The following is a 56347-nucleotide window of genomic DNA, read 5'->3' on the forward strand; positions in this document are numbered from 1 at the left end:
CTCCAGCCATCCTCGTGCAGCGCACCCGTGATCGCCGTCAGGGCAGCCACCGCGAGCACGGCGGAGGGCAGGGCCCCGATGCCGAGGGAAAGCCCTGCTGCCATAACGAGCCCACCGCAGAGGCCGAGGACGGCACCGGCGAGGGGCAGGGCCCGGATCATGACGCCGAAATCCGGCGGGGCCTTGCCGCCGTCGGGGAGCCAGCCTTGCGGCACCGGCAGGCGGGAGTAGAAGGCGAGGCAGGCCGCCGCGTCGGCGGCGAGACCGCGCCACCCCCCTGGCGCGGCGATGCGGCGCGCGCCTCGATCGTCATTGGACCCTGTCATCGGCTTCACTCGCGGCTCTGCGACCGGTATAGCTCTCCGGAAGAGGCCTTAGAGCATGTTCCGCGCCCTCAGGCGAGCCTGGCTCGCGCGATGGAAGGCATGCTTCGTACCGCCGGGCCGAGGAGCATGGGTGTCATGGATATGTCGGCTTCGGGCCTGCCTTTCGACGATGTGCGGCGTCTCATTCCCATGATGCCGGGGCCTGACGAGGAAGCGGTGGCGATCGTCAAGGCGCGCGATCAGGACCTGACCAAGCCGGCCGGCTCGCTGGGCCGTCTGGAAGACATCGTCGAGTGGGTCGCGGCCTGGCAGGGCAAGGGCCAGCCGGACATCCGCCGGCCCGTCGTCTGCGTCTTCGCCGGCAATCACGGGGTCGTCAAACACGGCGTATCGCCCTATCCGCAGAGCGTGACGCGCCAGATGCTGGAGAACTTCGCGGCCGGCGGCGCGGCCATCAACCAGATCTGTGCGGCCTATGACCTTGGCTTCAAGGTGTTCGATCTGGCGCTCGACCTGCCGACCGGCGATTTCACCGAGGAGGCGGCGCTCGACGAGAAGTCCTGCGTGGCGACGATGGCCTTCGGCATGGAGGCGATCGCCGGCGGCGCCGATCTCCTCTGCCTCGGCGAGATGGGCATCGGCAATACGACGAGCGCGGCAGCCATTTTTGCGGCGCTCTATGGGGGCCCCGTCGGCAAATGGGTCGGCCGCGGCACGGGGATCGACGATGCCGGCCTCGCCCGCAAGCGCGCCGTCGTGGAACAGGCGCTGGCCACCCATGCCGGGCATCTCGACGATCCGCTGGAGGTGTTGCGCCGGCTCGGCGGGCGCGAGGTGGCGGCGATCGCCGGCGCCATTCTGGCGGCGCGGCTGCAGCGAATCCCGGTGATCCTCGACGGCTATGTCGTCTGTGCCGCTGCGGCGGTGCTGAAAGCCCTGGATCCGGGCGCGCTCGACCATTGCCTCGCCGGCCACCGCTCGGCGGAAGGGGCGCACGGCGAGGTGCTCGAGCGTCTCGGCCTCGAGCCGGTGCTCGATCTCGGGATGCGGCTCGGCGAGGGCACAGGTGCGGCGCTCGCGGCGGGGATCGTCAAGGCGGCCGTCGCGACCCACAACGGCATGGCGACCTTTGCCCAGGCGGCCGTCTCGCAGCGGCCGGACGCGTCCTGATCGCGCGGTCCCGCCGCCTGCCTCACGCCGTTGGCGGCGGCAGCCGGAGAGCGCCTGGCCACTGGCGGCTTGTTTCCCTGGCCGCTTTGCTCGGCCTAGTCGCCGTGGGCTACTGGCAGCAGAGCGGTGAAACGGTCACAGGCATGGCCCGCGCAATCGATGGTGATTCGCTGCGCCTCGGCCAGCGCGAGCTGAGGCTCGCCGGCATCGATGCCCCGGAGCTCCACCAGACCTGCCAGCATGACGACGGCATCTATCCCTGCGGCCGCGAGGCCCGCGGCTATCTCGACAGCATATTGGCGCGCGCGCCGGTGACCTGCACCATGCGGGAAAAGGACCGCTATGGTCGGGACTTGGCGCTTTGCCGGCAGGGTGACATCGACCTCAATGCCGCCCTCGTCCGCGCGGGGCAGGCCGTTGCTTATGGCCGGTTCGACGCGGAGGAGCGTCAGGCGCGCGCCGGCCGGCGCGGTGTCTGGTCGGGGCGCTTCGAGCGCCCGGCGGAGTGGCGACGCGCGCATCCGCGTTGAGGTCAGCGCAGCTATGTGTTTTTTCACACAGTCAAGAGCGGGTTGTTAATCTACTCTACCTATATAGACGACTTCCGAGACCCTGGACTTCCAGCGCGGTTCCTGACCCCAGGAGCCGCGTTTCTTTTTTGGCGTCCCGGTCATTGGTCCGGGCGCACGGTTGACCTTGCCCCCATCGCGGCTCATATCCCGATCCGTTGACATGTCGGATAGGGTGCAAGGCCATAGCCGGCGAGAGGGGCTCCCACATCGGATGCCCGCGGCGCTGGGCCTTGGAGCGAGGGTAGAATGATCACGAGAGATGCAGTCATTGCGCGCCTCAACACCATTGCCGGGCCCGATGGCGCCACGCCGCTCGGTCGTTCCCCCGCCTTGTCCGAAGTGGTGATCGCCGGCGCCAAGGTCTATTTCTCCATCGCCATCGATCCTGCGCGCTCCCAGGAGCTGGAGCCGCTGCGCAACCGCGCCGAGGGGCTCGTGCGCGAGATGCCGGGCGTCGACAGCGTCATCGTGACCTTGACGGCGGAGGCGGCTCCCGCGTCCTCGGGAGCCGCACGCGCTTCCGCGCGCCCGGCTGCCCCCGCCGGGGAGCGCCCGCTCGGGCCGAAAGCCGCGTCGCAGACGAAGGCGGGTGTCCCCGGCGTTACGCATATCGTGGCAGTGGCCAGCGGCAAGGGCGGCGTCGGCAAATCCACGGTTGCCTGCAACCTCGCCCTCGCGCTGGCGAAGCAGGGGCTTCGCGTCGGGCTGCTCGACGCCGATATCTACGGCCCGTCGATGCCGAAGCTGCTCGCTCTCTCGGGCAAGCCCGAGGTCATCCCCGGCCGGCGTATCTTGCGGCCTCTCGTTGCGCATGGGCTCAAGGTGATGTCGATCGGGTTTCTCGTCGACGAGCAGGCCGCGATGATCTGGCGTGGGCCCATGGTGATGTCCGCCATCCAGCAGATGCTGCGGGAAGTGGAGTGGGGCGAACTCGACATCTTGATCGTCGACATGCCGCCCGGCACGGGTGACGCGCAATTGACGATGGCGCAGAACGCGGCGCTGGCCGGCGCCGTGATCGTCTCGACGCCCCAGGACCTGGCCTTGATCGATGCGCGGCGCGGGGTCGCCATGTTCCGCCGGGTCGAGGTGCCCATCCTCGGCGTCGTCGAGAACATGTCGAGCTTCATCTGCCCGCATTGCGGCGGCCGCTCCGACATCTTCGGCCACGGCGGCGCGCGCGATGAGGCGCGCGCCATGGACGTGCCCTTCCTGGGCGAGGTGCCGCTGACGATGGCGCTGCGTGAGGCCTCCGACCAGGGCGAGCCCATCGTGGTCCGCGACCCCCATGGCCCCGAGGCGAGTGTTTTCATGGATATGGCCGCGCAACTTGCCGGTGTTCTCGGGGGTACCCCGCGCCTGCGCCCCGCGCCGCGGATCGTGATCGAATAACCGGGTCGGCGACGCCGGCTTTCGACCGCCGCGGATGTGGTGCTTTTTTGCGCCACGTTCGACGAATGGACAAGCTTCCGGGCGCTTGAGACTGTTGCGGTCTCCAGCGGAATATGGCTCTGTTGCTCCATACAAGCGCCACCTTTTCAAGCAGGTATTGGCGTCCGTTTAAGCGGGAGGATGAAGAGAATGAAGCGTCGTCAGTTTCTAGCGAGCTCGGGTCTCGCCGTCGCAGGTGGTGCGGCCCTTGCGGCGCCGGCCATCGCGCAGTCCGCGCCAGAGATCAAATGGCGTCTGGCATCGAGCTTTCCGAAGTCACTTGATACGATCTACGCGGGCGCTGAAGTGCTCGCCAAGCAAGTCGCCGAGCTGACGGATAACAAGTTCCAGATCCAGGTTTTCGCGGCCGGAGAGATCGTGCCCGGCCTGCAGGCGCTCGACGCCACGCAGAACGGCACCGTGGAGATGTGCCACACCTGTTCCTACTACTATGTGGGCAAGGATCCGACCTTCGCGATCGGCACGGCCGTGCCCTTCGGCCTCAATGCGCGCATGCAGAACTCCTGGCTGTTCGAGGGCGGCGGCAACGAGCTGCTCAATGAGTTCTACAAGAAATACAACGTGTTCGGCATGCCCGCGGGCAATACCGGCACACAGATGGGCGGCTGGTTCCGCAAGGAGGTCAAGACGGTCGCCGATCTCTCCGGCCTCAAGATGCGTATCGCCGGCCTTGCCGGGCAGGTCCTGCAGAAACTCGGCGTCGTGCCGCAGCAGATAGCCGGCGGCGATATCTATCCGGCCCTCGAGAAGGGCACGATCGACGCCGCCGAATGGGTCGGCCCCTATGACGACGAGAAGCTCGGCTTCAACAAGGTCGCGCCGTACTACTATTACCCGGGCTGGTGGGAAGGTGGCCCGACCATCCACGCCATGGTCAATCTCGACAAGTGGAATGAGCTGCCGAAGCCGTACCAGGCGGCGCTGATCAATGCGGCCGCCTACGCCAACACCATCATGCTGGCGCGCTATGACAAGCTCAATCCGCCCGCCATCAAGCGTCTCGTCGGCGCCGGCACGCAGCTCAAGCCCTATCCGCAGGACGTCATGGAAGCCGCACTCAAGGCGACCAATGAGCTCTATGCGGAGATCAGTGCCAAGAATCCGGATTTCAAAAAGGTCATCGATGCGATGATCGCCTATCGCAATGAGGAATACCTCTGGTGGCAGGTGGCGGAATACACCTATGACAACTTCATGATCCGCGCCCGCGCCCGCGGATAAGCTTTGTCTCGCAGGGGTTAAGGGGGCGGTCATCCGAAGGGGTGGCCGCCCTTTTCGCGTCCAAGGCCCCGATCCAAGCCCCCGATCCAAGGACCCCTTCCAATGCCCCGTGGCGCTGCCACACGGCAGACCGGCGGCGCCTTGGCGGAGGGCCCGATCAAGAACAAGGCCCCGGAGATCGCTCTCCGGGGCCTTTTGTTGTTCGTGAGCCGCTATTTGAAGTTGAGCGCCGGCGGCGGCAGGTCGTTGCCCAGGCCCGGCGGCGGGGCGAGGCCTTTCAGTTGATCTTCGACCCGCTGCGGATCGACCTGCACCGCCCCATGTTTGTAGTGCATCACCATCTGCGGGAAGAAGATGATCAGCGCCACCATGATCAACTGGATAAAGACGAAGGGAACCGCGCCCCAGTAGATCTGTCCGGTCGTGATCGGCGCCGTCCGTTTCTTTGTGACTCGGTCGATATAGGCCTCTTTCGGCGCCACCGAGCGCAGGAAGAACAGCGCGAAGCCGAACGGCGGATGCATGAAGCTTGTCTGCATGTTGACCGCCAGCATCACGCCGAACCAGATCAGGTCGATGCCGAGATGGTCGGCCACCGGCGCAAGCAGTGGAATGATGATGAAGGCGAGCTCGAAGTAATCGAGGAAGAAGGCGAGGATGAAGATCAGAATGTTGACGAAGACGAGGAAGCCGACTTCGCCGCCGGGTAGTGCAAGCAGCAGTTCTTCCACCCACTTGTGCCCGTCGACACCATAGAAGGTGAGCGAGAAGACGCGGGCGCCAATGAGAATGAAGATGACGAAAGCGGACAGTTTCGCAGTCGACTCCGTCGCCTGCTTGAGAAGTCCGAAATTGAGGCGCTTGCGCGCGAAGGCGAGTATCACCGCGCCCGCCGCGCCCATGGCGCCGCCCTCCGTCGGTGTCGCGACGCCGATGAAGATCGTCCCGAGGACGAGGAAGATGAGGCCGAGCGGCGGCACCATCACAAAGGTGACCTGCTCGGCGAGGCGCGAGATCAGGCGCTTGCCGGTGGAGCGCTCGATGGTCGCCGCGATGAGCGCATAGACCGTGCCGGCGATGAAGGCTTCCGTCAGGAGGGCCCAGTAGGCGTGCTCGGTACTCTTAAGCACGATATAGAGGCCGACGAGGGCCGCTGTGATGAGGAGCGTCAGGACGATGCGCTGGCTGCCGAGCAGCCTGTTGAAGAGCGCCGAGAGAAAGGCCACGATCACCGCGATCGACATGGTCAGGACGACGAAGTCGGCACCGGCGCGTACCTCGGTCTGACGCATGACGTAATAGGCGGCGAGCCCCGAGAAGGCCACCAGCGCGCCGACCTGCCAGACCCCGCGGTCGCCTCCTTCCTCCCGATGCCCGATCGCATCCGCGGGCAAGCCGGGTGCGCTGTTCGGATAAATCATGGACATGAGCCAGATATATCCCGCATAGAGAAGGGACAGGATCAGGCCGGGCAGGAAGGCGCCTTCATACATATCGCCGACGGAACGGCCGAGCTGATCGGCCATGACGATCAGCACCAAAGACGGCGGGATGATCTGGGCGAGCGTGCCTGATGCGGCAATGACGCCACTGGCGAGCCGCCTGTCGTAGCCGTAGCGCAACATGATGGGCAGCGAGATCAGGCCCATCGAAATCACCGAGGCCGCGACCACGCCTGTCGTTGCAGCAAGGAGGGCTCCGACGAACACGACGGCGTAGGCCAGGCCGCCACGCACGGGACCGAACAACTGGCCGATCGTGTCGAGCAGATCCTCGGCCATGCCCGATCGTTCGAGCACAAGCCCCATGAAGGTGAAGAAGGGAATCGCCAGCAGCACCTCGTTGTTCATGGTGCCGTAGATGCGCTCCGGCAGCGCCTGCAGGAAGTTGGGGTTGAACAGCCCAAGCTCGATGCCGACGAAACCGAAGATCAGGCCGTTAGCGGCCAGCGCGAAGGCCGCGGGATAGCCGAGCAGCAGAAGGACAACCAGCGCCGCGAACATGATCGGCGCCATATTGTGGATGATGAAGGCGGTCATCAGGCGGTCTCCGCAGCGCGAGGGCGTCGATCAGGGGCGCGATACATTCGGGTCGATGGTCTCGAGAAGGCGTTCGACCTCGGCTTCCGCCTGACCGGCACCGCCGGCGTGAGGATCGTCAATGTCGCCGCGCATGATGGCGATGCGCTTGATCAGTTCCGAAATCGCCTGGAAGAACAGGAGGATGAAGCCGATCAGGATCAGGAACTTGGCCGGCCACTGGGGCAGCCCGCCGGCACTCGACGATTGCTCGTTGATCAGCCAGGAGCGCTCGGCGAAGGGGGCGCTCGTCACGATCATGACGATCGTGAAGGGCAGGAGAAAGAAGACATGGCCGATGATGTCGATCCAGTCACGGACCCGTTTCGACAGCTGGCTGTTCACGATGTCGATCCGGATATGCTCGTTGGCGATCAGTGTCCAAGGCGCGCACATGAGAAACACGACGCCGAAGAGAACCCACTGCAGCTCAAGCCACGCATTCGATGAGGTATCGAAGACCTTGCGCACGATGGCGTTGAGGGCGGATACGACGATTGCCGCCAGGATGAGCCAGGCGCACCACTTGCCGATGCGCGTGTTGATGGCGTCAATGATCCGGCTGATGGCCAGAAGTAAGGACACGTCCACCTCCCCTCGAAAGAGTTTATTCTTGGACCGCGATAACTCTTAAAGTGATGCTGGCATGGCGAGCGCTGTCGCTGCAATGGCTCCGCGCGACAGTCTCGCCTGTGACGGCGCTCATCCGGGCATGCGAGACGCGTTGCAGGAAGCGCAACTGATCCTGCGTCGATTGAGAATGATACGAAATTCCAATGCCATACAGGTGCAATCCGGTGACCAGAGTTCGTGCGTAGTCTTTTGCCGGCCTGCAGACAAGCCGCGGGGCAGCCTCAGTTAAGGCGAATAGCGCATCCGAAGCCTATGGACTCGCTAGACTTTGGTCGTAAAGGGAGACTTGTGCCTATCCGCCGGTCACACTCATATGGCGACCGACGGCCGGCCGGGCTTGTCGCCGGTCAATGACGAAATCGTGGCCCTTCGGTTTACGCGTGATCGCCTCGGCAATCGCCTGCTCAAGCAGAGCGTCGCATTCGCTGGCGCGCAGCGGCCCGCGCAGGTCGGCGGCATCATCCTGGCCGAGGCACATATAGAGCGTACCCGTACAGGTGACGCGTACGCGATTGCAGCTCTCGCAGAAATTATGGGTCATCGGGGTGATGAAGCCGAGCCGTCCGCCTGTCTCGCGCAGCCTGACGTAACGCGCCGGCCCGCCCGTGCGATCATCCAGGTCTTCCAGCGTGTAGCGTTGCTTGAGCTGCGAGCGGACGAGCGACAGCGGCAGGAACTGGTCGATCCGGCCGGGCTCGATCTCGCCGAGCGGCATGACCTCGATCAGCGTGAGCTCCATGCCCAGGCCATGGGCCCACGCAATGAGATCCGGAATCTCCTGATCGTTCACGCCCTTGAGCGCGACGGTGTTGATCTTGATCGCCAAACCCGCGGCGCGCGCCGCGGCGAGCCCGTCGAGAACGCGGTCGAGATCCCCCCAGCGGGTGATGGTGCGGAACTTCGCGGGGTCGAGCGTGTCGAGGGACACGTTGATCCGCCGCACGCCGCAGGCGGCGAGCGCCTCGGCATGCCGGGCGAGCTGCGTGCCATTGGTGGTCAGCGTCAGTTCATCGAGATGCCCGGCGTCGAGATGCCGCGAGAGTGACTTGAACAGGCTGAGGATATCGCGCCGGACGAGCGGTTCGCCGCCTGTGATGCGCAGCTTGCGCACGCCGCGTCGCACGAAGGCACTGCACAGCCGGTCGAGCTCCTCAAGCGAAAGCAGATCGCGCTTCGGCAGGAAATGCATGTCTTCCGCCATGCAATAGACACAGCGCAGGTCACAGCGATCGGTCACCGACACCCGGAGATAGGTGATCGCCCGCCCGAAAGGGTCGATGAACGGCATGGCCATTCCGAGACTGTCCTGCGGCATCAACATGGTACGAACGTTAGTCGGTTGCGATACATAGCCTCTAACATGGCCTCTCCGCGGCGAGAATGCCAATCATTTGGAGGTGTCCTTGCGCATCGGTCGGCCGCGGACTGACCACGCAACACAATAGACGAGCCAATTCACCCACCTGCCCAATTCACCGACCCGCATGGTCCCGGGCGATTCCATTCCAATCGGATTTGCTCTAGAGGCTATCGGGCAGCCGAGCGAGCAGGAGGTGCCCATGGACACTGCGCAGGATCAGGCCCCTTGGCCGACGGAATTGCGTCTGTCGCCTGACAAGCGCACGCTGACGGTTGCCTTTGACGACGGCCGGACATTCGCGTTGAGCGCTGAGTATCTGAGGGTCAAGAGCCCATCGGCCGAAGTGCGCGGCCATTCGCCGAGTGAGCGCAAGACCGTGGGTGGCAAGATCGACGTCGCCATTCTGTCGATCGAGCGCATGGGGCACTATGCCGTACGCCTCGTCTTCGACGACATGCATGACACAGGGATCTACACGTGGGGATATCTCCACGAGCTCGGCGCAAAACAGACCGAAATCTGGGCGTCCTACCTCGACGAGCTCAACAGCAAGGGCCTGCGACGCGAACCGCCGGTTCGCGGCTAGCGCTCCATGTGACCGCGGGAGCGGTCGAACGGTCAACGCACCGTGAAGAAAGCCGACCGCCACAGATGCTTCCTTGGGAGCACGCGATGGCCGGTCGGCTTGCCGCAGTGAAAAGAGGGCGGGCGGAGGCCTGCCCCTTTTTGTATCAACGCTGGACGACGACGCGGGTACCGACGCGCACGCGGGAGTAGAGGTCGATGACGTCCTCGTTCATCATGCGGAAACAGCCCGAAGAGACGGCTTGGCCGATGCTGTCGGGCTCGTTGGAGCCATGGATGCGGTAGAGGGTCGAGCCGAGGTAGAGCGCGCGCGCCCCGAGCGGGTTGTCGGGACCGCCGGCCATGTGCCGCGGCAGGTCGGGACGACGCTTGAGCATCTGCGGCGGAGGCGTCCAGCCCGGCCATTCGCGCTTCTGCGTGACGGTCTTGGTTCCGCCCCAGGTGAACCCGGGACGTCCGACACCGACGCCGTAGCGGATCGCCGTTCCGCCGGGCTGCACCAGATAGAGGCGCCGCTCCGTGGTGGAAACGATGATCGTGCCCGGTCCGTGCGGGCCGTTATAGGTCACGACTTCACGCGGAATAGCCGACGCCTGCGGCCGGAAGCTCTCCGGCTGTGTGGCGAGGGGCTGCCGCGTCAGCGGGTCGATCTGGTAAGCGCTCGCGGGGGTGGCGAGAATGGCGGCACAAAAAACGCCCGCGAAAGCAGCAAGCTTCGCACTCATGTTGGCCTCGAAGTTCGACGTCGCAGGGTCTGAATCCCGCGACCGCCTGTCCTAATTTAGGTGATTATCAGGCGGCAACTTGTCTAAAGAATGCGTAAGCTGCAACAGCGATAAGCGCGATATTTCTCTCACAGCAGCGTGATCATCGCGAGCGTGTCAGGCCGGCAACAGTCCCGCATGCGTCCTGAGCTTCGGATGACGCCGCATGCCTCGGGTGCGTGCGCACGCCAGTCTGCATGCCACGGCGAGGTTGGCAGGCCTTCATCAACAGCCGGTATCGGGATGGTGTGCCGGGCGCGGGTCACGCCATCGGCAATGGCATCATCACTGCCAGGGCGGCGCCCCGGGCCGTGGCGGCCGGCCGGCCATAGGCGGCCGCGCGCCGATGGGGCCGCGCGGCCCCATTGCGGCGGGACGCGGGCCTATTCCCGGGCGACCGTAAGCACCAGGCGGGCGATAGCCCGGTCCGCGGAACCCGGGGGGCCGTCCCGGCCCGGGGCCGATATAACGCGGTCCGCGATAGCCCACAGGCGGCCCATAGGCCGGCCGGCCGGGATAGACCCGCGGCGGTCCGTAGCCGTAACGGGGGTAGTAGCGGTAGCGTGGGTAATAGCCTGCACCGTAGACCACCGGTGCGGGAGGTGGCGGATAGCCGTAGTTCACCCAGGAGCCGCTATAATAGCCGGCCCCGCCGGAATAGTAGACCGGCCCGGCGCTGCCGCCGGAGACGCAGCCCGTCAAGCCGAGCGCGCTGGCCAACAGGACAATTCCGGTCAGCGCTCCGCGAGCCAGGTTCATATCTCATCTCCCGTAGAGCACGTCCGCCTTGTGCGGATTGGCTCTGCTGAATAACTGACGAACAAATTCGTCGGCTTCGATGGTATCAGACGATTCCATCCAGGTCGGATTTGCCCGGCGAAGAGGGCCAGCTTCCACCACAGAATTGTGAAGGAAATTCGCGGCAAAAAAACGTCGCTTATACGGCGTCTCTTCGCGGATATCGCGCGCTTATGCAAGCAGGGCTTCAATTTCCGCGCGGCAACCGAGCCGATCGGCGGCCTTGAGGATGACGGGTCGGGCCGCTGTGATGTCGATGCCGTCGCGGCTATTGCGGGCAGACAGCCCGCGGCGGCACGCCATCGGGGCCGATCGGACAGGCGGTCGGCAGGTGCATGACAATGAACGCCGCCGATGCAATGTCCCCTGAGGGGCAGTTGCCCCAGAACGACCTGTCTTGATGTCAGCTAAGTTCTTGAAAACGATGGTGGGTGCGACAGGGATTGAACCTGTGACCCCTGCCGTGTGAAGGCAGTGCTCTCCCGCTGAGCTACGCACCCATCGATAGGCGACACCAAAAGCATAGACACCGGCCGAAGGCAAGCCCCATGGCGTACGCCTCGCCAAAAAGATTGGGGGACACTTACGCATCGGAGAGCTGTGATAAAGCGATGAGGGGACTGGCATGGCGAACTGCGCGACGGGCGGCGCAGTCTGCGCGGAATGTCGTTATCCACTTGCCAGCCGATCGATGTTTGAAGCATTGAGACACGGCGTTCATACGGGGCGGCCGAGACGGTGCCCATCATAGTCTGAGGATGCATCGTGGAATATAAGGGGACCGTTCGAAAAATGGCTCGTTTCGGCGAGGCGGTTTTTCGAGACGCCAGGCGGATGGACCTTGCCGTTTTCGCCCTGTCGGCGGCGGCAACACTTTTGATTTATCTTGAAGCTCACAAGGATAGCCCGATAAAACCGCGCTTCCCCCAGCAGGGGAGCGGCTGGTGGGCCTGGTTCGATCAGTGGAAGTATCTGCAGTCTACGCTCGCCTTCTCGCAAGGCAATCTGGACGCCGGAAATCATTGGTATTTGCCTGGCTATTCCCTTGCGGGCGCGCCGTTCGTCCATCTGACGCCCGCGAATCCCTTTCTGATCCCCAATCTGCTCTGTTTGCTCGCCGCGCTTTGGCTGTCAGGGGTCTTGCTTGCCGAACTGGTGCCGAACTGGCGCTGGGCGCGTATCGCCGGGTGGCTGACGTTTTTTGCAACGAACGTCGCCTATCCCCTAAGCCTCACGGCCTGGGTGATCCCATGGACGACGTCGCTCGTGGCGCCGATGGTCCTGCTATGCCTATGGGCCCTCGTGAGGGTCACGAGCGGTGGGCACCCCTTCATCCTCGGTGGCGTCGCGGGAGCGTCGGGCTCACTGATTGCCGCCGCGCGTCCCGTCGACGCACTGGTGGTGCTGGGCGTAGCCGGCGCGACGGCCTGCGTGAGTCTCCTATGGCAGCGCACATCTTTGCGTTCGGTGGCCGCATTTATCCTTGGCGGCATTCTCGGCAGCGTTCTTGCCGTTGTGCTCCTCGCGATCCCCTATCTCATGATCTATGGATTTAAGCTCAGCGACTACATCAAGATGAGCGACAGCATCGGCTTTGAATGGCGCCTCTTGCCGATGCGCTGGATAACTTTGGTCATCAGCCCCTTTCCGCTCTTTCCGGATGGTGCCGGAAAGGGATTGGCCGAGCGTTTCCCCTGGATCATCTCAGGTTTCGCCGGCATGGTTGCGTGCATCATCGTTGCGACTGGCGCGGCCGCACGGTTCCGCCATCTCATTGTCGTTGGAACGACAGTCGCATACTTTATGCTTTATTTGACATACCGGGACCTACATCCTGGCGGGATGTGGTACTATGGAAACTATCACTATTTCAAATGGACGCTTCTTATATTCGCTTTATACAGTGTCTTGTTGGTGCACGAGCTCTTCGCGCAATCATTGCGGCAGGGTTTGGCGGTCGCGGCGATCGCCGTGATTGCGGTGGTCGTTCTCTTTGGCTGGCGCGCCTCCATCAAGATCGTCGGACCTTTCGAGACCACGTTCCGCGACCCGCGATTGATCGACTTTCCCAACGGTCTGGTCGATGTTGATGAGGGACTAGCGGTTTCGGCTATCGGCTCATGGTATAGCTTCTACATTGGACCTCACAGCATCCATCAGGGTGATCGCCGTTGGTCGTCCGGCGACTATAAGGCCTTGCCCTATCCGGGTGGCTTTCTGATCCTCCCGCTGCGTCGATCGCCGTCCGAACCGGCCTCCCTGCATTTTGGGGAGAATGTAACCCTGCTCGATCGGCCCGTTGTCAAAGTTCGCCAACGCCTGAGTTTTGGATTGCCGTGCTGGTTCGGCCGATGGTCCCGCGCTTGCACGGTCACCTTGCCCCTCGCGCCCGAGATAACACGCATCGGCGAGACCTTATCTGTCGGCGAGCCCAAAGCGAGCGTCCAAACGTTCGAGGCCTGGGATGAGCCCGAATTGGCCGGACGCTGGACGAACGGCAAACAGGCATCTCTGGTCTTCAACGTGGATGTGCCGAAGGGACAGGGCCTCAAGATCGAGATGGAAAGCAACGCCTTCGTGCCTGAAGGGCAGCCGCCCACATCCGTGGCCGTCGCGGTCAATGGTGAAAAGCTGACGCGCTGGGCGATCGATCGTGGTGATCCGCGGTGGTTTTCCGTGACCGTACCGGCCCGCCTTTTGCGACCGGATGGCATTGTCATCGTCCGCGTGACCATCGCCAATCCACGCATCCCGATGGTCTTTGACCGCAGGACCTCGGATCCCCGCGAACTCGGGATGTTCTTGCGCAACGTCCGGTTTGAAGCCGCGCCTCCGGAGGCGCGCGCCGCGACTGGCAAATGAGGACCTTGCCGTGACGGTTGCAGGCTTGCCGCGCCAATCTCCCGCGCTGTTGCGGCGTCAGGCGCTGGAGGGTAGGGGCACCCGCGCGGGCAGGCTCGCGACCGCATCCCAGAGTTCGTCGAAATGGTCGATGATGCGATCGGGCCCAAGCTGATCGATGGGCACTTCCGTGTAGCCGAAAGGCACGGCGATGACCGGGATACCGGCCGCCTGGGCGGTCTTTATATCGGTCAGGGAATCGCCCACCATGACGGCGGTGGCGGGATCGCCTCCGGCGCGTGCGATGGTCTCGGTGAGATGACGCGGGTTGGGCTTGAAGACATCGAACGTATCGCGCCCGCAGATCGCGGCGAAGCGATCGGCGACACCGAGCAGTTCCAGAAGCTTGACGGATTGCGATTCGAACTTGTTCGTGCAGACCGCGAGCGCCCAGCCTGCCTCGCTGAAGCGTTGGAGGGATGCCTCGACGCCTTCGAACAGCTCGCTCATGTCGGCGATATGGTCGCTGTAATGCGCGATGAAATCCGAGAAGAGCCGCTCGAGCTCTTCGGCGTCGGCGGTGCGGCCACTGGCGGCGAGGCCACGCTCAAGGAGCGCTCGCGCGCCGGCTCCGATGAGATCGCGCGCCTGCTCCAGGGGCAGAGGCGGCAGATCCTCACGGGTGAGGATGACATTGAGCGTCCCGATGAGGTCGGGCGCGGTATCGGCCAGAGTGCCGTCGAGGTCGAAGACGAGAACACGGGGCGAGAGCTTGTGCATGGGTGCAGCTAGCCGGAAATGCTCCCCTCACGCAAGACCGCGCGCGGGATGCATGCCGGAGCGCCGGACGAGGGGCCGCGACGGCTGGGGCGGATCAGGGGATCGGTACCGATCGCGGACGCGAAAGGGCGCGCCCCGCCGCGATGGAAGGTGACGACGCGGAATGGCAACGCGAGGAATGGTAAACTGACGTTAAGTGATTCGGCCCCAGATCAGGCGCCGAGCCTTCTTTGTCTCGTCGATTGAAATTGACTGCGCGCGTCAGGAAACCCCATGATCACACCACCGTCCTTGCTTGCCAAGCGCATCGGTGTCGGCCTTTTCGCCGTCGTTGCCCTGGCGGGCGCGGCGCCCTTCGAATTCGTGCCGGCACCGCAGACCGATCTCAACCGCGTCTATCGCATCGATCGCGTGACCGGCGAGGTGGGAGCCTGCCAATACGGCCTGAAGGAAGGCACCATCGGTGTGACGTTCTGTTATGCCCCCGGTGAAGGCGCCGGCAAGCAGGTGCCGGGTGAATACGGCCTCGTCGCGTCCCGCCACGAGCGGGAGGGTGGTGTGTTCCGCGTGAATTTCCGGACCGGCGAAATGAGCGTCTGCTACGTGTTCAACGAACAGGTCGTCTGCACGCCGCAAGCCACGACGGCGAGTGGTCCGGCGACAGTGCCGCCTTCGTCCCAGTCGGAGGGGCAAAGCCCGCGCTGACTTTTTAAAAGGGGGGCGGCGCCGCTGCCGCTCTCCAAGGTGGAAGGCCGCGGTTCGATCGCTCCTGTCGTGATCTTGATGGCCAGGGTCTAGATCTTCATCGCCAAGTCGACGCCCGCCGACCGCGGGTCGCAGGTGCCGCGTTCGACCTCGTCCATAATGATGCGGCGCGTCATGGCCTTGAACGCGCCCCATTCGCCGAGTTCCGCGCCGCAGCCTGAGCATCGGACGGGGCTGTGATCGTTAAGGGCTTCGGGAAGCATGATCGCTGAACAATCGCAGGTTTCGCAGGCATAATTCGAAGTCAGGGCAAAGCCGCTCATCGTCCAGATCCCGTTGTGCAGGTCATATGAGATTGTCGCCACGGTAACCCTGTGAGGCCCGCCTTGGTTCCCGAAAACTCCACGCATCGCGAATGCCGTTCGCACGCTCTGCCATTTGTCGGCCTTCACACGAGAGCGGCGATGGCGGCGCTTTGCGTGCCGGACGGCGCATGGTAGAGACGGGCTCCTTTGTGGGAGATCAGTGAGGCGTCGCCATGCAGCTCAAAGATTCATCGCTTCTTGTCGAAGCCTGCTTCATTGACGGAGCCTGGGTGGGCGAGGGGGCAACGCCTGTCACCAACCCGGTCAACGGGGCGGTGATCGCGAAAGTGCCGCATTTCGGCGCCGAGGAAACCACGCGCGCCGTCGAGGCGGCCGGCCGCGCACAGGCCGGTTGGGCCAAGCGTACCGCCAAGGAGCGCGCGGGTATCCTGCGCCGTTGGTTCGACCTCATCATCGCCAATCGCGATGATCTGGCCTTGATCATGACCTCCGAGCAGGGCAAGCCGCTGGCCGAGGCGCGCGGCGAGATCGACTATGCCGCGGCCTTCATCGAATTCTATGCCGAGGAGGCCAAGCGTCTTTACGGCGAGACCATTCCCTCGCCCTGGCCGAATGCGCGCATGGTCGTCATCCGCCAGCCTGTAGGCGTCGTCGCGGCGATCACGCCGTGGAATTTCCCCGCGGCCATGATCACCCGCAAGGTCGGGCCGGCGCTTGCTGCAGGTTGCGCCGCTGTGGTCAAGCCGGCAGGCGAGACGCCGCTGACGGCGCTGGCGCTCGGCCTCCTCGCCGAGCGCGCGGGGTTGCCGGCGGGTGTCCTGAATATCGTCACGGGTTCGGCCAAGGATATCGGCCGCGTCATGACCGAGCATCCGCTCGTCAAGCTCATCAGCTTCACGGGCTCGACCGAGGTGGGCAAGCTCCTGATGCGCCAGGCCGCTTCCACCGTGAAGAAGGTCGGGCTTGAACTCGGCGGCAATGCGCCTTTCATCGTCTTCGACGACGCCGATGTCGATGCGGCCGTCGAGGGCGCGATGGCCTCGAAGTTCCGCAACATGGGCCAGACCTGCGTCTGCGCCAACCGGCTCTATGTGCAGGCCGGGATCCACGATGCCTTCGTCGAGAAGCTCGCGGCGCGGGTCAAGGCGCTGAAGGTCGGCGACGGCACCGAGGCCGGCATCGAACAGGGGCCGCTGATCACCGACGCGGCCGTCGCCAAGGTCGAGGAGCATATCGCCGATGCCCTGTCCAAGGGCGCCGAGGTTCTTGTCGGCGGCAAGCGTCACCCGCTGGGGCACACCTTCTTCGAGCCGACCGTCCTCACCCATGTGAAGAAGGACATGATGATCGCGCGCGAGGAGACCTTCGGGCCGCTTGCGCCGGTGTTCCGCTTCGAGACCGAAGCGGACGTGATCGCCCAGTCCAACGATACCGAGTTCGGCCTCGCCGCCTATTTCTTCTCGCGCGACATCGGCCGCATCTTCCGGGTGGCCGAAGCGCTGGAATACGGCATCGTCGGTGTGAACTCGGGCCTCATCTCGACCGAAGTGGCGCCCTTCGGCGGCGTCAAGGAATCCGGCATCGGCCGCGAGGGCTCGCGGCACGGTATCGAGGAATACACCGAGCTGAAATACATGCTGCTCGCGGGGCTCGACAAGTGAGCGTCGAGGACGCCAAGCGCGAGGCGGCGGCGCGGGCCGTTGCTCTTGTGGAGGATGGCATGCGGCTCGGGCTCGGCACGGGCTCGACGGCGAAGCACTTCGTTGCCCTTCTGGGTGAACGTGTGCGTGGTGGCCTGAGTGTCATCGGCGTGCCGACCTCGGAGCGCACCCGCGCCCAGGCCGAGGCCGAGGGCATTCCTCTCTCCGATCTCGATGCGACGCCGCAGCTCGACCTGACGGTCGACGGGGCTGATGAGATCGACGAGGACTTGCGCCTCATCAAGGGGGGTGGGGGCGCCCTCCTGCGCGAGAAGATCGTGGCCGCCGCCAGCGCGCGTATGATCGTCATTGCCGATGACAGCAAGCGGGTCGCGGTGCTCGGGCGGTTTCCCCTACCGATCGAGGTTGTACCCTTCGGACTTGGCGCCACGAAGCTCGCCGTCCGTGACGCAGCCGCTGGCGCGGGCTGCCGTGGCGATCTCAGGCTGCGCCGGCAAGCGGACAGCTCTCTCTTCGTGACTGACGGCGGCCACTATATCGTCGACGCTGCCTTCGGCGCCATTCCCGACCCCGAGGACCTCAGCCGGGCACTGCTCGCTGTCCCCGGCGTGGTGGATCACGGGCTGTTCATCGGCCTGGCGACGGCTGCGATCGTGGCCTCGCCGCACGGCATCTCCACTTACGGAGATCTCACAAAAACGCGCATGGTGCCAAGGAGTTAGATAGTCATGACACGCGCTTTCAGCCGCATTACGTTCGCCGCGCTGGCCTTGGCGCTGACAACCGCCACGGCGGCCGTCGCGCAGCAGCCGGCGCCGCAGCCACCTGCCCAGACCGCGCCTCAGCCGACGCCAAGCCAGATCGCCGTCGCGCGCGAGGTCATCATCGGCTCGGGCATGGGGCGCTCGTTCGAAGCGCTCGTGCCGACCTTTGGCGAACAGATCAAGCAGCTGTTCGTGACCCGGCCGGAATTGACGAAGGATATCGATGCCACGCTTGAGCAGATCCGCCCGGAGATCGAGAAGCGCAAGGAGGAGTTGATTTCGAACGCCGCGCGTTTGATGGCGACGCATCTCAGCGAGGCCGACCTGCAGCAGATCAACACCTTCTTCGCTTCGTCAGCCGGCAAGAAATATGTCGAGACACAGCCGCTGGTGCTTGACGACATCTTCGACGCGATGCGCGAATGGGCCAATTCCACGGCCGACTTCGTCCTCAATCGCGTCCGCGAGGAAATGAAGAAGAAGGGCCACACGCTTTAGCAGGATGTTGAAGAATGGCTTTTTGAGCCGCTCACGTGTCTTCCCCGGCGAGATTGGCGAAGCCAATCGAGGGAAGGGGATCCAGAACTATGAAGAGCTTAACGTATTGCCCTGGATTCCCTTCCCCGCGGGCCTTGCGGCCCTCGGCCGGGAATGACACCGCTCCGGAGAGCAAAGCCTGAATTTTCCAACAGCCTACTGGCTTGGAGCCGGCATTTCTTCTTCACGCCTATGCGACCGGGGCGGGATGCGCACGGCATCCCGCCTTTCTGGCGTTCTGCCCATTGCGTCACGCGCGTCGGGATCGCGGCGGCGGTGAAGAGGCCAAAGCCTTCGTGATCGCGTCGCATTGCAGCAGCACGACGCCGGCGAAGAAATCCTTGAAACGATCGACCATCTGCGGTGTCACGGTGATGCGATTGTCCGGCGTTCGCAGGATCAGACCGGCCGCCTCCGCCTGGCGCAGGATGCTCAACACGTGGGCGCGCGACACGGAATAGCGCGCCGCGATACCTGCGATCGTCAGGCCGTCCCCCGACGGGCCGTTGGTCTTCGCGCCTTGCGCCAGATGGTTGGCGAGCAGCGCCAGGGCGACCGGCATGCCACCGTCGCGATCGGCGAAGACAGTGAGCTCCGGCGCCCAGTCGAGCGGTCGCAGCCCGCTCCGAAAACAATCCATGAGCGCATGGACGAAGGCGGCGAGAAAGTCTTCCCGGCCCAGATTCTGTGTGCCCATGGCGCCTTCCGGCATGATGCCGGCGATGACTGTGAAAACTTGCACCAAGCGTTCGCGATGGATGGCGAGGAGCTGCTCGGTCGGTATGAGCCGCCGCTCGCGCCGGTCGCGGCCGGGCCCTTCCGAGAGAAGGCCGAAAAGCCGCATGGTCGCGAGCATCGCCGTGGCCCGTCCCGCACTGCAGACCCCGTGCGAGACGCAAGCCGTCTTGAGCCGTCCTGCTGTCAGTCCTGGTAAGTCCTGGCCTTCTTCACCATAATAGTGCAGGTCAAGTGCCAGAAGGACCAGCAGGAAGCGTCCGCGATCGTTGAGAAGGCGGTTGAGGAGCCAACGGTTGCGGTATTGCGACGCGATGGTCTCCGCGAACCCTCGCAGGGCTTCCGTAAAGCGCGGATCGTTTTTCAGCGCGGCAATGCGTTCTTCGGTTGCACCACCTGTGCAGCGTCGCTCGTGCCCACGCTTATTCATCGGATCCGATCAATTTTTGCCATTGTATGGGGGCTGCTGCCGAGGCAATCGCCGGGAGCCGGCAGTTGCAGCGTCTCATCCGGCAGGGAGAAACAGATGAAAACATGGATTCTCACAGGCATCGGTCTGCTGACTTTAGCGGTCGCCGCTGGCCTGCCGAGCGCGAGCCAGGCTGTTGTCTACTGCAAGACGGTGGGGGTCCCCAAGGGCTGTGTTGCGCGTCCTGTGGGTGTCGGCGCGCCCGGCGTCGGGGTGAGGCCTGGCGTGGGCGTTGGGGCGGTTGGCGTTGGCGTACGTCCCGGCGTCGGCGTCGGAGCCCCGGGGGTGCGTCCACGCGGCGCAGTCAATCTGGGTGGTCCCGTCAATCGGCGCGGCGTGCGCTGAATTCTACGCGTTCTCTGGAGGTCTATCATGTCTCGTCGTTACATCATCCTTGCGCGGGCCGCTGTCCTCGCCGTGTCCGCGTCCGCCGCGATCACGCCCGCCATGATCACGCTCGCCATGGCGAGCCCGGCGGGGGCTGCCGCCTGCGCGGCCAAGCTCGGCAAGTCGGCCCAGATCATCTACAATGCGGTCGCGCCGCAAGTCTCCGGGGGCGGCGACCTGCGTGGCCTGGTCACCGACCAGACGCGCGGGCTCGTGATGTCCGGCCAGATTTCGCGCGGTGATGCCCGCCCCGCGGCGGAAGCGGCCGGCCAGTGCCTGGAGCAACTGCGGTCTTGAATGACACCGATCGATCGGCGCCGGGCGCCGATCGACTGCGCGCAGCGTCTCGCCAAAGCATAATCCGACCGGAATGAAACGAGGATCGATAAGATTATGCTTGAAATAAAAGAGGTTAGAGCGCCGATCTGATACAATCAGATCGAAACGCGCTCTAGTCCTCGTCAGCCTTGAAGCGGTCGAGGCCCTTCAGCACGAAGGGCGCGATCAGGGCCAGGAAGGAGAGGCCGAGCAGCCCCGCGGCAAGCGGGCTCTCGACCAGTGCGATGGGATCGCCAAGGCTGATAGCCAGCGCGCGTCGCAACTGCTGCTCCGCCATCGGCCCGAGGATCAGGCCGATGACCACCGGCGCGACCGGATAGTCGTAGCGGCGCATGAGAAAACCCATCAGCCCGAAGACGAGCAGCATCGACAATTCGACGACCGATGGCTTGGCGGCAATGGTGCCCATGGTTGCGAACACCAGGATGCCGGCATAGAGCCAGTGCTGGGGAATGGCGAGCAGCTTCACCCACAGCCCGACCAGCGGCAGGTTCAACACCAGCAGCATCGTATTCGCGATGAACAGGCTGGCAATCAGTCCCCAGACCAGTTCAGGCCGCTCGGCGAAGAGCAGCGGGCCGGGGTTGAGATTGTACTGCTGGAAGCCGGCGAGCATCATCGCCGCGGTGGCCGAGGTCGGCAGGCCGAGCGTCAGCAGCGGCACAAGCGTGCCGGCTGCCGATGCGTTGTTGGCGGCTTCCGGGCCGGCGACACCCTCGATCGCGCCATGGCCGAACTCCTCTGGATGCTTGGCGAGGCGCTTTTCCGTGGCATAGGACAGGAAGGTCGGGATTTCCGCGCCGCCTGCGGGCAGCGCGCCGATCGGGAAGCCGTAGGCGGTGCCGCGCAGCCATGGCTTCCACGAGCGCTTCCAGTCCTCCCGGGTCATCCAGAGCGATCCGCGCACGGGTTCGAGTTTCTCCGGCGCGCCCTTGTGGCGCGAGGCGACATAGAGTGCCTCGCCGACGGCAAACAGGCCAACCGCCAGCGTCGTCACCTCGATGCCGTCGAGAAGGTCGGGCACCCCGTAATGCAGGCGCGCCTGGCCGGACAATTCGTCGATACCGACGAGACCGAGCGCCAGGCCGATGAACAGGCTGGTGAGGCCGCGCAGCGGCGAGGCGCCGAAGGTGGCCGACACCGTGACGAAGGCCAGCACCATCAGGGCGAAATAATCCGCCGGGCCGAAATTGATGGCGACCTCCACCAGCCACGGCGCCAGGAAGGCGATGCCCAATGTCGCGATGGTGCCGGCCACGAAGGAGCCAATGGCGGAGGTCGCCAGCGCCGGGCCGCCGCGGCCGGCCTTCGCCATCTTGTTGCCCTCGATGGCGGTGGCAAGCGAGGCACTCTCGCCGGGCGTGTTGATCAGAATGGCGGTGGTCGAGCCGCCATACATGCCGCCATAATAGATGCCGGCGAACATGATCAGGGAGCCGCCCGGATCGAGCTTGTAGGTGACAGGCAGCAGCAGCGCGACCGTCAGCGCAGGGCCGATGCCCGGCAGCACGCCGACGGCCGTGCCGAGAAAGACGCCGATGATCGCGAACACAAGGTTCATCGGCTGGATGGCGACGCTCAGCCCATGGAGGAGGGAGGGAAAGGCTTCCATCGGTCCGCTCTCAGAAAAGATGTTCGAGCGGCCCGCTCGGCAGGGTCAGCGTGAGCAGCTTAGCAAAGACGAGATAGGCGCCGAGGCCGAGCGCGAGGCCGACGCCGAAATCGACGAGGAGAGCCCGTCGGTTGAAGGCGCGCGAGGTCAGGGCGAACAGGACGGCGCTGGCCAGGATGAAGCCGCCGCCGAGCCCGATGATGGCGATGACGGCGACGAAGGCGAGCGTGATCAGGGCGACGGGCCCCCAGTCCGCGCGCTCCGGTTCCACCCCGGCGCCACGCCAGGCGGTGTAGGCGGTTGCGAGCCCGAGCACGACGAGACCCAGCGCGACCACATTGGTCGCCGCTTCCGGGCCGATGCGTGCATAGGCCGGCGGCGGCGGCATATGGCCGGCATCCCGGCGCAGAAGAATGGCGATGACGAGCAGGCCGAGCGCGATGATGAGGCCACTGACGTCGAGGCGGCGCCTCCGCTTGTCGTTCATGCCGGTGGGTCCTTGGCGGGATGAGGAGGCAGGGCGCGGGCGGGCGGTGGCGATCTGCCGGCAGCTTCGCCGGCTGACGGAACCACCGCTTCCTCCCGGGAAAGCCCGCTGGCGGGAGATCCCGCCAACGTCGATGGTCGAGAGCACGCCGCGCCGGCGAAATATGGCGCGGCGAACGATGGTGTTACTGCGTGAGCCCGATCGACTTCAGGACGTCGGCGATACGCACCTGCTCGTTCTTGAGGAAGCTACCGAAAGCGTCACCGGACAGATAGGCGTCGTCCCAGCCCTTGGCCTTCAGCGTCTCCTGCCAGGCCGGCGATTTTGCCATCTTGTCGATGATGGAGACGAGGTTGGCCGTCTGCTCCTTGGTCAAGCCGGGAGGCGCCACGACCGAGCGCCAGTTGATGAGCTCGAGATCGACGCCCTGCTCCTTGAGCGTCGGTCCATCGATATAGGCGACGCGCGCAGGGGCGGCGATGCCGATCAACCTGAGCTTCCCGGCCTTGATCTGGCCCTCGAACTCGCCGTAGCCGGATACGCCGGCCGTGACCTTGGACCCGAGGATGGCGGCCAGTGCCTCGCCGCCACCGGAGAACGGGATGTAGTTGATCTTGGTGGGATCGACGCCGACGGCCTTCGCCAACAGGCCAACCAGGATGTGGTCGGTGCCGCCGGCCGAGCCGCCGGCCCAGGTGACCTTGGCGGGATCGGCTTTCAGGGCCGCAACGAGATCCTGCGCGTTCTTGATCGGCGAATTCGCAGGCACCACGATGGCCTGATTCTCGGCCGTCAGGCGTGCAATCGGCGTGACTTGTTCCAGTGTGACCGGTGACTTGTTGGTGAGGATCGCACCGACCATCACGAGGCCGTTCACCATGATCAGGGAGCCGTCGCCCTTGCCGCTATTGACGAATTGCGCGAGGCCGACAATGCCGCCGGCGCCGGGAACGTTGGTCACCTGCGCGCCTTTGACGATGCCTGAGGTCGTCAGTGCCGACTGGATCGCGCGGGCGGTTTGGTCCCAGCCTCCGCCCGGTGCTGCGGGGGCCATGATCTTCAATTCGGCAATCTGAGCCGAAGCCGAGCCGGCAAGCCCGAGGCTGCCCGCAAAGGCCATGCTGGCAGCCGCTGCCAGAACGACAAGCGAACGCCGTTTGATGCGCGTGCGCGCCGCACCGCCTGTTCCGACCATGACATCCTCCCATTCCGTGATGGCACCTTCTGCGTGCCCGTGACAATGACGGTAAGGCCGGCATCTCCAGCGAGCAAGATGCGGTTTTATCAGCCTTATGGATAGGCCGCGTAGCGCCGCGTGCGCTCGCGCATGGCAGGCGCCACGTTTTGGCCTTTCGATGGGTAGCCCTGCACGACAGTTGCGCTGGGGCGCCGCGTCGGTCACAAGGATCCGCGGACTTGGAGGGTGCGATGGCGAACGGTGATTTCGATGTCGATCTTTTCATCATCGGCGCTGGCTCGGGTGGCGTCCGGGCGGGACGCATCGCGGCCGGCTATGGCGCGCGGGTGATGATCGCCGAGGAATCACGGGTCGGAGGCACCTGCGTCATTCGCGGTTGCGTCCCGAAGAAGCTCTATGTCTATGCCAGCCGCTTCCAGGATGCATTCGCCGATGCCGCGGGCTTCGGCTGGAACGTGCCTCAGGCCAGCTTCCACTGGCCGACCCTCGTCGCCAACAAGGAAACCGAGATCACGCGGCTCGAAGGCATCTACCGCCGCAATCTCGTCAATGCCGGCGTCGAGATCGTCGACAGCCGCGCCGTGATCGAAGGGGCCCATGCGGTGCGTCTCCTGGCGACCGGCGAGCGCATAACGGCCAAGGTCATCCTGATCGCCACCGGCGCGCGTCCGTCGCTGGAACCCGTCATTCCGGGTGGTGAACTTGGCCTTGTTTCCGATCAGATCTTCGACGTGCCTGAACTGCCGCGGCGGCTGCTCGTCATTGGCGGCGGCTATATCGCGGTGGAGTTCGCCGGCATCTTCGCCGGTCTTGGCGTCGAGACGACGCTGCTGCACCGCGGGCCGCGGCTGTTGCGCGGTTTCGACCACGATCTCGCGGAGGGTCTTGCCGCCGCCTATCGGGCGCGGGGCATCGAGCTCCTTCTGGAAACGCGCGTCGCGCGGCTCGAGCGCGCCGGGTCCGATATCGCCGCGACCCTGTCCGACGGCACGACGCGCCGCTTCGACCAGGTGCTGGTGGCGACCGGCCGCCGGCCTAACACTGCGGGCCTGGGGCTTGAAAGCGCAGGTGTCGCGACAAACGAGAAAGGCGCAGTCATCGTCGATGCCGAGGGCCGCACGAACGTGCCGTCGATTTACGCCGTCGGCGATGTCACCGACCACGCCCATCTCACGCCGATCGCCATCCGCGAAGGCCAGGCCTTCGCCGAGACGGTCTTCGGCAACAGACCGACGCGTGTGGACCATTCCCTCATTCCGACGGCCGTATTCTCGACGCCGGAACTCGGCACCATCGGGCCGAGCGAGGAGGCCGCGCGGGCGCTCTATCCCGCGCTCGTCGTCTATCGCACGCGTTTCCGCGGCATGAAGGCGACGCTGTCGGGCCGCGACGAGCCGGTGATGATGAAGATCCTCGTCGATGGCGCGACCGACAAGGTCGTTGGCGTGCACATCATGGGGGAGGCCGCCGGCGAGATGATTCAGCTCGTCGGCATCGCCGTGACCATGGGCGCGACCAAGGCCGATTTCGACCGCACCATCGCCGTCCATCCGACGGCCGCCGAGGAGCTGGTCACCCTGCGCACGCCTGTTGCGTAAGGCAGGCACCGTCGTGCGCCGCCCGAGCCGTCGTGACGGCCCGGGCGCTCGTCACGCTCAGAGCAGGCTGACTTTGCCGGTCGCGATGTTGTAGACGCCGCCGACCACCTTGACCTTGCCGCTCTTGACGAATGCGTCGATGATCGGCGTCGCCTCCTGCAGCTTGCGGACGTTGTAGCGGACGTTTTCGGCGATGGCCTCATCGAGCGGGTTCTTCGCCTTGGCCTTCGCGGCGATCATCACGGCCGGCTTGATCGCCTCGACCAGACCAGGAAGGTGCCCCGGCAGCGTCACATTCTCCTCGACAACCTTTATGGTCGCTGCAACCGCCCCGCATCCGGAGTGGCCGAGCACCATGATGAGCGGCGTTCCCAGGAACTTCACGCCATATTCGAGGCTTGCGAGACCGTCGTCATTGACGAAATTGCCGGCGCCGCGAACGATGAAGAGTTCGCCTGGTCCCTGATCGAACACGAGTTCCGGGGCGACCCGGGCATCGGCGCAGCTGAGCAGCGCGGCGATCGGATATTGGGCCGCGGCCCGGGCTGCCCGGCCGACGGAATAATCCTTGTTGCGCGAGGTGTTCGCGGCATAGCGCTGGTTGCCATCCATGATGCGTTTCAATGCGACATCGGGGCTGATCGCATTCGGCGCGGCAGCCGGCGGCTTCTCCTGCGCGGTGGCAGGCAGTGCCAGCCCGCCGAGGAAAGCGGCTGCGGCACCGGACGCGATAAGGTGGCGGCGTGACAGATAGTGTTTATGGTCTTCACACATGGCGTCGTCCTCCAGCCATGACCGACGTTGCGCCGATCACCCACACGTCGAGAACGGGCTCCGGCGGTGAAGCCGGCACAAGGCACGTCTTGTCGATGCAACCCCGCAGCTTGATAACGCCACCCATCCCGAAGAGGATATATGTGCAATGCTCCGGGGGTGGAGCTTGAGTCCAAACTTTGCAGGTATTCGATTAGCTGTGCGTAGACTGCTGAACCTTACGGACAATACGCTGATCACGGCGGGGGCGCTGCCCTCCCTGCCGCCCGGTTTCACCGATGCGGCCGCGCGGCTGGCCGCCTATTCCCGCTTTAGGCCCGCGCTTGCCCGCTATTGCCAGGACGTGGCAACAGCGGCACCGACGATCTGGCCGCTCTATAAGATGTTCGATCAACTCGGACGGTATCTGGTCGCCTATATGCTGATCCACAACTACTTCGCCTGGAAGTATGCGGGCGCCGCGCCGCCGACCTTGTCCGCCCTGCAGAAGGCGATAGGGGCCGGTGCGAGCGCCCGGCACACGGCCGGCTTCGTCGCGGCTCTGAAGGCCGGGCATTTCGTTATGGCCGAACCGGATCCGGATGATCGGCGTCTGAAGTTTCTCAAGCCGGCGCCCTCCATGATCATCGCGATCGGGCGCTCCGTGCGGCTCTTCGTTGCGGCCGTGGACGAGATCGAGGGACGGCACCCCGGGCGCGCCGCGGGGCTTGCCGATCCGGAGCGGCTTGGGCTGCTGCTGTACCGCTCCGCTCAATTCGTGCGCGCCAATGGCACGCTCATCCATCCGTTTCAGCGCATTGTCCACTTCGCCGGTCGGGACTGTGGCTATCCCCTCCTGGCAGCCATCATGGGCGCGCATTATGCGCGGACGCTGCCCGATGCCCCGCCTGCCGCGCTGCTCAGTTACAAGGCCTTGGCACGGCGGCTGCAGGTGTCTCCCGCCCATGTCGGCAACCTGCTCGGTGAGGCAGAGCAGCGAGGCTGGTTCGTGATTGGCGAGGGCCGCCGCCTCACCATGCTCTGTGACGAACTGCTCGCGGAATTCGAGCAATGGGCCGCGTGGCAGATGGTGCATTTCGACAGCCTGGCGGTCGCACCCGCGCCCTCCGCGGCCATGGGCGGAGCCTAATTCATCTGGCGATCCTGGTGCGGCGGACGCGCTGATGGCACAAAAACAGTGACGGCTTAGGCGATGGCTTGCTCAGAGCAAGGTGACCTTGTCGGTCGCGATGTCATAGACGCCGCCGATGACCTTGACTTTGCCGCTCCTCACGAAACCGTTGATGATCGGTTTCGCCTTCTGCAGCTTGCGCACGTTGTAGCGCACGTTATCGGCGATGGCCTCATCGATGAGGTTCTTCGCCTTGGCCTTCTTGGCCATCAGTACGGCCGGCTTGATCGCGTCCACCAGGCCCGCGAGATGCCCCGGCAGCGCGAGCTTCTCCTCGACGACCTTGACCGCCTCCGTGACGGCGCCGCAGCCGGAATGGCCGAGTACCATGATCAAAGGCGTGCCGAGGAACTTGACCCCGTATTCGAGGCTCGCGAGGCCGTCGTTGTCGACGAAATTGCCGGCCCCGCGAATGATGAAGAGATCGCCGGGCCCCTGATCGAAAATGAGTTCGGGCACGACGCGCGAATCCGCACAGCTCAGAACCGCGGCGATGGGATATTGTGCCGCCGCGCGGGCTGCCCGGCCGGCGGAAAAATCCTTGCTCCGCGTGGCATTCGCCACGTAGCGCCGGTTGCCGTCCATGATGCGCTTCAGCGCGTCGTCCGGGCTGATGGCGTTCGGCGCGGCGGCCGGCTGCTTCTGCTGTGCAGCGGCAGGGAGCGCCAGTCCGCCCATGAAAGTCGCGGCCGCGCCGTCCGCCAACAGGCGGCGGCGTGACAGGTAATGGCGATGATCCTCACAAATGGCGTCACACTCCAATGATGACCGATGGGTTGCCGATCGGTCACGCGCCGGGAACGGGCTCTGGCCGTAAGGCGGACGCGAGCGCCATCTGCCGCAGCACATCCGCGGTTCGATCGCCCCCAATTCCCGTAAGAAAATCTCTATGCGCAATACGACGGGCTGACCTGCCAATCTGCCTCTTCAGCGGATTCGATCAGCTTATTCAAACAGTTAAGCGCTATCCCGGGGGGAGGTCAATGCCTCGGCGCCGCTTGCCTCGCTGTTTGCCGGCGATGCGATATGACCGCGCGGGCCGCCGCCCGTCCTGATGTCAGGGCCGCTCCCGCCCGCTCCCGTCAGGATGACGCCAAGGCGGTGGTCTGGGGCTCGACCTCTCCGAGGGGTTGGCCGAGCGGCTGCACCTCCGCATCGAGGCGCGGCGGCGCCTTGCGCGAGATGCGCCAGAGCACATAGAGCCCAAGCACGAAATGCACGACGGCGTTGTGCATGAAGAGCGCGCCATCGCCGAAACGCGCCATGAGGAAGGAGGCGAGCGTCGGCCCGACGATCGCGCCGAGACAATAGAGGAAGAGGAGCGTGCTCGACATATGCATCGCGCCGCCCTCGATATTGCGGTCATTGGCATGGGCCGCGATGAGGGGATAGATCACCGGCACGAAGAAGCCCATGCCGAGCGCGAGCCCGTAGAGCATCCAGACCGAAGGGTTGAGGGAGACGAAGACCAGCGCGATCTCGACCGCGACGGCACAGGCGCAGATCACCGCGATCATCCAGCGGCGGTCCATGCGATCGGAGAGGCGCCCGAGCGGGACGGGACTGGCCGCCGACCCGAGGATCAGGATCGTCATGAAGGTTGCGAGCACGGTCGTCCCGAGACCGGTCCGCTCGATGACGGCCGGCACCAGGCTCCACAGGCTGCCGTTGGCGAGCCCCACACAGATCACGCCCATGACGGCGATCGGGCTGCGTCGCGCCAGGCCGAGGATGTCGAGCCTTGCCTTCACCGGCAGGGGCGGCGGCTCCGCGCGGGTAAGCGCCATCGGCACCAGCGCCAGCACGATCGACATCGCCGATACGGAAAAAAGGGTGAAGGACTGCGCCGGCGCGATATTCAGGAACTGCTGCCCGGTCGCCGAGCCGCCAAAATTCATGACGTTGTAGAGGCCGAGCATGCTGCCGCGGTTCCTGTCCGTGGCCTTGGCGTTCACCCAGCCCTCGACGATCGCGTAAAGGCCCCCGAAGCAGAAGCCGATGATGCAGCGAAGGGCCATCCACATGGCGGGCTCGACAATGATGGCAAAGCCCAGCACGGCGCTTGCGGCGATGGCCGCGAGCGCGGCGAAGGCACGAATATGCCCGGCGCGCCTGACGATGCCCGGGGCAAGCCAGGTGCCGCCCAGCATGCCGACGAAATAGGCGGAGCCGATCGCGCCGATTTCAGCCGGCGAGAAATTCTCCATGACGCCGCGCAGGGGCACGAGAGTCGTGGCGAGGCCGTTGCCGACGACGAGGATGAAGACGGCGACGAGAACGGGTGCAACAGAGGCGAGGGAGGCTGGCACGGGATCGAACGCCGTAGACATGCGGGAATGCTCACATCACATCCGATCACGGCGAAGTTACGGCTGCAACGACGAGCAGGGTCTTCATTCGCATGGAATTGCCTAACAGATTGGCATACGAGCCATGCTTCAGGCGCAGGTGCGCGGGTGTTGCCTGTTGGGAGCTCATGGCCGGCCGATTTTGCCGCCTTTTCCGGCTCCTTCGACCCGCCGCCTCTGCCCTTCGGCGGGTATCGCCCGCGCCATGACGTTTGAGCGATTGTTGCGGCGGCGTCAGGGAGGGCCCGAGCCTGCCGCCGATAGGCGAAGCGCATCCGCGACGGAGCGGCAGAGGCGTCTCGGACGGACCGGGACGTCTTGATGCTCGCTTTTCCGCGCGGTGTGCGTATATAAGCCGCTTCCCCCCTGAAATGGCGGGGGGGCTTTTTGCAACAACGGTCCCAGGATTGGGCGTCGGGAGTTTGGAGAGATGAGCGAGCGTTGGACACCGTCGAGCTGGAGATCAAAACCGATCCAGCAGGTGCCGCTCTTTACGGATGCTGCGGCCCTTGCCAGCGTCGAAGATCAGCTCGCCAGCTTTCCCCCCCTCGTTTTTGCGGGCGAGGCGCGCAAGCTCAAACGGGCGTTGGGCAAGGTTGCCGTCGGCGAGGCGTTCCTCTTGCAGGGCGGCGATTGTGCCGAAAGCTTCGCGGAGCATTCCGCCGACAACATTCGCGATTTTTTCCGCCTGTTCCTCCAGATGGCGGTGGTGCTGACCTTTGCCGGTTCATCGCCGGTTGTGAAGGTCGGCCGTGTTGCCGGCCAGTTCGCGAAGCCCCGTTCGGCCCCGAACGAGACGGTCGATGGCGTCGAACTGCCGAGCTATCGCGGTGACATCATCAACGGTATCGATTTCACCCCGGAAAGCCGCGAGCCGGATCCGCGCCGCCAGCTCATGGCCTACCGCCAGTCGGCCGCGACGCTCAACCTGCTGCGCGCCTTCGCGTCGGGTGGCTATGCCAATCTGGACAACGCCCATCGCTGGATGCTCGGCTTCGTCAAGGACAGCCCGCAGTCGGGACGCTACCAGGAACTCGCGGACCGCATCACCGAGGCGCTCGACTTCATGCGCGCTTGCGGCATCGATCCGGAGTCCCATCCGGAAATGCGTACCACGGATTTCTACACGAGCCATGAAGCGCTCCTGCTCGGCTACGAGCAGGCCATGACGCGTGTCGATTCCACCTCGGGCGATTGGTACGCGACCTCTGGCCATATGATCTGGATCGGCGATCGCACGCGCCAGCTCGACCATGCCCATGTCGAGTATTTCCGTGGCATCAAGAACCCGATCGGCCTGAAATGTGGCCCCTCGCTGAAGCCGGAGGAGCTGGTGAAGCTCGTCGCCGCGCTCAATCCGGACAACGAGGCGGGTCGCCTGACGCTCATCTGCCGCTTCGGCGCCGACAAGGTGGCCGACCATCTGCCGGGCCTCATCCAGGCGATCAAGGCGGAGGGGCAGACGGTGGTCTGGTCTTGCGATCCGATGCACGGCAATACGGTCAAGGCAGGCTCCGGCTACAAGACGAGGCCGGTGGATCTGATTCTGTCTGAGGTCAAGCAGTTCTTCGGCATTCACAAGTCCGAGGGGACCTATGCGGGTGGCGTGCATCTCGAAATGACGGGCAAGAACGTCACCGAATGCACGGGCGGCGCGCGCGCCATCACCGATGCGGACCTGCATGACCGTTACCACACCCACTGCGACCCCCGCCTCAATGCGGAGCAGGCTATTGAACTGTCCTTCATGGTGGCTGAGCTCCTGAAGCAGGAGCGGTCCCCCAAGCTGCGCGAACGTCAGGTCGACGCCGCGGAGTAAGGTTGGGGGATCGCGTTTGCCGGCCTTGAGGTCGGCCGTCAATCATCAAAGGCCCGTGCGCGTCACGGGCCTTTTTCCGTCCGGGCTCGCCTCGTCGAACGGCTGCGGCCAACATCGCCTTTCCCTTTTCAAAATCATGGTCTAGACCGTGATCATGAGCGCATCGTCTGATCTTCTTCGCATCGCCCTCGCGCAACTCAATCCGACAGTGGGCGACGTCGGCGGCAATCTCGTCAAGGCCCGTGCGGCGCGCGCGGAGGCCGCGCGTCTCGGCGCCGATGCGGTGATGTTTCCCGAGCTTTTCCTTGCCGGCTACCCGCCGGAAGACCTCGTTCTCAAGCCGGCCTTCCAGGACGCCTGCCGGGACGCCTGCGAGGCCCTTGCGGTCGAGACGGCGGATGGCGGCCCTGCCGTGCTCATCGGCCTGCCATGGGCCGAGAACGACACGGTCTATAACGCTTACGCCATTCTCGACAACGGCACGGTGAGCGCCGTCCGCTTCAAGGTGGATCTGCCGAATTACGGCGTCTTCGACGAGAAGCGTGTGTTCGCGGCAGGACCTCTGCCGGGGCCGGCCACCTTGCGCGGCGTGCGCGTCGGCCTGCCGATCTGCGAGGATATCTGGGGTGAGGATGTGGTGGAGTGCATTGCCGATACCGGCGGCGAGATCCTGCTCGTTCCCAACGGGTCGCCGTACGCCCGCGACAAGTTGGACGTACGCTTCAACATAGCCGCCGCGCGTGTCGCCGAGAGCGGGCTGCCCTTGGTCTATCTCAACCAGGTCTGCGGGCAGGATGAACTCACCTTCGACGGTGCGTCCTTCGTGCTCAATGGCGACGGGGCGCTCGCCCTTCAGATGCCGGCGTTCCAGGAGGTTATTTCTCTCGCCACCTTCGAGCGCACCGATCTGGGCTGGCGCTGCAGCCCCGGCGAGAAGGCGGTTCTGGATGAAGGTGACCAGGCCGACTACGCGGCCTGCGTGTTCGGCCTGCGCGACTATGTCCGCAAGAACGGTTTTCCCGGCGTGGTACTCGGATTGTCCGGCGGCATCGATTCGGCGCTCTGCGCGGCGATGGCGGTCGATGCTCTCGGCGCCGAACGCGTGCATTGCGTGATGCTGCCCTATCGATTTACATCCGGGGAGAGCCTGGCCGACGCGTCGTCCTGCGCGAAGGCGCTCGGCATTCGCTACGATATCCTGCCGATCGCCGACGCCGTCGCGGGGCTGACAGATGTGCTTCGGCCGCTGTTCGCCGGCCTCAGCGCCGATATCACCGAGGAGAACCTGCAGAGCCGTGCGCGCGGCACGCTGCTCATGTCGATCTCGAACAAATTCGGGGCGATGGTCGTCACCACCGGCAACAAGTCCGAGATGTCGGTGGGCTATGCCACGCTCTATGGTGACATGAACGGCGGCTTCAACCCGATCAAGGATCTCTACAAGACCCAGGTCTACCGGCTGTCCGCCTTGCGCAACCGCTGGAAGCCGGCAGGCGCGCTCGGCCCGGACGGCGCGGTGATCCCGGAGAACATCATCACCAAGGCCCCGACCGCGGAACTCCGCGAGAACCAGACCGATCAGGATTCGTTGCCGCCTTATGACGTGCTGGACGACATCCTCGTCGGGCTGGTGGAGGAGGAACTGCGCGTGGCCGAGATCGTCGCCCGGGGACATGACCGCGCGACGGTGAACAAGGTCGAGCGGCTGCTCTATCTCGCCGAATACAAGCGCCGCCAGGCTCCCCCCGGCGTCAAGGTCACGGCCAAGAACTTCGGGCGCGACCGCCGCTATCCCATTACCAATCGCTTTCGTGACACGGGGACAATCGGTCCGCAACGACGAAGCCGAGTCATGGTGGCGACGTCGGCCAGTCAGGCCGACATCTGAACGCCGCGCCTTCACGCGCGACCTGTTCTTTCGCGGGATCCTCCGGATCGGCGACGGGGCGGGCCAGCGCTGCCTGACAGACACCGACAGCCCGAACGGCAGATCCATGACTGCGCATTCTTCCCCCGTCGTCCGCTTCGCCCCGTCACCCACGGGTTATCTCCATATCGGCAACGCCCGTCCGGCGCTGCTCAACTTTCTCTATGCGCTCAACCACGGCGGGCGCTTCGTGCTGCGGCTCGACGACACGGACCGGGTGCGCTCCACGCAGGAATATGCCGACGCGGTGTCTGAAGATCTCGCCTGGCTCGGGATCGAACCGGACGTCTTCGTCCGGCAATCCGATCGGCTGGCGCTTTACGATGACGCCGCCGAAGTCTTGCGGGCGAAGGGACTGCTTTATCCCTGCTACGAGACGCCCGACGAGCTCGACCGCCGCCGCAAGCGCCAGCTCGCGCGCGGGAAGCCGCCGATCTACGATCGTGCCGCGCTCAGCCTGACGGCGGAGCAGCGCGCCGCTTTCGAAGCCGAGGGGCGCAAACCCCACTGGCGATTCCTGCTCACGCACCGGACGGTCGGCTGGACCGACCTGTCGCGCGGGCTGATCGAGGTCGACACCGCGACCTTGTCGGATCCCGTTCTGGTGCGGGGCGACGGCACCTATCTCTACACCTTCACGTCGGTGGTCGATGATCTGGACCTTGGCATCACCCATGTGATCCGAGGCGAGGATCATATTACCAACACGGCCGTACAGATCTCGCTGATCGATGCGCTCGACGGCGTCGTCCCGGCCTTTGCCCATACCAATCTCCTGACCACGGCGAGCGGCGAGGGGCTTTCGAAGCGTCTGGGGCATCTGTCGCTGCGGGGGCTGCGCGAACAGGGCATCGAGGCCATGGCCGTCGCGTCTCTCGCGGTGCTCGTCGGCTCGGCCGAGGCCGTGCGGCCGGTCGCCTCTCTCGAGGAACTGGCGAAGCTGGTCGATCTCGCGCGCCTCTCCCACGCGCCCGCCAAATTTGACGAGGCCGAGCTTGCCGGGCTGAATGCCAAGCTTCTCCATGGCTTCTCCTATGGCGCTGTCCAGAAGCGCTTGCGGCTGCTCGGGGTCGAGGGCGGCGAGACCTTCTGGCTTGCCGTGCGCGGCAACCTGGAGCGGCTGGCCGATGCCCGGGAGTGGTGGCAGGTGGTGGAGGGACCGATCGATCCCATCATCGAGGACCATGCCTTCACCGCGCGTGCGGCGGATCTGCTGCCACCGGAGCCTTGGAACGCGACGACCTGGAAGTCCTGGACGGAGGCCTTGAAGGCCGCGACGGGCGTCGGCGGTCGGGCGCTGTTCATGCCGCTCAGGCTGGCGCTGACGGCCCATGACCACGGACCGGAGCTGGCCGCGCTGCTGCCTCTGATCGGCGGCGTGAAGGCGGCTGCGCGGCTGCGCGGCGAGCGCGCCTGACGTCGACCGAGCTTCAAGGATTTTCTTAAGGGAACTGTCGTCATCACCGGGCTTCATCCGGTGATGACCCTTGGAAAGGCATTGCAACCTCACTGAACGGGATGGCCGGGACAAGCCCGGCCATGACGGATGACCGACCCATGTCGGTCTCTGTCGAAACCTGCCCGGCCATGGCAGTGAAGTCGCAGCGCTTTGATGCGATCGAATAAAGCTCTAATGCGGGTTGATCAGCACCGAGTTCTGCGGGCTGGCCACAAGATAGGGCGCAACGATGCGCACCTTGCGCCGCTGCCCGTCGGGGCCAACCTCCTCGCGCAGCGCGCCGTCGCCCTGATCGACGGTGGTCACTTCCTCGATCGATTGCGGACCAATGCCGGATGATGCGGCACTCGCCGTCGGGACCACCGACGGATCGTTGGCGGCCGCATTGTCGGCGGCGTCCTCGTCGTCCTCCACCTTCGCCGCTGCGGCGGCTTTCGCGGCAGCGGCCTGGCGTTCGCTGGTCCGCTGGGACGTGGCCGTCGTCTTCGGCCGGGACAGCTCTTCGGCTTTCTCGGCGGTCACGATGATATCGCTTTTCCGCCGTTCCAGCAGAAATTCGGCGGGTTGCAGAGCTTGCGCCCAACTCTCCCCGAATTGTCGGCAGGATATGGCGGGATTGAATGTACGCTCGTATTGCAGGGCACTGGGAAGGTCGGAATAAGGACGGCCCGTCGCGCTGATCGCCTGGGCGACGTTCCCGCCCTGGGCCATGAAGAACAGCTCCGTCGGCGAGGCCGGGCATTGCGCCTGGCATAGTTCCTGCGCGCCGCTGCGGCCTGATGCCGGGCCGCCGAGCGGGAAGAAATAGCCATCGGCGAGGCGCACGCAGACGGCGCGCGAGCCGCCAAGGCGCTTTTCGCCGCCACCCTCGCCCGGGGAGGGGGGAGCCTGACCGTCGAGATCCGCCTGGGGAGCGCCCTCCGGCTCGGCTTGGCCGCCGCCGAACAGCATTTCGAAGAAGCCGCGCTGCCGCGGTGCGGCCGCCGTACGCGGGGCACAGGCCTGTGCGGCCGCGGCTGACAACTCGCGTCGGCGCGCCTCGGTCTGCGCGTCGCCGCCGCTGGCGCGGGAACGGAGCAGGTCATAGTTCGCCTGCATCTGCGAGATGCGAGTCTGCAGGCTGCCGCAATCCGCCGGGCGCTGGCCGCCGAAGAGCCCGCCGCCCCGGTCGCAGCCGAGCTGCTGATAATAGCCTCGCGTTCGATCGAGTTCCGCGCGTTGGCGCTGCGCCGCCGCCGCATATTGCTGGGCCTGCCCTCCGCCGCGCGGGAGGGAGGCGAGCTCAGCGCGATAGCGCTGGCACGCGGCAGGCGACACCACCTCCTGAGCATAAGCACCACCCGTCAGCAGGGTGCAGACAAATGAGGCTGCAATGGCATATGCCGCGCGGCGGCTGATCATGATGGGTCCTGTCATTGTCCTCAGCGGTAGCGGCATGAGGATGTATCGGCGTCGAGATTGACTAAAGTGTGTCGCGGCGATGGGGAAGGGGGATGCGGCCATTTCAGGAACACAAGGGATTGAAGGCGGAGCGGGCTGAACTCCGCCGCGGCCTTGGCGATAGCCGTCGTAACATGGACCGCCGGCCTTACATGTCCATTTCGGGCGGCGCGTCCACCGGGATACCCGAGCGTTGCATCAAGAGCTCGATGACCCGGTCGAAGGCGGCGAGCTCTTCTGCGGGAATGTCCTTAATCAATTGTTCCGCATAGCTTATTGCGAGCGGGATGATCTCCGTATAGAGCGCGCGCCCCTCGGGGGTGAGGGAGAGAAACGCCTCGCGGCGGTCACGCTCGTTGGCCCGGCGTTCGACCAGCCCGCGATCCTCGAGCGCTGCCGTGGCGCGCGAAACCTTCGTCTTGTGCATGCGGGTATGCGCGCCGATGTCGCGCGCGGTCATTTCGCCCAGTTCCCCGAGCAGGGCGATGGTCCGCCATTCCGGCAATCCGAAGCCGAATCGCTTTTCGTAGATGCGGCCGAGCCCCTCCGCGACGACCTGCGCCAAGACATTGAGGCGATAGGGAATGAACCGGCTGAGCGTCAGCGTCAGAGGCTCGGTTTCGTCATGGGGGCTCACGGCGGAAGCAACCTTGGCGGACGGGGCATCAGCGGACGATAGGGGGCCACGGGATGTGGGGGAGGACATGGAGCGCGATCACCGTCGGGGTCGGAAGAGATAACCCTTAATTCAAGGGCCAAGTGCCAGCCAGGGTCTGTGAGCGGTGCGAAACCTTCCGGAGATCGGCCTCGCTGCCGGTTCCGCTCCCCCTGAGGTCTCCTCCGGGGAATGGACGATTATGCTCCATACCGCGCTCCAAACCTGAATGTCGCTTGGCCCCTAACATGCGAGGATGGAGGACCAGTTGACAACTTCTAGCACAGCAGGGGTTGTCGAGGTCCAGCGGGCTCGCCTGAAATCTGTGCGCGCGGCGGCGAAGTGTTGTGCGCTGACACACACGAATCGCGGTGAAACAGGGCGGTTGTTCGTAGAGGATGTCCGTCTGGCGCGGATTGGCTCCGCTCCCCAATAGACGAGCAATCTCACCGACTTGAATGGCGTCGATCGCTTTCAATCCAAGCCGGATTGGCTCGGGAGGGCTTGGTCGGTGGCGCGAGCCGCCGGCGAGGCGGGATCCTCATTCGGCCAGGCCATGGCGAGCGAGATGAAGCGGGCGCGCAGGGCATGGGAAGGGCCGACAGCCTGAGCGACGCTGAGTATGGCGATCAGGCTCACCGTCAGGCACAGCGCCAATTCCATCGGCGCCACCTGTCTGATCGCGTGGCCTAAAGCAATGATGCGCATAGTGCTCTCGCCTGAATTCCAGCGCCGGCCGTGGGAGGGCCTGCCCGGAACACTGAAACCCCACGGGAGTTATCGCATGATGCCATGCGCGTGCTCCCGCGGAACGATGATTGGGACACGGCTCGCGACTCTACCGGCAGACGGATAAAAGTCAATGAAAGCAATAGTTTATATATATTCTCAATCAAGAGTGGACACGTCTGTACAGGATAGAGCACCGTGCGCGCGCCGCGCTGCATGCTGCGCCGGATAGCTTGCAAACACGGTGACTTGCAAATCCATGTGCAAAGACAGACATGCGGGATGGGCATGCGGCAGGCGCGGCCAGCGCGGATCGTCCTTGGTCTATGCTTGCGCGGCGCCGGTCGGCTTGGGGTCATGAGGGAGTAGCGTGATGAATCGTCGCAGGCTCGTCGGAACGAGGAGTGCCGGATCCGGTATTGGGGGCTGGCTGGCGGCGCTTGGCCTTGCGGCATTCGGGCTTGCCATGCCGGCCGCGACGGGCGCCATGGCGCAGAATGGCCCGGACCTCATTTTCCGCAAATCGACCGTCTGGAAAATGCTGACACCCGACGACACCCTGGCGGTCTACGGCATCGACGATCCTGTCGTCGAGGGGGTGGCCTGCCACTACACGCTGCCGGAGCGCGGTGGCATCAAGGGCATGTTCGGCGTGGCCGAGGAGGTCTCCGACGTCTCGCTGTCCTGCCGGCAGATCGGCCCTATCACGATCAAGCAGAAGTTCGAGCAGGGGGAGGTCGTCTTCAGCGAGAGGCGTTCGCTCGTGTTCAAGCGCGTGCAGATCGTGCGCGGCTGCGACGTCAAGCGTAACGTTCTCGTCTATCTCGTCTATTCCGACAAACTGATAGAGGGCTCGCCAAAGAACTCGACCTCCAGCGTCCCGATCATGCCCTGGGGGGTCAATACCAATGTGCAGAACTGCGCCGAATGGTTGAAGAAGTAGCCAATCGGCAAACGCCGCTGTCCGTGGCTTTTTAATGAGGATTATCAGCGCGTTGAAGCGCGATCCGGACTCTGTTTGCGAAGCTTGTGGATACCGCTGAGCGCATGTGGAGCCTTGGCCCGGGACGTCGCCCGAAACCGTGAGGCGATTGGCCACACCGGCCCACGGATCGGACCGCATGCGTGCGCATTCCGCGAGCCAGCCGCAGCGCCGCCGGCCCGGTAGTCCGGCGTATCCGCCGTGTTAATTGTCGCAGGTGATGGCCATCGCTGCCGGGCCGGGGCGGGAGGTGCCGGTCGAGCTCGTAATATCGCTCGCCGGTCCGAAGGCGCTTGCTGCGCGGTAGCCCTGGGCAAGGCACCAGGCGTTGGCCACGCCGCTCGCGCAGTCGCCCCCTGTGGCGAGACAATCCGCGACGCCATAACCGTCATTGGCTGGGATGATGAAAGTTGCCGCCGCTGTCGCCGCCGTGGCGGACTCGGGCGCAGGCAAGAACGATACAGCCGCGACGAGAGCAGCGGCTGATCCGGCGAGAAGAAGGACGCGACGCATGGCCTGCAACATTCTGAGGAGTTAAGGAGATCGGCAGAGCAATCTCGGTCATTTGCGTAAATAAATTCCGAAACCGGAGGTTCCTTCGTGGGCCTGCACATTGTCTGGCAGAGCGCGCACGCTCTTGACGGATTCGCGGGAAGAAGGCAATGATCCGCGCCATGATGGCGACCGTCCGCACGACCCGGATTTCGATGATTTGCAGCTAGCGTAACCGCTGGCTGTTGCCGTCTTTGTCTTTCCCTTGAGATCGATCAGAGCGCGCCGATGGCCAGGGCAACCGGCGGCATCAGGCGTTTGTCGTCTGAGAACTATGTTCGCACTGGCTTGAGCTGATGCCGGGCATGTCGCCGGACGGCTTGCGAGCCTGTATTTTCGTTGTGGATGACGTAAGCGCAGACGGTGTCTCGCCCGGAAAGCGCTCTACCGATCGGCCAGGAGAGGGAACTGACATGGTGGCGGCCTTGGGCAGCGTGGAAGCCCTCGATACGGGTTTGACGCTCTACAACACGTTGACGCGGGCGAAGGAGGCGTTCGCCCCCATCGACCCGACCAACGTGCGGCTCTATGTCTGCGGCCCGACGGTCTATGATTACGCCCATATCGGCAATGCCCGCCCCGTCATCGTTTTCGATCTCCTGTTCCGCCTCCTGCGCCATCACTACGGCGCCGATCGTGTCACCTATGTCCGCAACATCACGGATGTGGACGACAAGATTAATGCGCGCGCCGCCCGCGACTACCCTGACCTGCCGCTGAACGCGGCCATCGCCAGGGTCACGGCGCTGACCGAGGATCAGTTTCATCGCGATATCGCAGCCCTCGGCGTGCTGCCTCCCACCGAGGAGCCGCGCGCCACGGCCTATATCCCGGAGATGCGCGCCCTCATCGAGCGGTTGATCGCGCGCGAGGTCGCCTATGTCGCCGAGGACCACGTGCTCTTTGCCGTCTCGGCGATGGAGCGGCGGCCGAAAGCCCCGCGCTACGGCGCGCTCGCCCGGCGCTCGCTCGACGAGATGCTGGCGGGTGCCCGCGTCGATGTGGCGCCCTACAAGCGCGACCCGATGGATTTCGTGCTGTGGAAGCCGTCGAAACCCGGCGAGCCCGGCTGGGACAGCCCCGGCGGCATTACCGTCCCGGGGCGCCCGGGCTGGCATATCGAATGCTCGGCCATGTCGATGGCGAGGCTGCTCACCCCCTTTGGCGGCGGTCTCACCTGCGACGATCCGGCCAAGAACACCTTCGACATCCACGGCGGCGGCATCGATCTCGTCTTCCCTCACCATGAGAACGAGATCGCCCAGTCCTGCTGCGCCTTCGACAGCGGCCGCATGGCCAATGTCTGGATGCACAACGGCTTCCTGATGGTCGAGGGCGAGAAGATGTCGAAGTCGCTCGGCAACTTCATCACCATCAACCAGCTCCTGGAGACGGAGAGCTTCGGCGGCCGGCCGTGGCCCGGCGCCGTGCTGCGTTTCGCGATGCTCAAGACCCATTATCGCCAACCGATCGACTGGACGGTCAAGGCGCTCGAGGAAAGCGAGGCCGTGCTCACCGAATGGTGGCAGGCGAGCCGGGGAAACCGGCCGGCGGATCGTGTGCCCGAAGAGGTGGTCGCCGCGCTGAACGACGACCTCAACATGGCCGAGGTCGTCGCGAGCCTGCATCGGATGAAGCGCGCCGGGCAGTTTGAGGACATGAAGGCGGCGCTGCGTTTCCTCGGCTTCGAGCGCATCATCGAGGCGATGATCGCCATCCGTGGCGAGGCGACCGCGGCGATCCACAACGACCCCGAGGTGCAAGAGCTTCTTGCGGAACGCTCCGCCGCGCGCTCTGCCAAGAACTGGGCCGAATCCGACCGCATCCGCGACGCGCTCGCGGCCAAGGGCGTGGTCGTCAAGGACAACAAGGACGGCACCTATACGCTGGAGGCAAAACACTGATGGGCAAGACCATACCTGCTCCCGCATTGCGGCCGTTCCTGCCGTCCGATCTCGCCGTTGTCGCGGCGATCTTCCAGGACAGCATCGAGGAACTGACCGAGGACGACTATAGCGAGGCGCAACGCGCCGCCTGGGCCGAGAGGGCCGACGGGCAGGAATTCGCGGCGCGCCTCACCGCGGCCCTCACGCTGGTGGCGACCATTGATGGCTCCGTCGTCGGCTTCGCCTCGCTCAAGGACAACACGCATATCGACATGCTCTATGTGCACCCCGGCTTTGCCCGGCAGGGTGTCGCCACCTTGCTCTGTGACGCCGTCGAGAAGCTCGCCGTCGGGCGCGGCGCCACGGCGCTTACGGTCGACGCGAGCGACACCGCCCGGCCCTTCTTCGACGGCAGGGGGTATCAGGGCGAGAGCCGTAATACGGTGTCCGTGGGCGAGGAATGGCTCGGCAATACCACCATGAAGAAGACCTTCGCCGCGTCTGATGGATCGCGCGCATGACGAGCCCCAGTGATGGCCGCGAGCGCCTCTATCTCTACGACACCACACTGCGCGATGGTGCGCAGACCACCGAGGTCAATTTCTCGCTGGCCGACAAGCAGCTGATCGCCCGCATGCTTGACGAACTCGGGATCGACTATGTCGAGGGCGGCTATCCCGGCGCCAATCCGCTCGATACGGAGTTCTTTGCCGAGAAGGCCACCAGGAAGGCGCATTTTGCCGCCTTCGGCATGACCAAGCGCGCCGGCCGCTCGGCTGCGAATGATCCCGGCGTCGCCGGACTGCTGGGCTCGGCGGCGGACGTGATCTGCTTCGTCGCCAAGTCCTGGGACGAGCAGGTGAAGGTCGCGCTCGAAATCAGCCTGGACGACAACCTCGCCGGCATCCGCGAGAGCCTGCTGGCGGCCCGCGACAGCGGCCGGGAGGCCATGCTCGACTGCGAGCATTTCTTCGATGGCTACAAGGCCAATCCCGCCTATGCGCTCGCCTGCGTCAAAGCGGCCTATGAGGCCGGCGCCCGCTGGATCGTGCTCTGCGACACCAACGGCGGCACGCTGCCGGACGAGGTCGAGGCCATCGTCCGCGAGGTCGCGCGGGATGTTCCCGGGGACCATCTCGGCATCCACGCCCATGACGATACCGGCTGTGCGGTGGCCAATTCGCTCGCCGCGGTGCGCGCCGGCGCCCGCCAGATCCAGGGCACGCTCAACGGGCTCGGCGAGCGCTGCGGCAACGCCAATCTCGTCAGCCTCATCCCGACGCTCGCCCTGAAATCGCCCTATGCGGACATGTTCGCGATCGGCGTTGACGCGGAGGGCCTGCGCGGCCTGACGCCGCTGTCGCGGGCGCTCGACGAGATCCTGAACCGGGCGCCGAACCGCCACGCCCCCTATGTCGGCGCCAGCGCCTTCGCGACCAAGGCCGGTATCCATGCCTCTGCGCTGCTGAAGGACCCGCACAGCTACGAGCATGTGGAGCCCGAGACGGTGGGCAACCAGCGGCAACTCCTCGTCTCGGACCAGGCCGGGCGCTCCAATCTCATCGCCGGCCTCGCGCGTGTCGGAATAGCCGTCGACAAGGACGATCGCCGGCTGACGCGGCTCCTTGCGGTGGTGAAGGAAAAGGAGGCGCAGGGCTATGCCTATGAGGCGGCGGACGCCTCGTTCTTCCTGTTGGCGAAGGGCGTGCTCGGCGGCGTGCCGACCTTCTTCAATGTCGATCGCTTCAGCGTCAATGTGGAGCGGCGCTACAATGCGGTGGGCGAACTCACCACCGTCGCCGAGGCCATCGTCAAGGTCGAGGTCGACGGGGAGGTGATGATCTCCGCGGCCGAAGGCAACGGTCCGGTGAACGCGCTCGATGTCGCCTTGCGCAAGGATCTCGGCAAGTATCAGAGGTTCATCGAGGGTATCCATCTCACCGACTTCAAGGTGCGCGTCTTCCAGGGCGGCACGGATGCCGTCACCCGCGTGCTCGTGGAATTCGCCGATGAAACCGGCGCGCGCTGGTGCACGGTGGGCGTCTCGCCCAATATCATCGATGCCTCATTCCAGGCGCTCAACGACTCCATCATCTACAAGCTGGTGACGAGCGGGGCGTAAGGGGCCTGCTTACCCCCGCTCCGCCGCCGGATATGACGCGGAAAGCGCCGCCGCTGATCCCTCCCTCTTTGGGGAGGGTGGCCTCGCGCCAGCGAGGACGGGTGGGGTTACGAGGCCCGGGACCGCCATCTCAGTTGATGAACTTGCTCGTCCATTCTCGAGCGGAGCAGGTCCGGAACAGACGGACTTGCTCTATGCAGATGTTGACTGACACCCTGCGGGGCTGCATCGGGGCGCACCCCACCCGGCGCCTTTGGCGCCACCCTCCCCAGAGGGGAGGGATCCGCGAGGCGTCCAACAGCTTGCCTCGCTTGTACTGAAAATGCCGGCCATCGCTCAGAACTGCGTGACGATTGTGGCGTCCGCCCGCGGCGGCTTGGCCGATACGGCCGCCTCGATCTGCGCGATGGCCTCGTGCGCGTGGTCGGCAACGAGATAGCCCACCTCGAGGCCTGGCCGGATGAAGCCCAACTGGCTCATATGCGCGAACAAGTCGAGCAGGGGCTGCCAGAAGTTCTGCGTGTTCAGGAGCAGGATCGGCTTGGAATGGCGGCCAAGCTGTGACCACGTCAACTGCTCGACGAGTTCTTCAAGCGTGCCGATGCCGCCGGGCAAGGCGATGAAGGCGTCCGCGCGCTCGTACATGATCTGCTTGCGCGAATGCATGTCCGGCACCACGATCGTCTCCTGGGCCTCCTCCAGCAGGATCTCGCGATCCTTGAGGAACGTCGGGATGACACCCGTCACTTCGCCGCCGGCTTCGAGCACAGCGCGCGCGACAGTGCCCATGAGGCCGATATTGCCGCCCCCATAGATCAGCCGGATGCCCGCCGCCGCCATTGCCTGCCCGAGCGCGGTGGCTTCGGCAGTGAAGGTGGGATCATTTCCGGAGGCTGAGCCGCAGTAAACACAGATTGAGCGAATAGTCGTCATATCAACGGATGTGGCCGCCGCCGCGACAGTCGTCAAGCCCATCAAGGCCAGATCGCCCCGAGAGCGCCCATGGAACCGCCGCGAATGGCGATTAAGGTGTTTTTTTCGCCACGTGAATGGAATAATCGGTCTGCCGCCACAAGAAAGTCATTATGCATGGGGCCGCGCTCTGGAAGCCGCCTATGTAAATGGATAGCGTCGTTATAGAGGGTCATACAAAGGGTCGGGGGTTCAGGAACAGCATGGTGCGCTCTCGCGGGATACAGGTTGCAGTCGCCATCGCCGCCGCGGCGGTCCTGGCGGTGCTCATCTATGTCTGGGGCGTGCCGCGCCAAGCGGTTGAACCGACCACGCCTGCGCCGGTGGCTTCGGCTCCTGCCGCGCCGCCCCCGGCCGCAGCGCCCGCTCCGGCGGCGGGGAGCCCGGCCCCGACAGGACAGGTCGGCACGCCTCAGTCTGGCGCCGCCAGTGCGCCACAACCGGCGACCGCGCCGTCGCCGCGTCCGGCAGCCACCACCTTGTCCTTCGATGTCGTCCGCGTCGAGCCGGATGGCTCCTCGGTGGTGGCCGGGCGTGCGCCTCCGGGCTCCAAGGTCGAGCTCCTGCGCAATGGCCAGCCGCTCAGCGAGGCGATCGCCGACGCAACCGGCGCCTTCGCGATGGTGCCGCCTGCGCTGGAGCCGGGCACCCACGAGCTTTCGCTCCGCTGCTTGGTCGACGGCAAGGAACTGCAATCCGGAGATGTCGTATCGGTCGTGGTGGCGAATGATCGCAAGACCGCGCCGTTGGTCGCCCTGCTATCGCCGAACAGGCCGGCCCAGATCCTGTCGCGGCCGGGTGAGCAGGCCCAGGTCGCAACCGCGGCCGCCGCGCAGACCGGCGGCGCCGCCATTCCGCCCGCGGCAAGTCCGCCCTCCGCAAGTCCGCCCTCCGCAAGTCCGTCGGCGTCAGCCCCGCAGCCGACGGCCGGAGCCCCTGCCGCGCCAGGGCCGGCCGCTGCGCGAAGCGCCGTCGTCGTGGATGCGGTCGAAGCCGAGGAGGGGCGCATGTTCGTGTCCGGCCGCGCGGCACCGGCTGCGACGGTACGCCTCTATCTCAACGACAGCTATGTGGCCTCGGCCGTCACAGGTCCTGACGGCAGGCTCTCCTTCACCATCGAACGCGGTCTGGCGCCCGGCGAATATCGCATTCGCCTGGATGATGTCGAACCGTCGAACGGGGCCGTCAAATCGCGCGCCGAGGTGGCCTTTACGATGCCGGCTCCCGCCGTCGTCGGTGCGGTGCCGGCACCCGCCGGGCGGGGAGTGTCGGCGCCACCGGGCAGCAATACGCCTGCGGCGCAGCCGGCATCAGGCCGCATCGCGGCCGCGGACGCGCCTCCGGAAAACGCCTCGTCGTCGGCCGTCGTCATTCCGCAGGTCAATACGACGACCGTCGTGCGCGGCGACAATCTGTGGCGGATCAGCCGGCGTGTCTATGGGCGCGGGGCGCGCTACACCGTGATCTACGACGCCAACCAGAACCAGATCCGCAATCACCACCTGATCTATCCCGGCCAGGTCTTCGTGCTGCCGCGGGGCTGAAGGATCGGCGCGGGTCGGACGGCCGCCCAACGGCGCGTCGATGGCATGCGTCTTTCGGGGCTGCATGCGCCGGCCTTTGTCCCTATATAGGGGCCGGGCTTAATCTTTTGGATTGTCAATCATGTTAGCGCCTACTGCCGGCGAGGCCGATCAACGGCCCCAGTCGGGCAAACGTGCTTCTTCCGCCTTTGCGGCCACGGCGCAGCACCTCTGGCCCTATCTCTGGCCGCGTGATCGCGCGGACCTGCGCGTCCGCATCTATCTGGCAGTCGGCCTGCTTGTCGTGGCCAAACTTGTCACCATCCTGATGCCCTACAGCTTCAAATGGGCGATCGATGCGTTGACGCTCGATTCCAAGGCTGCCGAGGCGGGTGAAGCGACGTCGCTGTGGGGCAGCGCGATCGCTTTAACGGCGCTCTACGGCATCCTGCGCATCGCCATGGCGGTGCTGACCCAGGCACGCGACGGGCTGTTCGCCTCGGTCGCCATGAATGCGGTCCGGCGCCTCGCGTTGCAGACCTTCGAGCATATGCACCGGCTGTCGCTGCGCTTCCATCTCGAGCGCAAGACGGGCGGCCTGACGCGTGTGCTCGAACGCGGCCGCAATGGTATCGAGGAACTCGTCCGGCTGACAGTCCTGCAACTCCTGCCGACGATCCTCGAATTCGTGCTGGTCGTCGGCATTCTCTGGTGGCAGTTCGACTGGCGGTTTGCCGCCGTCGTCGTGGTGATGATCGCCTGCTACCTCTTCTACACCTATAAGGCGACGCAGTGGCGCATCAACATCCGCCGCCGCATGAACGACTCCGATTCCGACGCCAATACGAAGGCGATCGACTCGCTCCTCAACTACGAGACGGTCAAATATTTCGGCGCCGAAAAACGTGAGACCGCGCGCTACGACGTCTCCATGGAGCGCTACGAGCGCGCCAGCACGCAGACCTACACGTCGCTCGCCGTGCTCAATGCGGGGCAGGCGACGATCTTCACCATCGGCCTGACGATCGTGATGGTTCTGGCTGCGATCGACGTGAAGCAGGGCCAGGCAACCATCGGCGATTTCGTGATGGTCAACGCCATGCTGATCCAGCTCTATATGCCACTCAATTTCATGGGCATGCTGTACCGCGAGATCAAACAGGCGCTGATCGACATCGGAGAAATCTTCGAGATCCTGTCCCGCAGCCCCGAGATCCAGGACGTTCCGGGCGCGCCGCCCCTCGTCGTCAGCAAGGGCGAGGTCACTTTCGAGGACGTGCATTTCGCTTATCATCCCGAACGGCCGATCCTGCAGGGCGTGTCGTTCAGCATCCCGGCCGGGCACACCGTGGCGATCGTCGGCTCGTCCGGCGCCGGCAAGTCTACGCTGTCGCGTCTTCTGTTCCGCTTCTATGCGCCTTCCAAGGGCCGCATCCTCATCGATGGCCAGGACATCGCCGCGATCCAGCAGACGTCGCTGCGTGCGGCGATCGGCATGGTTCCGCAGGATACGGTGCTGTTCAACGACACCATCGGCTACAACATCCGCTACGGTCGCTGGGACGCGACGGAGGAGGAGGTCATCGCCGCCGCGCGCGACGCACGGATCGATGGCTTCATCCGCAGTCTGCCGGAAGGCTACGACACGTCGGTCGGCGAACGCGGGCTGAAGCTGTCCGGCGGCGAGAAGCAGCGCGTGGCCATCGCCCGCACGATTCTCAAGGCACCGCCTATTCTTGTGCTGGATGAGGCGACATCCGCTTTGGACAGCTTCACCGAGCGCGACATCCAGTCAGCGCTGGAGCGGGTGAGCCGGGGGCGTGCGACGCTGGTCATTGCCCATCGCCTCTCGACGATCGTCGCCGCCGACGAGATCCTGGTGCTTGACCAGGGCCGCATCGTCGAGCGTGGCTGTCATCTCGACCTGCTCGCCAGGGATGGCCTCTATGCCGCGCTGTGGAACCAGCAGCGCGAGGCGGATGAGGCGCGCGAACGGTTGAAACGCGTGTCGGATGCCGAGGCGAGGGAGGTCGCCGAGGGCCTGTCCGTGTCGCAGGTGTGACGCTGTGGGGCTGATCCTTTGGATTGCCGCGCGATGCCGGTTCCCCCCGCGCTGCCGGATGGACTAATGTGAGCGCATCGCCTGGTCATCTGATGCTTGCTCCTCGGGGGCAAGCGGCCGCGAATTGCGGTTTCGCCCGGCCAGTGTGATAAAGCGCGCGAACTGGAGAATTGCCCTTGTCCGTCTACGATTCGATCCGCAGCGGGCTCGCGCCCATCCACAAGGAAGGGTATCCCTTCATCGCCATCGCGGCGGTCGCCTCACTCGTGCTCGGGCATCTGTGGACGCCCTTCGGCTGGATAGGGGCACTGATCACGCTCTGGATCTGCTACTTCTTCCGGGATCCTGAGCGGGTCACGCCGGTCATGGAAGGGCTCGTCATCGCGCCGGCGGACGGGCGTGTCAGCGCCATCGCCACCGTGCTGCCGCCCGCTGAACTCGGCCTGTCCGAAGTGCCGATGACGCGTGTCTCGATCTTCATGAACGTGTTCGATTGCCATGTGAACCGCAGCCCCCTGGACGGGCGCATCGAGCGCATCGTCTATACGCCGGGCATCTTCATCAATGCCGATCTCGACAAGGCGAGCGAGGACAACGAGCGCAACGGTCTCGTCATTTCCCACGGCGACCTGCGCATCGGCGTGGTGCAGATCGCCGGCCTCGTCGCGCGGCGCATCGTCTCCTTCGTGCGCGAGGGCGACACGCTGGCCGCGGGGGAACGCTTCGGTCTCATCCGCTTCGGCTCGCGCGTCGACGTCTATCTGCCGCAGACGGTCGCCCCGCTCGTCGGCGTCGGCCAGCGGTCGGTTGCCGGCGAAACGGTCATCGCCGACCTGCGGACCAGCGGTGAGCCGCGCCACTATCGCCAGAGCTGAATGTCCGCCCTTTTTGTCAGCGCGTGCCTGGAGATTCTGCGAAGCCGATGAGTGATCTGTTTCCGCCCTTTGCGCCGGATCCGGACGAGCCGAAGCGCCGGCTGTTCAAGCCAATCCCGCTGCGCCTGCTCGTACCGAACCTGATCACGCTCCTCGCCTTGTGCCTGGGGCTGACGGCGATCCGCCTGGCGATCGAGGAGCGCCTCGAACTGGCCATCTTCGCGATCGCGGTGGCGGCGGTGCTCGACGGGCTGGACGGGCGCGTCGCACGCCTGCTCAAGGGGACGTCGCGCTTCGGCGCAGAGCTCGATTCCCTGTCGGACTTCGTCAATTTCGGCGTGGCCCCGCCGATGCTGCTCTATGTCTTCATCCTGCACGACATGCGGTCGCTCGGCTGGATCGCAGCGCTCGTCTTCGCCATCGCGGCCGCGCTGCGCCTGGCGCGATTCAATGTCATGCTCGACGATCCGAACCGGCCCGAATGGCAGAAGCAGTTCTTCGTCGGCATGGCCGCGCCGGCGGGCGCCGTCACGGTGATGCTGCCGCTCTATCTCAATTTCGTGGGTATTCCCGGCGGCGGGCTGCCGGCCCCCGTCGTCGGCGTCTACGTGGTCTTCATCGCCTTTCTGATGGTCAGCCGCATCCCGACGTTCTCGGGCAAGACCTTCGGCAGCCGCGTCCCGCGCGAGCTGGTGTTGCCGCTCTTCGTGCTGGTGGTCATGTTCGCGGCCCTCTTCGTCAGCTTCACTTTTGAAGTGCTGGCGGTCTCGACGCTTCTCTATCTCGGCGCCTTGCCTTTCGGCTTCATGCGTTACAAAGCCCTGGAGAAAGCGGACAGGCTCGAGAAATCAGCGGTTCGCGCCAATAGCCCGAAGGCGCCGCCGGCGGCTGATGGTTCGCCGCCCGCCGTGTGATCAGCTCTCCCCATTGCGTGGAATATGAGCGTCCCGGTTGCGGCGGCTGTTGCATTCGCCGCAGGGTCGGTCCACTGAAAGAGAATGTTGAGCTGACAAATATGTCGATTCGCGTCGAAATCGGCTATACCTCTGCGCTCAGCATCCCATGTTCACAATATGTCGCGTATCGAGTAGGGTCCGCGCCGTCCCATTGTGACCAAAAGTGACCGCAAGGAATCGAATGTCGAAAGAAGAGCTCCTCGAGTTCCCGGGAGTCGTGACGGAACTGCTCCCGAATGCGATGTTTCGCGTCAAGCTCGAGAACGACCATGAGATCGTGGCGCATACCGCCGGCAAGATGCGCAAGAACCGCATCCGCGTGCTGACCGGCGACCGCGTTCTCGTCGAAATGACACCCTATGATCTGACCAAAGGCCGGATCACCTATCGTTTCAAATAATCCATTTGCCTGACTTCAGCGCATTCGTCCCGGGAGAGCTACGCCTTGGTTTCCACCCTCGACGCATCCATGTCGGCGAGTTGGCGTCCTAAGCTCGTACTGGCCTCGGCTTCACCGCGGAGGCTCGCTCTTTTGCAGCAGGTCGGCGTGGAGCCGGATGCGTTGATGCCTGCCGACGTCGACGAGACGCCGCTGCGCGGCGAGAAGCCGCGCGACGTCGCCCGCCGGTTGGCGCGCGACAAGGCCGAGGCGACCCGCCGCATGGCTGAGCGTCAGGACGAGTTGACGAGCGCCTTTATCCTCGCGGCCGATACGGTTGTTGCCGTGGGCCGGCGCGTACTGCCCAAGGCCGAGACCGTCGAGGAGGCCGCCCAGTGCCTGCGGCTCGTGTCGGGGCGGGGGCATCGCGTCTATTCTGCGGTGCATCTCATCACGCCGCAGGGCAAGCATCGCCAGCGGATCGTCGAGACGCGCGTGCGCTTCAAGAACCTGTCGCAGGACGAGATCGAAAGCTATCTCGCCTCTGGGGAGTGGCGGGGGAAGGCGGGCGGCTACGCCATCCAGGGGCTCGCAGGCGCCTTCGCCGTCAAGCTGGTCGGCTCCTATACTGCGGTGGTCGGTTTGCCGCTTTACGAGACTGTCAACCTGCTGGTCGGCGAGGGATATCCCGTCCGGCTTTCATGGCTGAATGCGGCATAGCGATGGTACCGACTGCAGACAACGACAATGCGAGCGGCGCGGACCATCCGGCCGGCGGGGGAGGCGGCGATGGCAAGCCGTGCCCCGTCTGTGGAAAACCCTCGATCGCGCGGTGGCGGCCGTTCTGCTCCAAGCGCTGCGCGGACGTTGACCTCAACCGCTGGTTGTCAGGTGCCTATGTCATTCCGGCCCGGGACGACGATCCCCGCGAGGATGAGGGGGACGAGGGGCCAACGATCGGGCGTTGATCTCCGGACAATGCTTCAGGAGCGGCGTGATGCTCCCTGACCCATGCGTTTCGTGCGATCCGCGAAAGAGTGGATGCCGTCCATAGGCGCGACCAGGGCAGGCTGCTATAGAGCGAACACCTTCAGGGTGAAATGACTTTCAGAACGGGACGCCATGGCCAAGCCCCTCACGATCTACGGCATCAAGAATTGCGACACGATGAAGAAGGCACGTGCCTGGCTGGACGACCGGGGCATTGCCTACTCCTTCCACGACTACAAGGCGGTCGGCATTGACGCCGCCCATCTCAAGGGGTGGATCAAGCTGGTCGGCTGGGACAAGCTCCTGAACCGGGCGGGTACGACGTTTCGCAAGCTGCCCGAGGCAGAGCGTGAAGGGCTGACGGAAGATAAGGCCGTGGCCCTGATGCTCGCGCAGCCGTCGATGATCAAGCGCCCGGTCCTCGAGATCGGTGGGGCACTTCTCGTCGGGTTCAAGCCTGACGAATATGCGAGCGCCCTTTTGTAGGGCGTTCTGCGTCTTCGCCCGTCCGCAAAGCGGTCAAAGCGTTCCTTGCTAACGCTTCCACGCCATGCCGGCTGGGAAGGCCGCTCAGCGATTGTCCGGAACGGCTATGGACCGATCACCTGTTCAGGGCTTCGGCGCAACCACGTTGATCGCCACGCCGAAGAGATTGACACGGTCTCCCGAGGTCACCGTATAGGTCGCGCTGTCTGTGGCGCCGACCCGCGCCGGGGCCTGATAAAGAACGATGCGGGCCGGATATTCCCTGCCCGCGCAGTTCCCGTTGCGGACCCGTACCTTGGCGTCCCTGACCGCCAGGGTGCCGGCAGTGGGGACCTTCGATACCTCGATCTTGACGAGCGGCTTCGGGGTGCAATCCGCATTGGCGCCTGAATGGACAGACAGCTGGCTGACCTTGCCCGCCGGTACCTGGATCGTGCGCAAGGTCTGATCCTGCGCCCAGGCGGCGGGAACGCCTATCAGGGCGAGGCAAAGGGCGGCAGACAGGACGGACAGCTCGGAACGCATGGCAGCACCTCTTGCGTCACCATAGCAAAAGTTGCGGCGGAAAGCAGGCGCGCAAGCCGGAAAGGACGTTATTGAGCCGTCATATCCTCCATTTAGGGTGCGATGCACTACCCGGAGGGTCCTGACCATGCTTCGCTCGTCGCTGCTTGCTACCACTGCCACTATCGTCGCCTTCGCGATATCCGCACCATCCTTCGCCCAAAGCGCGGCCCCAAATCCGGCTTCCACCGCGACCGTGATCGCGCATCGGGGTGCAAGCGGCTATCGGCCGGATCACACCATCGAGGGCTATAAGCTCGCCATCGAGCTGGGCGCAGACTTCATCGAGCCCGACGTCGTCGCGACCAAGGATGGGGTGCTCATCGTACGCCATGAGCCGATGCTCTCCGGCACCACCGATGTCGCCCAGCGTCCGGAATTCGCCAACCGCAAGACTACGAAGAAGCTTGACGGTGTGGATGTCACGGACTGGTTCGCCGGCGATTTCACCCTTGCCGAGATCAAGACCCTTTTCGCCAAGCAGCCCATAGCGGGTCGCGACACGAGCTTCGACGGCAAATTTCGCATTCCCACCTTGCAGGAGGTCATCGATCTCGCGAAGTCGGAGAGCGCCCGGCTCGGACGGCCGATCGGGATCGCGCCGGAGACCAAGCATCCGACTTTCCATCAGCAAGCCGGCCTCGCGCTCGAGGACAAGCTCGTCGCCATGCTCGCGGCTGCAGGCTGGACGGCGAAGGACGCGCCGGTCGTGATCCAGAGTTTCGAAGTCGGCAACCTGAAATATCTCAACGGCAAGACGGATGTTCGGCTCGCCCAGCTCATCGATGCCGATGATATCGGGCCGGACGGCGAGATCGTGCTCGCCGTTCCGCTGGCACAGCCCTACGATCTCGTGGTCGCCGGTGACACGCGCAGCTTCAAGGACCTGGTGACGCCGGCGGGTCTGAAGGAGATCGCTACCTATGCCGATATCGTCGCGCCGTGGAAGCCTTACATTCTGTCGGCGAAATACACGGATGCCAACGGCGACGGCAAGCCGGACGACCTCAACGGCGACGGCAAGCTCGATTGGGCCGACCGCACGCTCCTGCCGCCGACCGACCTGGTGAAGAACGCCCATGCCGCGGGCCTCAAGGTCTACACCTGGACGTTCCGCGCCGAGCCGCGCAATCTCGCCTCGAACTTCAAGGGCGATCCGGTCGCGGAGATGCGCGCCTATATCGATCTCGGCGTCGATGGTGTCTTCAGCGACTTCCCGGATGTTGCCGTGAAGGCGGCACGGGGCCAGTAGTCACGCCCCATCCCCTTCCCAAACCCATCGGGGCCGGTTCGCGCGACAAGGCGCGGGCCGGCCTTTTGTTTGGGAGGTAGGATCAGAGGCGCTTTTTTTTAAGGGTCTGCGTGGACGCGCGAAAACGTCGCCCCCGGGGTAGGCGGCCCCTCGTCCATTTGGTAGTATTTTTTATTACCATTGGGGATGGAGGGGAACGTGGCCGAACTCACTCTCACCGAATATTTCAAAACGTCTGCCCATGATCTGGTCGATATCGCGGTGCCGGGCTCCATTACATACGGACTGGGTGGCAACGACAGGTTCCGGGCCAATACGGATGCGGTCTTTGTCGCCGCCGCGGGAGGTTGGGGGGACGATCTCTACGTGCCCGTTGGCGGTCTCATGATAGTCGCCGACCACGGCGGTGGTTATGATGTTCTCGACTTGAGTGAATTTTATAGCCTTAGTGATGCTATGACGAGTAGAACGATCGACGGCGGACGGCATCTTATGTTTGTCAACGAGACAACGAAGGCTGCTGTTATTGTCGCCAATTGGCGCGATGCCAACTATAAAGTCGATGAATTTCATATAGTCGGGCAAGTATCCTATATTGATCAACTCATTCAGGTCTTCGAGCAAGATCCCACCATTCTTCCTGATCTCAAATTTGCCGATCTGGCGACGGCCTATGGCGGAAAGTTTGCCGCCGTCGCCGACAAGGCCAAATTCGAGGCGATGTTGGGCCTCATCGGCAGCCATGACCTCGCGGCCACGCTACAGGCCGAAGCCCAGGGCGTCGGCCGTGTCTATGAGGCCGGTCTCAATCGCATGGCTGACATTGCCGGGCTCAACTTCTGGTACGACGCCTATATGGGATGGGGGCGCGACAAGATAACGCTCGCGCGGGCGATCATCGATAGCGCCGAATTCCAGCAGAATTTTGGAAACGCCTATACGCAATCGGCGGAAGACTACATCAATGTTCTCTATCTCAATGTATTGGGCCGAAAGAGCGACGCGGCCGGTGCCTTCTATTGGACGGAGTTGTTGAATACGGGTGCCCTCTCGCGTGAAGGTGTGCTGATGGCCTTCGCCGACAGCGCCGAGAACATGGTGCAAAGCGCCTATCTCGCCGGTATCGTCGATGCCGGCGGCGGAGAATGGGCCTTCAGCTGAGCGCGGCCGGACAAGGAATGGCCCGTTCAGGGATGTGACGGTGCGGCTGCCGGGACGCCGGGCCGAATGGCGATCGGCTGGTTGCGGCCGCGGATTGGCACTTCGATGGCGGGGGGAAAGCGATCGAGCAGGTCGAGGCTGCCTGCCGCCCGTACGATGTCGTCCGTGACGACTGTGCTCACCTTCAGACTCTTAGCGATTTCCTGCAGGCGGCTTGCCACATTCACCGTGTCGCCGGTCGCGGTGACCTGCTGGTGGCTCTGCCCCCCCAGCCGCGAGATGATCACCGGGCCGAAATGCGCGGTAATGCGGGCATGCGGCCTTTCGCGGTCGTCCGTTGCCGTCGGTGCAGCCCAGGCTTCCAGTTTGTGGCGGAGATCTTCGAGCGCGCGCAGGGCGCGGGCGGCGTCATCGTCGTGATGCTCGGGGAAGCCGAAGAGGATCATTGCGCCGTCCCCCATGAAGGTGACCACGAAGCCGTCATGGGAATCGACCACCTCGTCGACCAGCCCATGGAAGCTCTTCAAAAGCTCGCGCGTGCGGGCCGGCCCCCAGGCTTCGGACAAGCCTGTGTAGCCGGCGAGATCGACGAACAGCACGGCAGCATCCTGCGCGATCGGCTCGACCAGGAAGGCGGGGTCTGTTGTCAGCCGCGCAGCGATGGGGCGCGGCTGAAACGGCATCAGGCGCTTTTCCACCCCGGCAAGATAGTGGACGGTCCTGCGCTCCTGCCACAGGCGCACTGCGCCATAAGCCGCCGCAACGGGCAACATCGCGACGAGGGGCAGCGTCGTGCTGAGCCAGTAGCCGTGGGCATAGGCCGCCAGGGAGGCCAAGACCCAGGCGATCGCCAGCAGCACGCAGAGCCCGAGCCCCGCCACGGGCCGGCGCATGGCGATGAGGACGACGGCGGTCACTGCGAGGATCGCCGCCACGGCTGCGTCCAGCCAGCGCGTCTCGCGATTGCGTAGGAGGGCGTCGCCGGCGAGAAGATTGCCGATCGCCGTCGCCAGCACCTCCGCGCCCGGCACGACAGGTGAGAAGGGGGTGGGAAAGGTGTCGCCACTCCCGGTTGCCGTGGTGCCGATGATGACGGTGCGGCCGGAGACGTCGGGTGGCGAAGGCCCGATGAATTTCGTGGCGCTGATCGTCGGTATCGTGCCCTGCGGTCCATAGAAGCGAAGAGCCAGGTTCTGGCCGAGGTCGAGCGGGATGCTCCGGTCGCCGAGCGCGAGGCTCTCGCCGTCGAGACGCGGCGCCACGCCGGTCGCCAGCGCGGCAGCGAGCAGGACGAAGGAGGGAACCACGCCGTCCGGCCCACGGTAGATCATCGGCACGTGCCGGGGCATCCCGCCGACATCGGTGACGATATTGACGAGCCCGACCTCCGCCGCTGACGCGAGCGGCGCCACAGGCCACATCATACTGCGCGGACGTGGCACCAGGCCGATGATCTCGCCGGTTGTCGGCCTTTGCGGTTCGCTCCCGTCGAACAGACCGGCAGCGGCGATCACCGCCGGCAGTTGGCTCAGGGCCTTGGCGAGCGCCTGATCTTGCACGGGGGTGCTGCGATCGACAAAGAGGAGGTCGATGGCGAGCGCCTTCGGTTGGCGACGGGCGATCGCATCGATCAGTGTCGCCAGCTTGTCGCGGGGCAGGGGAAAGGCGCCCATCTGCCGAACGGTCTCATCGTCGATGGCGACGATGATGACCTCCGGCGGAGGCGTCTTGCCCGGCGCCATCAACGCGCGCAGATCGAGCGTCACCGCCTCAATACGGTCGAACACGCTGGCGCGCCCGGCGACATGCCAGTGGATGACATAGGCCGTCCATCCGAGCGCCAGCGTGATCGCAAGAGCCAAGGA

General features: G+C 64.8%; 53 protein-coding genes and 1 tRNA gene (2 of these 54 only partly in view). 31 read left to right on the plus strand and 23 right to left on the minus strand.

The window, feature by feature from the left end:
- Positions 1 to 326: the 5' end (the start) of an adenosylcobinamide-GDP ribazoletransferase gene (gene cobS / locus C7450_RS29535; protein ID WP_110378086.1), read on the minus strand. The gene continues 520 nt to the left of window position 1, outside the view; 326 of the gene's 846 nt are visible here — the first part of the coding sequence; the start codon lies at positions 324 to 326; its stop codon lies beyond the left edge, outside the window.
- Between the two features lie 135 nt (positions 327 to 461).
- Here cobS and cobT point away from each other — a divergent pair, with 135 nt between their 5' ends.
- From cobT to C7450_RS29555, 4 genes are all read left to right on the plus strand, one after another.
- On the plus strand, positions 462 to 1496 hold the full coding sequence (gene cobT / locus C7450_RS29540) for a nicotinate-nucleotide--dimethylbenzimidazole phosphoribosyltransferase (RefSeq protein WP_110378155.1): 1035 nt from the start codon (positions 462 to 464) through the stop codon (positions 1494 to 1496).
- Positions 1497 to 1639: 143 nt separating this feature from the next.
- Positions 1640 to 2026 carry a thermonuclease family protein gene (locus tag C7450_RS29545; RefSeq protein ID WP_110378087.1) on the plus strand — a complete coding sequence of 129 codons (387 nt, stop codon included), beginning with the start codon at positions 1640 to 1642 and terminating at the stop codon, positions 2024 to 2026.
- A gap of 288 nt (positions 2027 to 2314) precedes the next feature.
- Positions 2315 to 3460, plus strand: a complete 1146-nt coding sequence (locus C7450_RS29550; protein ID WP_110378088.1) for an Mrp/NBP35 family ATP-binding protein — start codon at positions 2315 to 2317, stop codon at positions 3458 to 3460.
- Positions 3461 to 3649: 189 nt separating this feature from the next.
- Complete coding sequence (locus C7450_RS29555; protein ID WP_110378089.1) at positions 3650 to 4741, plus strand: TRAP transporter substrate-binding protein; 1092 nt, start codon at positions 3650 to 3652, stop codon at positions 4739 to 4741.
- Positions 4742 to 4953: 212 nt separating this feature from the next.
- Here C7450_RS29555 and C7450_RS29560 read toward each other — a convergent pair whose 3' ends face one another.
- From C7450_RS29560 to moaA, 3 genes are all read right to left on the minus strand, one after another.
- On the minus strand, positions 4954 to 6780 hold the full coding sequence (locus tag C7450_RS29560) for a TRAP transporter large permease (RefSeq protein ID WP_110378090.1): 1827 nt from the start codon (positions 6778 to 6780) through the stop codon (positions 4954 to 4956).
- 30 nt (positions 6781 to 6810) lie between these two features.
- Entirely contained in the window at positions 6811 to 7404 is a 594-nt protein-coding gene (locus C7450_RS29565) for a TRAP transporter small permease subunit (RefSeq protein WP_110378156.1), read from the minus strand.
- A 340-nt stretch (positions 7405 to 7744) separates the two neighbouring features.
- Positions 7745 to 8773 carry a GTP 3',8-cyclase MoaA gene (moaA, locus tag C7450_RS29570; protein ID WP_110378091.1) on the minus strand — a complete coding sequence of 343 codons (1029 nt, stop codon included), beginning with the start codon at positions 8771 to 8773 and terminating at the stop codon, positions 7745 to 7747.
- A gap of 238 nt (positions 8774 to 9011) precedes the next feature.
- Between moaA and C7450_RS29575 the strand changes: the two genes are divergently transcribed.
- Entirely contained in the window at positions 9012 to 9398 is a 387-nt protein-coding gene (locus tag C7450_RS29575; RefSeq protein WP_110378092.1) for a gamma-butyrobetaine hydroxylase family protein, read from the plus strand.
- A gap of 145 nt (positions 9399 to 9543) precedes the next feature.
- Here the strand turns inward: C7450_RS29575 and C7450_RS29580 are convergent, their stop codons facing one another.
- From C7450_RS29580 to C7450_RS29590, 3 genes are all read right to left on the minus strand, one after another.
- Complete coding sequence (locus tag C7450_RS29580; protein WP_110378093.1) at positions 9544 to 10122, minus strand: L,D-transpeptidase family protein; 579 nt, start codon at positions 10120 to 10122, stop codon at positions 9544 to 9546.
- Positions 10123 to 10446: 324 nt separating this feature from the next.
- Positions 10447 to 10920, minus strand: a complete 474-nt coding sequence (locus C7450_RS29585) for a hypothetical protein (protein ID WP_110378094.1) — start codon at positions 10918 to 10920, stop codon at positions 10447 to 10449.
- 464 nt (positions 10921 to 11384) lie between these two features.
- Positions 11385 to 11459, minus strand: a tRNA-Val gene (locus C7450_RS29590).
- A gap of 334 nt (positions 11460 to 11793) precedes the next feature.
- On the opposite strand from C7450_RS29590, the gene C7450_RS29595 reads away from it, so the two are divergent.
- Positions 11794 to 13821, plus strand: coding sequence for a hypothetical protein (locus C7450_RS29595; RefSeq protein WP_110378095.1), 2028 nt, complete (start codon positions 11794 to 11796; stop codon positions 13819 to 13821).
- Positions 13822 to 13878: 57 nt separating this feature from the next.
- Here C7450_RS29595 and gph read toward each other — a convergent pair whose 3' ends face one another.
- Positions 13879 to 14580, minus strand: a complete 702-nt coding sequence (gene gph, locus C7450_RS29600) for a phosphoglycolate phosphatase (RefSeq protein WP_110378096.1) — start codon at positions 14578 to 14580, stop codon at positions 13879 to 13881.
- Between the two features lie 273 nt (positions 14581 to 14853).
- Between gph and C7450_RS29605 the strand changes: the two genes are divergently transcribed.
- The gene (locus tag C7450_RS29605; RefSeq protein WP_110378097.1) at positions 14854 to 15285 is read left to right on the plus strand and encodes a hypothetical protein; all 432 of its coding nucleotides are present in this window, start codon (positions 14854 to 14856) and stop codon (positions 15283 to 15285) included.
- 89 nt (positions 15286 to 15374) lie between these two features.
- Here C7450_RS29605 and C7450_RS29610 read toward each other — a convergent pair whose 3' ends face one another.
- The gene (locus C7450_RS29610) at positions 15375 to 15608 is read right to left on the minus strand and encodes a hypothetical protein (RefSeq protein ID WP_146227586.1); all 234 of its coding nucleotides are present in this window, start codon (positions 15606 to 15608) and stop codon (positions 15375 to 15377) included.
- 215 nt (positions 15609 to 15823) lie between these two features.
- Between C7450_RS29610 and C7450_RS29615 the strand changes: the two genes are divergently transcribed.
- The 3 genes from C7450_RS29615 to C7450_RS29625 are packed head-to-tail and all read left to right on the plus strand — an operon-like array spanning position 15824 to position 18534.
- Positions 15824 to 17272 (plus strand): NAD-dependent succinate-semialdehyde dehydrogenase, encoded by a 1449-nt coding sequence (locus C7450_RS29615; protein WP_110378099.1) that lies wholly within the window; start codon positions 15824 to 15826, stop codon positions 17270 to 17272.
- On the plus strand, positions 17269 to 17994 hold the full coding sequence (rpiA, locus tag C7450_RS29620) for a ribose-5-phosphate isomerase RpiA (protein WP_110378100.1): 726 nt from the start codon (positions 17269 to 17271) through the stop codon (positions 17992 to 17994). The genes C7450_RS29615 and rpiA overlap by 4 nt, the downstream gene beginning before the upstream one ends.
- 6 nt (positions 17995 to 18000) lie before the next feature.
- Entirely contained in the window at positions 18001 to 18534 is a 534-nt protein-coding gene (locus tag C7450_RS29625) for a DUF2059 domain-containing protein (RefSeq protein ID WP_110378101.1), read from the plus strand.
- A gap of 289 nt (positions 18535 to 18823) precedes the next feature.
- On the opposite strand, the gene C7450_RS29630 is transcribed toward C7450_RS29625, so the two are convergent.
- Positions 18824 to 19738 (minus strand): hypothetical protein, encoded by a 915-nt coding sequence (locus C7450_RS29630; RefSeq protein ID WP_110378102.1) that lies wholly within the window; start codon positions 19736 to 19738, stop codon positions 18824 to 18826.
- A gap of 96 nt (positions 19739 to 19834) precedes the next feature.
- Between C7450_RS29630 and C7450_RS34355 the strand changes: the two genes are divergently transcribed.
- Together C7450_RS34355 and C7450_RS29640 are read left to right on the plus strand one after the other, a co-directional pair.
- Positions 19835 to 20122 (plus strand): hypothetical protein, encoded by a 288-nt coding sequence (locus C7450_RS34355; RefSeq protein WP_210206572.1) that lies wholly within the window; start codon positions 19835 to 19837, stop codon positions 20120 to 20122.
- 27 nt (positions 20123 to 20149) lie between these two features.
- Positions 20150 to 20461, plus strand: a complete 312-nt coding sequence (locus C7450_RS29640; RefSeq protein WP_110378104.1) for a hypothetical protein — start codon at positions 20150 to 20152, stop codon at positions 20459 to 20461.
- A gap of 154 nt (positions 20462 to 20615) precedes the next feature.
- Here C7450_RS29640 and C7450_RS29645 read toward each other — a convergent pair whose 3' ends face one another.
- From C7450_RS29645 to C7450_RS29655, 3 genes are all read right to left on the minus strand, one after another.
- Positions 20616 to 22115, minus strand: a complete 1500-nt coding sequence (locus C7450_RS29645) for a tripartite tricarboxylate transporter permease (RefSeq protein WP_110378105.1) — start codon at positions 22113 to 22115, stop codon at positions 20616 to 20618.
- Between the two features lie 10 nt (positions 22116 to 22125).
- Positions 22126 to 22602 (minus strand): tripartite tricarboxylate transporter TctB family protein, encoded by a 477-nt coding sequence (locus C7450_RS29650; RefSeq protein ID WP_110378106.1) that lies wholly within the window; start codon positions 22600 to 22602, stop codon positions 22126 to 22128.
- Positions 22603 to 22786: 184 nt separating this feature from the next.
- On the minus strand, positions 22787 to 23722 hold the full coding sequence (locus tag C7450_RS29655) for a Bug family tripartite tricarboxylate transporter substrate binding protein (RefSeq protein WP_110378157.1): 936 nt from the start codon (positions 23720 to 23722) through the stop codon (positions 22787 to 22789).
- A gap of 308 nt (positions 23723 to 24030) precedes the next feature.
- On the opposite strand from C7450_RS29655, the gene gor reads away from it, so the two are divergent.
- The gene (gene gor / locus C7450_RS29660) at positions 24031 to 25398 is read left to right on the plus strand and encodes a glutathione-disulfide reductase (RefSeq protein ID WP_110378107.1); all 1368 of its coding nucleotides are present in this window, start codon (positions 24031 to 24033) and stop codon (positions 25396 to 25398) included.
- A 57-nt stretch (positions 25399 to 25455) separates the two neighbouring features.
- Here the strand turns inward: gor and C7450_RS29665 are convergent, their stop codons facing one another.
- Positions 25456 to 26172 (minus strand): carbonic anhydrase, encoded by a 717-nt coding sequence (locus C7450_RS29665; RefSeq protein WP_110378108.1) that lies wholly within the window; start codon positions 26170 to 26172, stop codon positions 25456 to 25458.
- A 199-nt stretch (positions 26173 to 26371) separates the two neighbouring features.
- On the opposite strand from C7450_RS29665, the gene C7450_RS29670 reads away from it, so the two are divergent.
- Complete coding sequence (locus C7450_RS29670) at positions 26372 to 27301, plus strand: hypothetical protein (protein WP_245450217.1); 930 nt, start codon at positions 26372 to 26374, stop codon at positions 27299 to 27301.
- A gap of 72 nt (positions 27302 to 27373) precedes the next feature.
- Here the strand turns inward: C7450_RS29670 and C7450_RS29675 are convergent, their stop codons facing one another.
- Positions 27374 to 28090: a carbonic anhydrase gene (locus C7450_RS29675; RefSeq protein WP_425351268.1), complete on the minus strand. Its 717-nt coding sequence runs from the start codon at positions 28088 to 28090 to the stop codon at positions 27374 to 27376.
- Positions 28091 to 28425: 335 nt separating this feature from the next.
- On the minus strand, positions 28426 to 29673 hold the full coding sequence (locus tag C7450_RS29680; protein WP_110378109.1) for an MFS transporter: 1248 nt from the start codon (positions 29671 to 29673) through the stop codon (positions 28426 to 28428).
- 448 nt (positions 29674 to 30121) lie between these two features.
- Here C7450_RS29680 and C7450_RS29685 point away from each other — a divergent pair, with 448 nt between their 5' ends.
- The 3 genes from C7450_RS29685 (at position 30122) to gltX (ending at position 34854) form a co-directional block, all read left to right on the plus strand.
- Entirely contained in the window at positions 30122 to 31510 is a 1389-nt protein-coding gene (locus tag C7450_RS29685; protein ID WP_110378110.1) for a class II 3-deoxy-7-phosphoheptulonate synthase, read from the plus strand.
- A gap of 154 nt (positions 31511 to 31664) precedes the next feature.
- Positions 31665 to 33398, plus strand: a complete 1734-nt coding sequence (locus tag C7450_RS29690; protein ID WP_110378111.1) for an NAD+ synthase — start codon at positions 31665 to 31667, stop codon at positions 33396 to 33398.
- Positions 33399 to 33504: 106 nt separating this feature from the next.
- On the plus strand, positions 33505 to 34854 hold the full coding sequence (gltX, locus tag C7450_RS29695) for a glutamate--tRNA ligase (protein WP_110378112.1): 1350 nt from the start codon (positions 33505 to 33507) through the stop codon (positions 34852 to 34854).
- A gap of 213 nt (positions 34855 to 35067) precedes the next feature.
- On the opposite strand, the gene C7450_RS29700 is transcribed toward gltX, so the two are convergent.
- The 3 genes from C7450_RS29700 to C7450_RS29710 all read right to left on the minus strand — a co-directional run bounded on the left by C7450_RS29700 (position 35068) and on the right by C7450_RS29710 (position 37699).
- Entirely contained in the window at positions 35068 to 36297 is a 1230-nt protein-coding gene (locus tag C7450_RS29700; RefSeq protein WP_210206573.1) for a DUF2865 domain-containing protein, read from the minus strand.
- A 187-nt stretch (positions 36298 to 36484) separates the two neighbouring features.
- Positions 36485 to 36973 (minus strand): MarR family winged helix-turn-helix transcriptional regulator, encoded by a 489-nt coding sequence (locus C7450_RS29705; protein ID WP_245450219.1) that lies wholly within the window; start codon positions 36971 to 36973, stop codon positions 36485 to 36487.
- 492 nt (positions 36974 to 37465) lie between these two features.
- Positions 37466 to 37699: a hypothetical protein gene (locus tag C7450_RS29710; protein WP_110378115.1), complete on the minus strand. Its 234-nt coding sequence runs from the start codon at positions 37697 to 37699 to the stop codon at positions 37466 to 37468.
- A gap of 487 nt (positions 37700 to 38186) precedes the next feature.
- On the opposite strand from C7450_RS29710, the gene C7450_RS29715 reads away from it, so the two are divergent.
- On the plus strand, positions 38187 to 38663 hold the full coding sequence (locus C7450_RS29715) for a CreA family protein (protein WP_210206577.1): 477 nt from the start codon (positions 38187 to 38189) through the stop codon (positions 38661 to 38663).
- 243 nt (positions 38664 to 38906) lie between these two features.
- Here C7450_RS29715 and C7450_RS29720 read toward each other — a convergent pair whose 3' ends face one another.
- Positions 38907 to 39215 (minus strand): hypothetical protein, encoded by a 309-nt coding sequence (locus C7450_RS29720; protein WP_146227587.1) that lies wholly within the window; start codon positions 39213 to 39215, stop codon positions 38907 to 38909.
- A gap of 452 nt (positions 39216 to 39667) precedes the next feature.
- Here C7450_RS29720 and cysS point away from each other — a divergent pair, with 452 nt between their 5' ends.
- Genes cysS through cimA form a run of 3 tightly spaced genes read left to right on the plus strand, consistent with a single transcriptional unit; the run spans position 39668 to position 43262 of the window.
- On the plus strand, positions 39668 to 41158 hold the full coding sequence (cysS, locus tag C7450_RS29725) for a cysteine--tRNA ligase (protein WP_110378118.1): 1491 nt from the start codon (positions 39668 to 39670) through the stop codon (positions 41156 to 41158).
- Complete coding sequence (locus C7450_RS29730; protein ID WP_110378119.1) at positions 41158 to 41661, plus strand: GNAT family N-acetyltransferase; 504 nt, start codon at positions 41158 to 41160, stop codon at positions 41659 to 41661. The genes cysS and C7450_RS29730 overlap by 1 nt, the downstream gene beginning before the upstream one ends.
- Positions 41658 to 43262, plus strand: a complete 1605-nt coding sequence (gene cimA, locus C7450_RS29735; RefSeq protein WP_110378120.1) for a citramalate synthase — start codon at positions 41658 to 41660, stop codon at positions 43260 to 43262. Before C7450_RS29730 ends, cimA begins: the two co-directional genes overlap by 4 nt.
- 336 nt (positions 43263 to 43598) lie before the next feature.
- Here the strand turns inward: cimA and C7450_RS29740 are convergent, their stop codons facing one another.
- On the minus strand, positions 43599 to 44195 hold the full coding sequence (locus tag C7450_RS29740) for an LOG family protein (protein ID WP_110378160.1): 597 nt from the start codon (positions 44193 to 44195) through the stop codon (positions 43599 to 43601).
- Between the two features lie 242 nt (positions 44196 to 44437).
- Here C7450_RS29740 and C7450_RS29745 point away from each other — a divergent pair, with 242 nt between their 5' ends.
- From C7450_RS29745 to C7450_RS29780, 8 genes are all read left to right on the plus strand, one after another.
- Positions 44438 to 45778, plus strand: coding sequence for a LysM peptidoglycan-binding domain-containing protein (locus tag C7450_RS29745; protein WP_110378121.1), 1341 nt, complete (start codon positions 44438 to 44440; stop codon positions 45776 to 45778).
- Positions 45779 to 45899: 121 nt separating this feature from the next.
- Positions 45900 to 47819, plus strand: coding sequence for an ABCB family ABC transporter ATP-binding protein/permease (locus C7450_RS29750; RefSeq protein WP_110378122.1), 1920 nt, complete (start codon positions 45900 to 45902; stop codon positions 47817 to 47819).
- Between the two features lie 176 nt (positions 47820 to 47995).
- On the plus strand, positions 47996 to 48694 hold the full coding sequence (locus C7450_RS29755) for a phosphatidylserine decarboxylase (protein ID WP_110378123.1): 699 nt from the start codon (positions 47996 to 47998) through the stop codon (positions 48692 to 48694).
- Between the two features lie 47 nt (positions 48695 to 48741).
- Positions 48742 to 49608, plus strand: coding sequence for a CDP-diacylglycerol--serine O-phosphatidyltransferase (gene pssA / locus C7450_RS29760; protein ID WP_110378124.1), 867 nt, complete (start codon positions 48742 to 48744; stop codon positions 49606 to 49608).
- 223 nt (positions 49609 to 49831) lie between these two features.
- Positions 49832 to 50050: a translation initiation factor IF-1 gene (gene infA / locus C7450_RS29765; protein ID WP_110378125.1), complete on the plus strand. Its 219-nt coding sequence runs from the start codon at positions 49832 to 49834 to the stop codon at positions 50048 to 50050.
- A gap of 69 nt (positions 50051 to 50119) precedes the next feature.
- The gene (locus C7450_RS29770; RefSeq protein ID WP_110378161.1) at positions 50120 to 50749 is read left to right on the plus strand and encodes a Maf-like protein; all 630 of its coding nucleotides are present in this window, start codon (positions 50120 to 50122) and stop codon (positions 50747 to 50749) included.
- A gap of 2 nt (positions 50750 to 50751) precedes the next feature.
- Positions 50752 to 50997, plus strand: a complete 246-nt coding sequence (gene yacG, locus C7450_RS34955) for a DNA gyrase inhibitor YacG (protein ID WP_110378126.1) — start codon at positions 50752 to 50754, stop codon at positions 50995 to 50997.
- A 154-nt stretch (positions 50998 to 51151) separates the two neighbouring features.
- Positions 51152 to 51505, plus strand: coding sequence for an ArsC family reductase (locus C7450_RS29780; RefSeq protein ID WP_110378127.1), 354 nt, complete (start codon positions 51152 to 51154; stop codon positions 51503 to 51505).
- A 123-nt stretch (positions 51506 to 51628) separates the two neighbouring features.
- On the opposite strand, the gene C7450_RS29785 is transcribed toward C7450_RS29780, so the two are convergent.
- Entirely contained in the window at positions 51629 to 52030 is a 402-nt protein-coding gene (locus tag C7450_RS29785) for a hypothetical protein (protein WP_110378128.1), read from the minus strand.
- A gap of 127 nt (positions 52031 to 52157) precedes the next feature.
- Between C7450_RS29785 and C7450_RS29790 the strand changes: the two genes are divergently transcribed.
- The gene (locus C7450_RS29790; RefSeq protein ID WP_110378129.1) at positions 52158 to 53321 is read left to right on the plus strand and encodes a glycerophosphodiester phosphodiesterase; all 1164 of its coding nucleotides are present in this window, start codon (positions 52158 to 52160) and stop codon (positions 53319 to 53321) included.
- Positions 53322 to 53519: 198 nt separating this feature from the next.
- A complete protein-coding gene (locus tag C7450_RS29795) occupies positions 53520 to 54482 on the plus strand; it encodes a DUF4214 domain-containing protein (protein ID WP_170147513.1) in 963 nt (320 codons plus the stop codon).
- A 26-nt stretch (positions 54483 to 54508) separates the two neighbouring features.
- Here the strand turns inward: C7450_RS29795 and C7450_RS29800 are convergent, their stop codons facing one another.
- Positions 54509 to 56347, minus strand: the 3' portion of a protein-coding gene (locus C7450_RS29800) for a CHASE2 domain-containing protein (protein ID WP_170147514.1). It continues 27 nt past the right edge of the window; 1839 of the gene's 1866 nt are visible here — the last part of the coding sequence; its start codon lies beyond the right edge, outside the window; its stop codon occupies positions 54509 to 54511.

It is taken from the genome of Chelatococcus asaccharovorans, from assembly GCF_003201475.1.
Lineage (GTDB): Bacteria > Pseudomonadota > Alphaproteobacteria > Rhizobiales > Beijerinckiaceae > Chelatococcus > Chelatococcus asaccharovorans.

Coding starts and splice junctions, on each gene's coding strand:
- cobT (WP_110378155.1), top strand. CDS start 462: ATGGATATGTCGGCTTCGGGCCTGCCTTTCGACGATGTGCGGCGTCTC.
- C7450_RS29545 (WP_110378087.1), top strand. CDS start 1,640: ATGGCCCGCGCAATCGATGGTGATTCGCTGCGCCTCGGCCAGCGCGAG.
- C7450_RS29550 (WP_110378088.1), top strand. CDS start 2,315: ATGATCACGAGAGATGCAGTCATTGCGCGCCTCAACACCATTGCCGGG.
- C7450_RS29555 (WP_110378089.1), top strand. CDS start 3,650: ATGAAGCGTCGTCAGTTTCTAGCGAGCTCGGGTCTCGCCGTCGCAGGT.
- C7450_RS29560 (WP_110378090.1), bottom strand. CDS start 6,780: ATGACCGCCTTCATCATCCACAATATGGCGCCGATCATGTTCGCGGCG.
- moaA (WP_110378091.1), bottom strand. CDS start 8,773: ATGTTGATGCCGCAGGACAGTCTCGGAATGGCCATGCCGTTCATCGAC.
- C7450_RS29575 (WP_110378092.1), top strand. CDS start 9,012: ATGGACACTGCGCAGGATCAGGCCCCTTGGCCGACGGAATTGCGTCTG.
- C7450_RS29580 (WP_110378093.1), bottom strand. CDS start 10,122: ATGAGTGCGAAGCTTGCTGCTTTCGCGGGCGTTTTTTGTGCCGCCATT.
- C7450_RS29585 (WP_110378094.1), bottom strand. CDS start 10,920: ATGAACCTGGCTCGCGGAGCGCTGACCGGAATTGTCCTGTTGGCCAGC.
- C7450_RS29595 (WP_110378095.1), top strand. CDS start 11,794: ATGGACCTTGCCGTTTTCGCCCTGTCGGCGGCGGCAACACTTTTGATT.
- gph (WP_110378096.1), bottom strand. CDS start 14,580: ATGCACAAGCTCTCGCCCCGTGTTCTCGTCTTCGACCTCGACGGCACT.
- C7450_RS29605 (WP_110378097.1), top strand. CDS start 14,854: ATGATCACACCACCGTCCTTGCTTGCCAAGCGCATCGGTGTCGGCCTT.
- C7450_RS29610 (WP_146227586.1), bottom strand. CDS start 15,608: ATGAGCGGCTTTGCCCTGACTTCGAATTATGCCTGCGAAACCTGCGAT.
- C7450_RS29615 (WP_110378099.1), top strand. CDS start 15,824: ATGCAGCTCAAAGATTCATCGCTTCTTGTCGAAGCCTGCTTCATTGAC.
- C7450_RS29625 (WP_110378101.1), top strand. CDS start 18,001: ATGACACGCGCTTTCAGCCGCATTACGTTCGCCGCGCTGGCCTTGGCG.
- C7450_RS29630 (WP_110378102.1), bottom strand. CDS start 19,738: ATGAATAAGCGTGGGCACGAGCGACGCTGCACAGGTGGTGCAACCGAA.
- C7450_RS34355 (WP_210206572.1), top strand. CDS start 19,835: ATGAAAACATGGATTCTCACAGGCATCGGTCTGCTGACTTTAGCGGTC.
- C7450_RS29640 (WP_110378104.1), top strand. CDS start 20,150: ATGTCTCGTCGTTACATCATCCTTGCGCGGGCCGCTGTCCTCGCCGTG.
- C7450_RS29645 (WP_110378105.1), bottom strand. CDS start 22,115: ATGGAAGCCTTTCCCTCCCTCCTCCATGGGCTGAGCGTCGCCATCCAG.
- C7450_RS29650 (WP_110378106.1), bottom strand. CDS start 22,602: ATGAACGACAAGCGGAGGCGCCGCCTCGACGTCAGTGGCCTCATCATC.
- C7450_RS29655 (WP_110378157.1), bottom strand. CDS start 23,722: ATGGCCTTTGCGGGCAGCCTCGGGCTTGCCGGCTCGGCTTCGGCTCAG.
- gor (WP_110378107.1), top strand. CDS start 24,031: ATGGCGAACGGTGATTTCGATGTCGATCTTTTCATCATCGGCGCTGGC.
- C7450_RS29665 (WP_110378108.1), bottom strand. CDS start 26,172: ATGTGTGAAGACCATAAACACTATCTGTCACGCCGCCACCTTATCGCG.
- C7450_RS29680 (WP_110378109.1), bottom strand. CDS start 29,673: ATGTCTACGGCGTTCGATCCCGTGCCAGCCTCCCTCGCCTCTGTTGCA.
- C7450_RS29685 (WP_110378110.1), top strand. CDS start 30,122: ATGAGCGAGCGTTGGACACCGTCGAGCTGGAGATCAAAACCGATCCAG.
- C7450_RS29690 (WP_110378111.1), top strand. CDS start 31,665: ATGAGCGCATCGTCTGATCTTCTTCGCATCGCCCTCGCGCAACTCAAT.
- gltX (WP_110378112.1), top strand. CDS start 33,505: ATGACTGCGCATTCTTCCCCCGTCGTCCGCTTCGCCCCGTCACCCACG.
- C7450_RS29700 (WP_210206573.1), bottom strand. CDS start 36,297: ATGATCAGCCGCCGCGCGGCATATGCCATTGCAGCCTCATTTGTCTGC.
- C7450_RS29710 (WP_110378115.1), bottom strand. CDS start 37,699: ATGCGCATCATTGCTTTAGGCCACGCGATCAGACAGGTGGCGCCGATG.
- C7450_RS29715 (WP_210206577.1), top strand. CDS start 38,187: ATGCCGGCCGCGACGGGCGCCATGGCGCAGAATGGCCCGGACCTCATT.
- C7450_RS29720 (WP_146227587.1), bottom strand. CDS start 39,215: ATGCGTCGCGTCCTTCTTCTCGCCGGATCAGCCGCTGCTCTCGTCGCG.
- cysS (WP_110378118.1), top strand. CDS start 39,668: ATGGTGGCGGCCTTGGGCAGCGTGGAAGCCCTCGATACGGGTTTGACG.
- C7450_RS29730 (WP_110378119.1), top strand. CDS start 41,158: ATGGGCAAGACCATACCTGCTCCCGCATTGCGGCCGTTCCTGCCGTCC.
- cimA (WP_110378120.1), top strand. CDS start 41,658: ATGACGAGCCCCAGTGATGGCCGCGAGCGCCTCTATCTCTACGACACC.
- C7450_RS29740 (WP_110378160.1), bottom strand. CDS start 44,195: ATGACGACTATTCGCTCAATCTGTGTTTACTGCGGCTCAGCCTCCGGA.
- C7450_RS29745 (WP_110378121.1), top strand. CDS start 44,438: ATGGTGCGCTCTCGCGGGATACAGGTTGCAGTCGCCATCGCCGCCGCG.
- C7450_RS29750 (WP_110378122.1), top strand. CDS start 45,900: ATGTTAGCGCCTACTGCCGGCGAGGCCGATCAACGGCCCCAGTCGGGC.
- pssA (WP_110378124.1), top strand. CDS start 48,742: ATGAGTGATCTGTTTCCGCCCTTTGCGCCGGATCCGGACGAGCCGAAG.
- infA (WP_110378125.1), top strand. CDS start 49,832: ATGTCGAAAGAAGAGCTCCTCGAGTTCCCGGGAGTCGTGACGGAACTG.
- C7450_RS29770 (WP_110378161.1), top strand. CDS start 50,120: ATGTCGGCGAGTTGGCGTCCTAAGCTCGTACTGGCCTCGGCTTCACCG.
- yacG (WP_110378126.1), top strand. CDS start 50,752: ATGGTACCGACTGCAGACAACGACAATGCGAGCGGCGCGGACCATCCG.
- C7450_RS29780 (WP_110378127.1), top strand. CDS start 51,152: ATGGCCAAGCCCCTCACGATCTACGGCATCAAGAATTGCGACACGATG.
- C7450_RS29785 (WP_110378128.1), bottom strand. CDS start 52,030: ATGCGTTCCGAGCTGTCCGTCCTGTCTGCCGCCCTTTGCCTCGCCCTG.
- C7450_RS29790 (WP_110378129.1), top strand. CDS start 52,158: ATGCTTCGCTCGTCGCTGCTTGCTACCACTGCCACTATCGTCGCCTTC.